Source organism: Thalassotalea sp. PLHSN55 (assembly GCF_052030545.1).
Lineage (GTDB): Bacteria > Pseudomonadota > Gammaproteobacteria > Enterobacterales > Alteromonadaceae > CANMXU01.
Genome location: NZ_JBPDIH010000011.1, coordinates 1 through 57,671, shown reverse-complemented (window position 1 = coordinate 57,671; position 57,671 = coordinate 1). Strand labels below are relative to the sequence as shown.

General features: G+C 41.0%; 41 protein-coding genes (1 of these 41 running past the window's edge). 17 read left to right on the top strand and 24 right to left on the bottom strand.

The annotated features are described in order from the left end of the window. From ACRRSQ_RS17910 to ACRRSQ_RS17875, 8 genes are all read left to right on the top strand, one after another. On the top strand, positions 1-616 hold the 3' portion of the coding sequence (locus tag ACRRSQ_RS17910; protein WP_440877152.1) for a hypothetical protein. Its footprint begins 410 nt before the window's first position; the window shows 616 of its 1,026 coding nt (coding positions 411-1,026); the start codon falls outside the window, past its left edge; it ends in the stop codon at positions 614-616. A gap of 478 nt (positions 617-1,094) precedes the next feature. Continuing rightward, a complete protein-coding gene (gene gmk / locus ACRRSQ_RS17905) occupies positions 1,095-1,733 on the top strand; it encodes a guanylate kinase (protein ID WP_440877151.1) in 639 nt (212 codons plus the stop codon). Between the two features lie 118 nt (positions 1,734-1,851). Continuing rightward, positions 1,852-2,130 carry a DNA-directed RNA polymerase subunit omega gene (rpoZ, locus tag ACRRSQ_RS17900; RefSeq protein WP_440877150.1) on the top strand — a complete coding sequence of 93 codons (279 nt, stop codon included), beginning with the start codon at positions 1,852-1,854 and terminating at the stop codon, positions 2,128-2,130. A gap of 149 nt (positions 2,131-2,279) precedes the next feature. Continuing rightward, positions 2,280-4,388: a bifunctional GTP diphosphokinase/guanosine-3',5'-bis pyrophosphate 3'-pyrophosphohydrolase gene (spoT, locus tag ACRRSQ_RS17895; RefSeq protein ID WP_440877149.1), complete on the top strand. Its 2,109-nt coding sequence runs from the start codon at positions 2,280-2,282 to the stop codon at positions 4,386-4,388. A 77-nt stretch (positions 4,389-4,465) separates the two neighbouring features. Further along, the gene (locus ACRRSQ_RS17890; protein ID WP_440877148.1) at positions 4,466-4,855 is read left to right on the top strand and encodes a RidA family protein; all 390 of its coding nucleotides are present in this window, start codon (positions 4,466-4,468) and stop codon (positions 4,853-4,855) included. Between the two features lie 47 nt (positions 4,856-4,902). Beyond that, a complete protein-coding gene (gene trmH / locus ACRRSQ_RS17885; protein WP_440877147.1) occupies positions 4,903-5,610 on the top strand; it encodes a tRNA (guanosine(18)-2'-O)-methyltransferase TrmH in 708 nt (235 codons plus the stop codon). A 51-nt stretch (positions 5,611-5,661) separates the two neighbouring features. Then, a complete protein-coding gene (recG, locus tag ACRRSQ_RS17880) occupies positions 5,662-7,740 on the top strand; it encodes an ATP-dependent DNA helicase RecG (RefSeq protein ID WP_440877234.1) in 2,079 nt (692 codons plus the stop codon). Between the two features lie 156 nt (positions 7,741-7,896). Continuing rightward, complete coding sequence (locus ACRRSQ_RS17875; protein ID WP_440877146.1) at positions 7,897-8,568, top strand: PEP-CTERM sorting domain-containing protein; 672 nt, start codon at positions 7,897-7,899, stop codon at positions 8,566-8,568. A gap of 84 nt (positions 8,569-8,652) precedes the next feature. Here ACRRSQ_RS17875 and ACRRSQ_RS17870 read toward each other — a convergent pair whose 3' ends face one another. The 7 genes from ACRRSQ_RS17870 to ACRRSQ_RS17840 are packed head-to-tail and all read right to left on the bottom strand — an operon-like array spanning position 8,653 to position 20,558. Continuing rightward, positions 8,653-10,221 carry a glycogen synthase gene (locus ACRRSQ_RS17870; RefSeq protein ID WP_440877145.1) on the bottom strand — a complete coding sequence of 523 codons (1,569 nt, stop codon included), beginning with the start codon at positions 10,219-10,221 and terminating at the stop codon, positions 8,653-8,655. A gap of 13 nt (positions 10,222-10,234) precedes the next feature. Next, on the bottom strand, positions 10,235-11,536 hold the full coding sequence (glgC, locus tag ACRRSQ_RS17865) for a glucose-1-phosphate adenylyltransferase (protein WP_440877144.1): 1,302 nt from the start codon (positions 11,534-11,536) through the stop codon (positions 10,235-10,237). 44 nt (positions 11,537-11,580) lie between these two features. Beyond that, the gene (locus ACRRSQ_RS17860; RefSeq protein WP_440877143.1) at positions 11,581-14,061 is read right to left on the bottom strand and encodes a glycogen/starch/alpha-glucan phosphorylase; all 2,481 of its coding nucleotides are present in this window, start codon (positions 14,059-14,061) and stop codon (positions 11,581-11,583) included. Beyond that, complete coding sequence (gene glgX, locus ACRRSQ_RS17855) at positions 14,054-16,111, bottom strand: glycogen debranching protein GlgX (RefSeq protein ID WP_440877142.1); 2,058 nt, start codon at positions 16,109-16,111, stop codon at positions 14,054-14,056. Before glgX ends, ACRRSQ_RS17860 begins: the two co-directional genes overlap by 8 nt. After that, positions 16,101-18,314: a 1,4-alpha-glucan branching protein GlgB gene (glgB, locus tag ACRRSQ_RS17850; RefSeq protein ID WP_440877141.1), complete on the bottom strand. Its 2,214-nt coding sequence runs from the start codon at positions 18,312-18,314 to the stop codon at positions 16,101-16,103. The genes glgX and glgB overlap by 11 nt, the downstream gene beginning before the upstream one ends. Next, positions 18,274-20,250 (bottom strand): 4-alpha-glucanotransferase, encoded by a 1,977-nt coding sequence (malQ, locus tag ACRRSQ_RS17845; RefSeq protein ID WP_440877140.1) that lies wholly within the window; start codon positions 20,248-20,250, stop codon positions 18,274-18,276. Before malQ ends, glgB begins: the two co-directional genes overlap by 41 nt. An 8-nt stretch (positions 20,251-20,258) precedes the next feature. After that, complete coding sequence (locus ACRRSQ_RS17840) at positions 20,259-20,558, bottom strand: isoamylase early set domain-containing protein (protein WP_440877139.1); 300 nt, start codon at positions 20,556-20,558, stop codon at positions 20,259-20,261. 593 nt (positions 20,559-21,151) lie between these two features. On the opposite strand from ACRRSQ_RS17840, the gene ACRRSQ_RS17835 reads away from it, so the two are divergent. Then, positions 21,152-22,228 (top strand): HD domain-containing phosphohydrolase, encoded by a 1,077-nt coding sequence (locus tag ACRRSQ_RS17835; protein WP_440877138.1) that lies wholly within the window; start codon positions 21,152-21,154, stop codon positions 22,226-22,228. A gap of 60 nt (positions 22,229-22,288) precedes the next feature. On the opposite strand, the gene ACRRSQ_RS17830 is transcribed toward ACRRSQ_RS17835, so the two are convergent. The 6 genes from ACRRSQ_RS17830 to ACRRSQ_RS17805 all read right to left on the bottom strand — a co-directional run bounded on the left by ACRRSQ_RS17830 (position 22,289) and on the right by ACRRSQ_RS17805 (position 32,694). Beyond that, positions 22,289-23,305, bottom strand: a complete 1,017-nt coding sequence (locus ACRRSQ_RS17830) for a LacI family DNA-binding transcriptional regulator (protein WP_440877137.1) — start codon at positions 23,303-23,305, stop codon at positions 22,289-22,291. Positions 23,306-23,448: 143 nt separating this feature from the next. Continuing rightward, on the bottom strand, positions 23,449-24,984 hold the full coding sequence (locus tag ACRRSQ_RS17825) for an MFS transporter (RefSeq protein WP_440877136.1): 1,536 nt from the start codon (positions 24,982-24,984) through the stop codon (positions 23,449-23,451). 22 nt (positions 24,985-25,006) lie between these two features. Next, positions 25,007-26,335, bottom strand: a complete 1,329-nt coding sequence (locus tag ACRRSQ_RS17820) for a GH1 family beta-glucosidase (protein WP_440877135.1) — start codon at positions 26,333-26,335, stop codon at positions 25,007-25,009. 162 nt (positions 26,336-26,497) lie between these two features. Next, positions 26,498-27,982, bottom strand: coding sequence for a tryptophan halogenase family protein (locus ACRRSQ_RS17815; protein WP_440877134.1), 1,485 nt, complete (start codon positions 27,980-27,982; stop codon positions 26,498-26,500). Positions 27,983-27,984: 2 nt separating this feature from the next. Then, positions 27,985-29,547, bottom strand: a complete 1,563-nt coding sequence (locus ACRRSQ_RS17810) for a tryptophan halogenase family protein (protein WP_440877133.1) — start codon at positions 29,545-29,547, stop codon at positions 27,985-27,987. 129 nt (positions 29,548-29,676) lie between these two features. Continuing rightward, positions 29,677-32,694 (bottom strand): TonB-dependent receptor, encoded by a 3,018-nt coding sequence (locus tag ACRRSQ_RS17805; RefSeq protein WP_440877132.1) that lies wholly within the window; start codon positions 32,692-32,694, stop codon positions 29,677-29,679. Positions 32,695-33,268: 574 nt separating this feature from the next. Here ACRRSQ_RS17805 and ACRRSQ_RS17800 point away from each other — a divergent pair. From ACRRSQ_RS17800 to ACRRSQ_RS17775, 6 genes are all read left to right on the top strand, one after another. Beyond that, a complete protein-coding gene (locus ACRRSQ_RS17800) occupies positions 33,269-34,615 on the top strand; it encodes an MFS transporter (protein WP_440877131.1) in 1,347 nt (448 codons plus the stop codon). A gap of 16 nt (positions 34,616-34,631) precedes the next feature. Further along, positions 34,632-37,022, top strand: a complete 2,391-nt coding sequence (locus ACRRSQ_RS17795) for a GH36-type glycosyl hydrolase domain-containing protein (RefSeq protein ID WP_440877130.1) — start codon at positions 34,632-34,634, stop codon at positions 37,020-37,022. Positions 37,023-37,024: 2 nt separating this feature from the next. Then, positions 37,025-37,540 carry a gluconokinase gene (locus ACRRSQ_RS17790; RefSeq protein ID WP_440877129.1) on the top strand — a complete coding sequence of 172 codons (516 nt, stop codon included), beginning with the start codon at positions 37,025-37,027 and terminating at the stop codon, positions 37,538-37,540. A 12-nt stretch (positions 37,541-37,552) separates the two neighbouring features. Next, positions 37,553-38,305: a sugar-binding protein gene (locus ACRRSQ_RS17785; RefSeq protein ID WP_440877128.1), complete on the top strand. Its 753-nt coding sequence runs from the start codon at positions 37,553-37,555 to the stop codon at positions 38,303-38,305. A 123-nt stretch (positions 38,306-38,428) separates the two neighbouring features. Then, positions 38,429-40,996 (top strand): glycoside hydrolase family 3 C-terminal domain-containing protein, encoded by a 2,568-nt coding sequence (locus ACRRSQ_RS17780; RefSeq protein ID WP_440877127.1) that lies wholly within the window; start codon positions 38,429-38,431, stop codon positions 40,994-40,996. A gap of 85 nt (positions 40,997-41,081) precedes the next feature. Continuing rightward, entirely contained in the window at positions 41,082-41,714 is a 633-nt protein-coding gene (locus ACRRSQ_RS17775) for a LysE family translocator (RefSeq protein WP_440877126.1), read from the top strand. A 2-nt stretch (positions 41,715-41,716) separates the two neighbouring features. Here the strand turns inward: ACRRSQ_RS17775 and ACRRSQ_RS17770 are convergent, their stop codons facing one another. The 8 genes from ACRRSQ_RS17770 to ACRRSQ_RS17735 all read right to left on the bottom strand — a co-directional run bounded on the left by ACRRSQ_RS17770 (position 41,717) and on the right by ACRRSQ_RS17735 (position 51,650). Continuing rightward, positions 41,717-42,787, bottom strand: coding sequence for a GGDEF domain-containing protein (locus ACRRSQ_RS17770; protein ID WP_440877125.1), 1,071 nt, complete (start codon positions 42,785-42,787; stop codon positions 41,717-41,719). Between the two features lie 221 nt (positions 42,788-43,008). Next, positions 43,009-44,604 carry a bacteriohemerythrin gene (locus ACRRSQ_RS17765; protein ID WP_440877124.1) on the bottom strand — a complete coding sequence of 532 codons (1,596 nt, stop codon included), beginning with the start codon at positions 44,602-44,604 and terminating at the stop codon, positions 43,009-43,011. Between the two features lie 6 nt (positions 44,605-44,610). After that, positions 44,611-46,680, bottom strand: coding sequence for an EAL domain-containing protein (locus ACRRSQ_RS17760; protein ID WP_440877123.1), 2,070 nt, complete (start codon positions 46,678-46,680; stop codon positions 44,611-44,613). Between the two features lie 301 nt (positions 46,681-46,981). Next, positions 46,982-47,731: an SDR family oxidoreductase gene (locus tag ACRRSQ_RS17755; RefSeq protein WP_440877122.1), complete on the bottom strand. Its 750-nt coding sequence runs from the start codon at positions 47,729-47,731 to the stop codon at positions 46,982-46,984. 36 nt (positions 47,732-47,767) lie between these two features. After that, positions 47,768-48,481, bottom strand: coding sequence for a histidine phosphatase family protein (locus ACRRSQ_RS17750; protein ID WP_440877121.1), 714 nt, complete (start codon positions 48,479-48,481; stop codon positions 47,768-47,770). A gap of 13 nt (positions 48,482-48,494) precedes the next feature. Continuing rightward, positions 48,495-49,565, bottom strand: a complete 1,071-nt coding sequence (locus ACRRSQ_RS17745; protein ID WP_440877233.1) for a phosphotransferase family protein — start codon at positions 49,563-49,565, stop codon at positions 48,495-48,497. 2 nt (positions 49,566-49,567) lie between these two features. Next, positions 49,568-50,407: an SDR family oxidoreductase gene (locus ACRRSQ_RS17740; RefSeq protein ID WP_440877120.1), complete on the bottom strand. Its 840-nt coding sequence runs from the start codon at positions 50,405-50,407 to the stop codon at positions 49,568-49,570. A gap of 22 nt (positions 50,408-50,429) precedes the next feature. Next, a complete protein-coding gene (locus ACRRSQ_RS17735) occupies positions 50,430-51,650 on the bottom strand; it encodes an acyl-CoA dehydrogenase family protein (protein ID WP_440877119.1) in 1,221 nt (406 codons plus the stop codon). A 114-nt stretch (positions 51,651-51,764) separates the two neighbouring features. Here ACRRSQ_RS17735 and ACRRSQ_RS17730 point away from each other — a divergent pair, with 114 nt between their 5' ends. Beyond that, on the top strand, positions 51,765-52,667 hold the full coding sequence (locus tag ACRRSQ_RS17730; RefSeq protein ID WP_440877118.1) for a LysR family transcriptional regulator: 903 nt from the start codon (positions 51,765-51,767) through the stop codon (positions 52,665-52,667). On the opposite strand, the gene ACRRSQ_RS17725 is transcribed toward ACRRSQ_RS17730, so the two are convergent. Genes ACRRSQ_RS17725 through ACRRSQ_RS17715 form a run of 3 tightly spaced genes read right to left on the bottom strand, consistent with a single transcriptional unit; the run spans position 52,651 to position 56,450 of the window. Then, positions 52,651-53,586 carry a bile acid:sodium symporter family protein gene (locus ACRRSQ_RS17725; RefSeq protein WP_440877117.1) on the bottom strand — a complete coding sequence of 312 codons (936 nt, stop codon included), beginning with the start codon at positions 53,584-53,586 and terminating at the stop codon, positions 52,651-52,653. The genes ACRRSQ_RS17730 and ACRRSQ_RS17725 overlap by 17 nt on opposite strands. Continuing rightward, entirely contained in the window at positions 53,587-55,599 is a 2,013-nt protein-coding gene (locus ACRRSQ_RS17720; RefSeq protein WP_440877116.1) for an AMP-binding protein, read from the bottom strand. It lies immediately after the preceding gene. A 44-nt stretch (positions 55,600-55,643) separates the two neighbouring features. Then, positions 55,644-56,450 (bottom strand): class II aldolase/adducin family protein, encoded by an 807-nt coding sequence (locus ACRRSQ_RS17715; protein ID WP_440877115.1) that lies wholly within the window; start codon positions 56,448-56,450, stop codon positions 55,644-55,646. A gap of 85 nt (positions 56,451-56,535) precedes the next feature. Between ACRRSQ_RS17715 and ACRRSQ_RS17710 the strand changes: the two genes are divergently transcribed. After that, entirely contained in the window at positions 56,536-57,444 is a 909-nt protein-coding gene (locus tag ACRRSQ_RS17710) for a LysR family transcriptional regulator (RefSeq protein WP_440877114.1), read from the top strand. The last annotated feature ends 227 nt before the right edge of the window (positions 57,445-57,671 follow it).

The window sequence follows — 57,671 nt, the reverse complement described above, 5'->3', positions numbered from 1 at the left end:
TCGGCAGCACTTTTTTGCACAGCAAGGGCTTGAAATGGTTAGCGATTTATCTGGCTTAACACGGCAAAAGGGCATGCCTGAAAATGTGCGTTGGCAAATTGATAACCTTGTTTTTACTACCTTGCATGTTGCAGGCACTAGCAATGGCCGAAAAAAAATAGAAAAAAGCAACGTTGAACAAGCACTAAACGCGGCCGATAAACGCGATTTGGCTAACGAGCAGTGGTTAGCAAAAGCCTTTGCTCAAGCAAACAACGCACAAGGGCTAGTGATTGCTTTTCAAGCAGATATTTATAAAAACCAACCTAGTTCATTGCTTCCAGCATGTAGCGCCAGGAAACGGAAAAATTGCGATCCTTACAAAAGTATTCGCAGCCAAATTGCTCGTTTAGCAAAAACATATGATAAACCTGTGCTTGTTGCGCATGGCGATACCCATGAAATTTGTTTTGGCCTATTAGAAAAGGATGTGCGTAATTTATGGCGCTTAAATGCACTTGGCGATAAAAGTACACCAGATGCGGCAAACATAAGATTCGATGCTTCAAATAAAGACATGCCGTTTCAGGTAACCACACTACTTACAAATAAAACACTGCCTAAAACGTGTTATTAGAGCGTGTTGATCTTTGTGGTATGAATTTAGTCCAATTTAAACGCTTTCTGATCGCGGCACTAACTTGAAGGCATAGTGGTTCTACGTCTAAAGTTAGTAATAAAGAGCAGGAAGCGTTTAAATGGATCCTTCGGACAGCGTTTGTTTGCCATTTCTACTGCGTTGCCCCACATGGATGTGGGGTAAGGTGACTTTGCAGGAGCATAAAGTCTTTATCACTCATTTATGTAGAATAACTACACGACAATCGCTCTGTCTTGTATAAATGGCAAACAATTCGCTGCAAAAACAAACACCAAAGGTCAACACGCTCTAGTTTTTGGCAAGTAGTAGATTTTAAAATTACATAGATTGGCAATATTGTGGCGCAATCATACAAAATTTGTCATAACTTGATACGACTTTTATTGGGAAAAACGGTGAATTTTCTGTATAGTGCGCCGCTAAAATAAATCCAATCATATTAAAGGGCACATTTATGTCGGTTACAGGTAACTTATTTATTCTTTCTGCGCCAAGTGGTGCTGGTAAGTCGAGCTTAATTTCTGCCCTTTTAGAAAATGCCAAACAAGACTCTGCACGTCCAATGCAAGTGTCGGTTTCTCATACAACTCGTGCGCCGCGTCCAGGTGAAGTTAACGGACAAGCCTACCATTTTGTTTCGGTTGATGAGTTTAAACAAAGCATCGACAATAAAGAGTTTTATGAATATGCCGAAGTTTTTGGTAATTATTACGGCACCTCTGAAGCTGCAATCGACGCTCAGTTAGAGCAAGGTATTGACGTATTTTTAGATATTGATTGGCAAGGCGCACAACAAGTACGACTTAAAAAGCCGCAAGTTACCACCATTTTCATTAGCCCACCGTCAAAAGCTGAATTAGAAAAACGTTTGCGCGGCCGTGGTCAAGACAGTGAAGAAGTGATTGCCGATCGCATGCAACAAGCTAAGTCTGAATGTTCACACTATCAAGAGTTTGACTACATTATTGTTAACGATGATTTTGAACAAGCGTTAAATGACTTAACCATCATCGTTAAGAACCAACGTTTAAAATGTAGCCAACAAGCGAAATTGCATAACGCTATGTTTGAGCAATTATTACAAGAAGATTAACCAAAGGCCCATTATTTCAAGCCTTTGTTATTATTAATCGGTCCACGTGCTTGCTTATTAACCTAGGTATAAGTAAAATGCTGGGCTATTTTATGAATTTTGATGTTGGAGTGACCAAATGGCTCGCGTAACTGTTGAAGATGCCGTTGATAAAATCGGTAATCGTTTTGACTTGGTGTTAGTAGCATCTCGTCGTGCTCGTCAAATTGCAACGGGCGGTAAAGATCCTTTGGTTGAGTTAGAAAATGACAAGCCAACTGTATTAGCCTTACGAGAAATCGAAGAAGGTTTAATTACTACTGAAGTAATGAATGACACAGATCGTCATGAACAAGTTCAGCAAGAGTCAGCAGAACTTGCTGCTGTAGCTGCTATTGTTGGCGGTCAATCTGAATAAGACCTTCTTATTTAGAAGCCTAATTAACGCGTAATTTCACTAATTAGTGATTACGCGTTTTTTTATCGTTACAAAAACCAAAAATAAACGTATTCTAACTGTTAAAGCAGTGACGTTTTCTTAGCATTAAACCTGTTTGGGGAGTTTAGGTGTACCTTTTTGAACCGCTTAAGGCCTTTGTATCTACTTACTTGTCAAAAGTACAAGTAGATTTATTAAAACAAGCGTATATCGTTGCACGTGATGCCCACGAAGGCCAAATGCGCTCGAGTGGCGACCCATACATTACTCACCCTGTTGCTGTTGCCTTAAATTTGGCAAAAATGCACTTAGACCATGAAACCTTAATGGCAGCGTTGCTACACGATGTTATTGAAGATACCGAAGTCACTAAAGATGAGCTGGCGGAATTATTTGGTCATACTGTTGCTGAACTTGTTGAAGGGGTCAGTAAACTCGATAAATTAAAGTTTGATAACAAAGAAGAAATGCAAGCGGAAAACTTCCGTAAAATGGTGCTTGCCATGGTGCAAGACATTCGCGTTATCTTAATTAAACTTGCTGATCGTACCCACAACATGCGTACCTTAGAGTCGCTACGTCCGGAAAAGCGCCGACGCATCGCGCGTGAAACACTTGACATTTATGCACCTATTGCTAACCGTTTAGGTATTCACAATATTAAAAATGAATTGGAAGTGCTTGGCTTTGAAGCTATGCATCCAATGCGTTCGCGTGCATTAAAGTCGGCAGTTAAACAGGCGCGTGGCAATCGCAAAGAAATCATTGTTAATATTCAAGAAGAGATTGCAGCACGTCTGAGTGAAAGTGGTATTTCTGCACAAGTAGTGGGGCGTGAAAAACACCTCTATTCCATTTATCGCAAAATGCTTAATAAAGAAAAAATGTTCAACGAAGTGATGGACATTTATGCCTTTAGGGTAATCGTGGATAATGATTTTGGCGATTGTTATCGTGCATTAGGCGCTGTTCATAACTTATTTAAGCCAATTGAAGGGCGATTTAAAGATTATATCGCCATTCCTAAAACCAATGGTTATCAGTCTCTTCATACGTCGTTAATTGGTCCGCATGGTATTCCGGTTGAAATTCAAATTCGCACCAAAGATATGGATCAAATGGCCGACAAAGGCGTTGCGGCACATTGGCTTTATAAACAAGATGGCGACGAAAGCGGCACAACTGCGCAAATGAAAGCGCGTCGCTGGATGCAAAGTTTACTCGAGTTGCAGCAAAGTGCCGGTAGTTCGTTTGAATTTATTGAAAACGTGAAGTCTGATTTATTCCCTGAAGAAATCTATGTCTTTACCCCAGACGGTCGAATTATTGAATTACCGATGGGGGCAACTGCCGTCGATTTTGCCTATGCTGTGCACACTGACGTTGGTAATTCTTGTGTTGGCGTGAAAGTTGACCGTAAACCTTACCCGCTCAGCCAGCCGATTGATTCAGGGCAAACTATCGAAGTTATCACTTCATCTGCGGCAAGACCAAATGCCACTTGGCTTAATTTTGTGGTAACGGCAAAAGCTCGTTTGCAAATTCGCACCTATTTACGTAGCCAAGAGCAAACCGAATCAAAAGCGTTAGGTTTACGCTTATTAAGCCATGCGTTAGGTAAAACCAAGCTAGATGATATTACCCCTGAAAAAGTTGAGCAAGTTGTCAAAGAAAGCGGAAACGAAAACCTTGACGAGTTGTTAGTAAACATCGGCTTAGGTAATGCATTAAGTATTGGTATTGCGCGCCGACTTACCGATGAATTTACTGAAGACAGTGAAATACCGAGTTCACCGAATAAAGCTAAAATGCCAATAAAAGGCACCGAAGGCATGATGGTAAGTTATGGTAAATGTTGTCGTCCTATTCCTGGTGATAGCATTCTTGCTTATTTAAGCCCAGGTAAAGGGTTAATGGTGCATCAATCTGGCTGTCGAAATATTAAAGGTCACGAACAAGGTAGCCTGTTCCCCGTTAAGTGGGACAGCGATATTACTCGTGATTTTGTGGCTAAGTTACGCATTGAAATTATGAATCATCAAGGCGCATTAGCGAGCTTAACCAATGTTATTGCTAAGTGCGGCTCAAATGTGCATTCATTAAACTCAGGCGAAAAAGACTCAGGTGTTTACGCTATCGATATGGAAATAACCTGTCGAGACCGAATCCACTTAGCTGATATTATTAGAAAAATTAAAGTGATGGTTGATGTGCAACGCGTCATTCGTAATAAATAAGTTGCCGATTAAATCATTAAAGAATATTTGGAATTATCACAGTTTTAATTTCAATAATTAATTAAGAGAGTGAATCAATGAAATCAATTATTAGTACAGAAAATGCGCCAAGCGCAATTGGTACCTACAGCCAAGCGGTTAAAGTTAAAAATACCGTTTACCTTTCAGGCCAAATCCCACTAGTGCCTGCAACCATGGAAGTGGTTGAAGGTGGTTTTGCCGAGCAAGCAAATCAAGTATTTAAAAACTTATCTGCGGTATGTGAAGCAGCCGGTGGCGACATTAATGACATGGTTAAAGTGAACATCTTCTTAACGGATTTATCAAACTTTGCCACTGTAAATGACGTTATGAGCCAGTATTTCAGCGAACCGTACCCAGCACGTGCAGCGATCGAAATTTCAAAGTTGCCAAAAGATGTTGCCATTGAAATTGATGGCGTAATGGAATTACCAAACGTAAATTAAACACCTGTTACATGCTTGCCAGTAGTAGTAAATAGTCGAGTAAAAATATGACCCCAGAAAGACACCAGCGCATTATGCAAATGCTTGATCAGCGTCAGCCTGATTTAACTGTTTGCATGGAAGGCGTACATAAAACCCACAACTTGGCCGCTGTAGTGCGTACCTGTGACGCCATTGGCGTAAGCGATGTGCATGCGGTATGGAAAAATGAACAGATGCGCGTTTCTGGTGGTAGTGCGGCAGGTAGTCAAAATTGGATCGACGTTCACAATTATAGCAAAACCGAAGATGCCATTGCCGAGCTAAAAAAGCAAAACATGCAAGTACTGGTAACTAACCTGTCAGATACCGCAGTAGATTTTCGTGAAATTGATTACACTAAACCAACCGCGATTATTTTGGGCCAAGAAAAGTTTGGCGCTTCTGAACAAGCGTTAGCATTGGCGGATCAAGACATTGTTATTCCTATGGTTGGCATGGTGCAATCGCTAAATGTGTCAGTGGCATGTTCTGTTGTGCTTTATGAAGCGCAGCGTCAGCGTCAAGCGGCTGGCATGTATAACAAACCACGTTTGCCACAAGAGCGTCGTCAACGGGTATTATTTGAAGGCGGTCACCCTATTTTTGCAGAAGCATGTCAGCGTAAAGGACTGCCTTATCCACATATTGACGATGACGGGCAAATTGTTGCGGATGAAAAATGGTGGCAACAAATGCAGATGACGCCAGAAGCGTGGCAAAACATCGACGACTAACCCATAGGTTACAGTGATTTGACCTTATCAAAGCAGAGCCAAAATCAGGGTATAAATAAACTCGCTTACACTGCTATTTCAGTACTTAAAGGTGTTGGCCCATCCATGGTGACTAAACTTGAGAAATTGGGTTTAGTTTCATTGCAAGATCTGCTTTTTCATCTGCCACTTCGCTACGAAGACCGCACTCGCGTTACTGCAATTCGCGATTTAATGCCGGGCATTTATACCAATATCATCGGCGAAATTACCAATAATCAAATCGTGCAAGGCAAACGTCGTATGATGGTGGTAACGCTAGACGATGGCAGCGGTACCATAAGTTTGCGTTTTTTTCACTTTTCAGCCGCTCAGAAAAATAACCTCAGTATTGGTAAAAGCATTCGCTGCTATGGCGAGGTAAATCGTGGCCCAGGCGGTTATCAAATTGTTCATCCCGAATATAAAGCGCTCGACCAAGACCAGCCACTCACGCCTGTAGAAGAAAACCTAACGCCGGTTTATCCAACCACTGACGGTTTACGCCAAATAACGCTGCGCAATTTAACCGAGCAAGCGTTAGAGCGTTTAGCGCGGGGTCAGGTTGAAGAATTATTGCCAGAAGAATTTATCCTTGAAGGTTATTCACTCGAGCAAGCGTTGGCGTTAATTCATCGCCCACCACCAGATAGCTCAACGACGCAAATAGAAAACGGTAAACACCCAGCGCAGCTACGCCTAATTCGTGAAGAATTGCTAGCGCACAATTTGAGCATGTTAAAGCTGCGTGAATCAAGCGATGTTCATCCAGCGCTGGCACTTACTATAGATAAAAATCTAGAAGAGAAATTTCTTGCGTCCTTACCTTTTTCGCCAACCAATGCCCAAAGCCGAGTGGTTGGCGAAATTCGCGCCGATTTAAGTAAACAGCTACCAATGATGCGTTTAGTGCAAGGTGATGTTGGCTCTGGTAAAACCTTAGTGGCTGCCCTTGCAGCATTAACAGCTATTGGACAAGGATTTCAAGTTGCCTTGATGGCGCCAACAGAAATTTTGGCCGAACAACATGCCATTAATTTCGCCAATTGGTTTGAACCTTTAGGTATTAATGTTGGCTGGCTTGCGGGTAAAACAAAAGCCAAGGCGAGGCGTGAAGCATTGGCAAAAATAGCCAGTGGTGAAATGCAACTAGCCGTTGGCACCCATGCGCTGTTCCAAGAGCAAGTGATTTTTCAAAAACTCACTTTAGTGATAATTGATGAGCAGCACAGATTTGGTGTGCATCAACGACTATCGTTACGTGAAAAAGGTATCTTTGAGGGCAATTATCCGCATCAGCTTATTATGACGGCGACACCAATTCCGCGTACGTTAGCGATGACCGCGTATGCCGATTTAGATACCTCGGTTATTGACGAGTTGCCACCTGGGCGAACACCCATTCAAACTATCGCTTTACCGGATACACGTCGTGATGATGTGATAGAGCGTATTCGCCAAGGTTGCATAAACGATAACCGACAAGCGTATTGGGTATGTACCTTAATTGAAGAATCTGAAGTATTGCAATGCCAAGCCGCAGAAGATACCGCGAGCTATTTACAAGCACAATTAAGCGAACTCAAAATTGGCTTAGTGCATGGCCGGATGAAGGCGGCTGAAAAACAAGCGGTGATGGAGCAATTTAAACATGCCGAGCTTGATTTGTTAGTGGCAACCACCGTAATTGAAGTGGGGGTTGATGTACCCAATTCTAGTTTAATGGTGATTGAAAACCCAGAGCGCTTAGGCTTGGCACAATTGCACCAGCTTCGTGGGCGGGTAGGGCGAGGCTCTGTCGCCTCTCATTGTGTTTTGATGTATAAAAGCCCACTGTCAAAAACGGCAACCAAACGCTTAGCTGTGCTCAGAGATAGCAATGATGGCTTTGTTATCGCTCAAAAAGATTTAGAAATTAGAGGCCCTGGCGAATTGCTGGGTACTCGCCAAACCGGACTCGCTGAATTAAAAATCGCTGATTTACTGCGTGATGCCGACCTTATTCCAGAAATTCAACAACAAGCCTATGTGTTGTGGAAAAAATACCCTGATAAAGCCAATGCGTTAATTAATCGCTGGTTAGCCAATAAAGAAAAATATTCTGCGGTTTAACCGAGACCTAGTTGTTACGTTAGTTTCACTGTCAATATTCTTTACATTAGTATTTTCACTCTATTTTTATCCCAATTAAAACAACTGTTTAATTTTTGGTATACATCATGCAGAGGTATGACCAGTTGAGTATTTTAAATTGAACAGGATATACAGATGAAAAACGGATTAATTAAGGTTTTAGCACTGTCTACTTTATTGTGTGCGTCAATTAATGCGCAAGCGGGTTTATTGGTTGAGCAATACAATGGCTATTGGAGCAATAACGTTGATCTTTTAAAGGATTATGCAGATAACAATGCTGCCAGTGCGTCAGGCGTATTTGATGTTATTGATTTTACTGATGACCCAGCAGGTTTTGCTGGCGATATTGCAGGTAGTAACCGCTGGCCTTCAGCAGAAGCTGCGGATGCAAATGGTACTAGTCATTCTTTAAATAACCAATTTTTTGCAAAAATAACCGGTGATTTCACTACGTCAGTTGCACAAGATTATTTCTTCCAAACATGGAATGATGATGGTGTCTTTTTGTATATTGATGGTTTGTTAACGATTAATGATCCAAATTTACATGCTGAGCGCCGTTTTGAAGGCAGCCAGTTCCTAGATGTTGGTACGCATTCAATTGAATTATACTTTTTTGAAAATGGCGGCGAAGCGTCTTTAGAATTTACTGTTGCTGATTCAAGCAAAAACTTTATGCATATTGGTGATGCTCAAAGTCCAATTAGCTTGGTTTCTGCCGCTGCGTCAGTGCCAGAGCCTTCAACGTTAGCCATTTTTGCCTTAGGTGTAGTCGGTTTTGCGGCGCGTCGTGTTAACAAATAATTGACATGATGTAGACAAAAAAAGCACCAAGTCTTGGTGCTTTTTTTTATGGCGGTAATTTTGTCCAGAATTTATTGGTACAGCTTATTGATAGAGCTTAGTGAGGTATTGGCTAATACTGGCCTGCCAATCAAATCGACAGTGTTTCGCTTGTTGAGCAATCTGCTGAAAGTGCTTAGGCTCATCATTGAATAACGTTAAGGCTTGCGAAAAGCATTGCAGTAACGCGTCTTTTTGCTGCTCAATATTCTCACCAGAGAAGCTAAACCCTGTCTCTAAATGCTGCACGGTATCTTTTAAGCCGCCAACTTGGTTAACGATACAAGGTTGACCAACACGCATTGCTAACATTTGGCTAATGCCGCATGGTTCAAATGAGCTTGGCATTAAAAATAGGTCCCCTAACGGGTAAAGTGCTAAAGAAAGCTCAGAATCAAAACCGTTGAGAAACAGAAAGTTATTATGCTTGGCCATTGCTATGGTGAGTTGCTCTTCAAAATACGTATCACCACTACCAATTAAAATACAACGCCCTTGATGCTTGGCTAATGTATCAAGCAAGCTATTAATGACTTGTTGATGATTATCAGCCTCAGTCAATAATCTTACTTTTTGCTCGGTTAAACGACCAACACTAGTGACTACTGGCGCAGTGACCGTTTGGCTTGTCTGTGCATCTTGGCTTTGCCACTGGCGAATGCGCTCGCTAGCAATAAAATGTGTTGAGCGTAATTGCGCTGACTGTGCTGCCCACACTAATAAGCATTGACTTGCTTGCGCTAAAAATTGTGACATTGATATAGGGGCTGTAGTACTTTCTGGGTATTCACAGCCGTTTAAAATACCGACCAGTTTATCCGCTTGTTGCGCCTGCTTTAAGTCGTTTTCTAAGCCTTCCCCGCCATAAAAGCCGCAAGCATTATTACTGGGTAATTGCACTTCTTGGCTATAAGTTGGTGAAACAACATGCACTTTATCAGACAAGGTAATGCCGGCACGCATTGGGTTAAAGCAATGCAAATGTATTGGGTCGCAAATAAGTTGTCCTTGATAGGCTAAATGCGGGAACCAAGCTTCTAAGCTTGAGTCGTCTTGGTTAAGCGGCCTAACCCCTTGCAGGGCAATATTGTGCACGGTATAAACGCGTTTAATATTGCTAAGGTTTTGATAGTTAGGATCAAAGGCAAGTAAAACAGCGACAATAGCTGCGTGCCAATCATGCAAATGAATAACATCAGGGCGGCTAATAAAATCATGCTTTAAAAATTCACATAAGGCGGCAGAGAATAAGGCAAATTTATTCGCGTCAAAAGCAAACGGGCGTCCGTCTTGGTCGTGGTGGTAAACCTTACCATCGTTATCAAAACTAGGATGCCAAATGACATATTGATTAATGCCTGCTTGCTCGCCATGATGAACTTTGTATAGTGATGCTGAGGTTAATTGTCCTCGAAAAGGCACATCGATAGTCGCTACTAGGCTAGCATCTAAACCTTGATGATAGTGATTATGATCAGGAATGACGACGTCAACATTGATACTGTTTTTGGCTAATGCCTGTGGTGCATCACGCACCACATCGGCTACACCACCTACTTTAGCGCCGGGAATAACATCATTTTCCGCGGCAACCATTAACACCTGTTTTAACATCTTGTTCCTTTTTCTACGCTAACGCTTTACTATTATTTTGCTCGGCAGCACTTAATTTTTCTAGGGCGACAAGCATATCACGAGTCACTAAAACAATACCGTTTTTCGATACTCTAAAGCCATTAGCAACATCTTGTTTATGATCAACGCCAATTGATAAGCCTTCAGGAATAACACAACCACGGTCTAAAATAGCGCGTTTGACGATACAATTTCGCTCGATAATAACGTTAGGTAAAATAACTGACTCTTCAATTGAGCTGTATGAGTGCGCATGTACATTGGAAAATAATAAAGAACGGTTAATGGTTGCGCCTGAAATAATACAGCCTGCTGATACCGTTGAATCGGTGGCACTACCGCGACGGTCTTCGTCGTTAAAGACAAACTTAGCGGGTGCAAGTTGTTCTTGATAGGTCCAAATCGGCCACTCTTTGTCATATAAATCTAACAGTGGAGAAGGTGATACTAAATCCATATTGGCTTCCCAAAATGAATCTAAAGTACCGACATCGCGCCAATAAGGTTGAGATTCGGCATTCGGATCGCTAAATGGAAAAGCAAAGACATTATGATTTTCGATTATTGATGGAATTATGTCATGGCCAAAGTCGCGGCCCGAACGTTCATTTTTAGCGTCTCGTTCAAGCTGTTCAAACAAAAATTCCGTATTAAAAACATAGTTACCCATTGAAGCTAAACAGATGTCGGGTTTGTTAATTAGCGAATTCGGAATAGCGGGTTTTTCGTCAAAGCGACGCACGCGATTATCTTCATCAACCGTCATTACACCAAAGGTACCCGCTGCTTCTTTTACCGGAGTTTCAATGCAACATACTGTCATATCGGCGCCAGTTTCAACGTGTTTGGCAATTAATGCACCATAGTCCATACGGTAAACATGGTCGCCAGATAGGATCATCACATACTTAGGTAACTCGTGTCGGATAATGTCGATATTTTGAAATACCGCATCTGCTGTACCGCAATACCACTCGTCGCCACAGCGCTGAGATGCCGGTAGAATTTCAACTGACTCACCCAATTCTTTTTTAAAGTGACCCCAACCGCGATTCACGTGACGGATCAATGAGTGCGATTTGTACTGTGTCGCAATACCAACACGACGGATGCCAGAATTAACACAATTTGATAGTGGAAAGTCGATTAAACGAAACTTGCCACCAAAATACATCGCTGGTTTGGCACGCCAGTCGGTTAATTCATGTAAACGTGAGCCTTTGCCACCGGCTAGTATTAAAGCATAAGTTTCTTTTGTTAAGTTACTAATGTAACGGTCTTGATAATTGGGCATGTGAACTTCTCCGTAAGTATGACAATATTTTTAAATGTAATGCGTTAACCTTTGCTAAGCTTCCAGATGTCTTGATTGTACTGACTGATGGTTCGGTCACTGGAAAATTGGCCGCTGGCAGCGGTATTTAAAATGCTTAACTGTTGCCAGTAGTGTTGATCTTGATAAGCGATGTTGGCTTTTTCTTGAGCTTCTACATAGCTATCAAAATCATAAGCAGTAAGCCATTGATCATTCGGGTCTTTAATTGAATCAATCAGCGGTTGAAACTTGTTTGGTTCAAATAAATTAAAATGACCACTGGCAAGTAACTGCAAAACACGTTGCAAATTGGGCGAATTATCAATCGTGGTTTGTGGTTGGTAGTGTGCGTGAATATCGGCGACTTGCTCGCTACGTGCGCCAAATAAGAAAAAGTTCTCTAAACCAACCGCTTCACTAATTTCTATATTAGCGCCATCTAAGGTGCCTATGGTTAAGGCACCATTCATCATAAATTTCATATTGCCAGTGCCTGAAGCTTCTTTGCCCACTGTTGAGATTTGTTCTGACAAATCAGTTGCAGGGCTGATAACCTCCATGGCACTTACGTTGTAGTTGGGTAAAAATGCGACCCGTAAATAGGGTTTGCATGCAGGATCTTCATTGACAACTTTGGCGACATTGCAAATAAGGTTAATGATAAGCTTAGCCATGAAGTAGCCAGGCGCCGCTTTGCCACCAAATAAAATGCAGCGTGGAGTAAAGTCTTCTAGCTCGTTGTTACGTACCCGCTCATATAAATGGATAACATGCAAAATATTGAGCAATTGTCTTTTGTATTCATGAATGCGTTTTACTTGCACGTCAAACATCATGCTAGGGTCAAATTCAACGTTACATTCTTTTTGAATTAATGCCGCTAATTGCTTTTTGTTATCCGTTTTAACTTGCTGCCATTGAGCAATAAATTTTTTGTCATCAAAGTAATGGCGTAATTGCTTTATTTGTGAAAAGTCAGCAACCCAGCCATCAGAGATTTTCTCGGTAATCAAGGCTGCAAGCTTTGGGTTGCAATGACTTAACCAACGTCTTGGTGTTACGCCATTGGTTTTATTGTTAAACCGTTCAGGCCAAAGTTGGTAAAAATCAGCAAATAAACCACTGGTTAATAATTGCGTATGCAGTGCGGCAACGCCATTGACTGAATAACTGCCGACAATGGCTAAATAAGCCATGCGAATTTGTGGTGATGGCCCTTCTTCAATAATTGACATTGCGCGTTGCTTTTCAACATCGCCCGGCCATTGATATGTTACTTGCGTTAAAAATCGCGCGTTGATTTCGTAAATAATTTCTAAAATGCGTGGCAATAAGTATTCAAATAAGGCAGTTGACCATTTCTCTAGGGCTTCCGGTAACAAGGTATGATTGGTATACGCCATAGAGCGACTGGTTACTTGCCATGCGTCGTCCCAAGACAGTTCATAGTCATCCATTAACAAACGCATTAACTCAGGCACAGCAATGCTTGGGTGAGTATCGTTTAATTGGAAAACCTGAAATTCATGGAATTTGTCGAAGTTGTTGCCATGTTTTTGTACCCACTGCGACAGAATATGTTGTAGCGTTGCAGAACAAAGGAAATACTGCTGACGCAAGCGTAATTCTTTACCATTTTCACTGGCATCGTTAGGGTAGAGCACCATAGTAATTTGTTCGGCAAGGTTTTTCTTCGCTACCGCTTCGGTGTAACTGCCGGCGTTAAACTCTTCAAGATCAAACTCGTCAGTGGCTTCCGACTTCCATAATCTAAGTGTATTCACGACATCATTTTGATATCCGGGAACAGGCACATCATAAGGTACAGCAAGTACGTCTTGGCTATTTACCCATACGCGATGCACACGACCATTTTTATCTTTATGGGTTTCTACGTGACCAAAAAACTTCACTCGCTGGCTTTGCTCAGGTGCAGATATTTCCCACGGATGGCCTTCGCGTAACCAATTGTCGGGTTGCTCAATTTGTTGGCAATTATTAATGCTTTGATTAAACATGCCGTATTCATAGCGAATACCGTAACCGGTAACGGGCAATGCTAAGCTGGCACAGCTATCTAAAAAACAAGCAGCTAAACGACCAAGACCACCATTACCTAGACCGGCATCGTGTTCAGCTTCGCTAAGCGATTCTAAGTCGCAGCCATATTGTTGCAATGCTTGGCTAACATCATCCTCGAGGTCTAGATTTAAAATAGCATTACTTAATGCGCGGCCCATCAAAAATTCTAATGATAAATAAGCGACTTGTTTACTTGGCTCAGCGGCACGAGCATGTAGCGTTTTTCTACACTTTGCTACCAAGCGGTCGCGCACGGTATAAGCTAGCGCCTGAAATAAATAATGATGAGACTCAGTGAGTTGATCTCTGCCTAAGGTGTAATAAAAGTGATGACCTAAATCATCAGCGAGAGATTTTTCACTAAAACTTTTTGCTTTAGGTAAGTTGCTCACTTTAGCCTTTTTCTTTACATCATTACTCATAGTCGATCTCCTGTTCAGTGCTAGATAACACACAACTAGAATGTGCTTTAACGGTAATACCGCAAGCACTTGGGAATATAATTTCTGTTTGTTCGACGCTACTGGTGTCGATGCGTAGCTGCCATAATTTTTGATTACTCGGTAGTGAAAATAACAAGTCACTAGCACTGGCATTAAAGAGCACTAACATCGACTGTTTTTCAACTTTATCGGTGATCAAGTAACCAAGGTGGTGATTGTCGCCTTGTTGCCAGTCACCGTCGCTCATCGCATTCGCTTGGCTATTGAGCCATTGCAGATCAAAGCGTTCATCATCATCATGAATAAAGTGCTCTTGTTGAAAAAAGCTCATTTCTTTACGCAATGAAAATACTGTTTGAATAAACTGGTAAAGGGGGTGCTGCTCTGGCGCTTGCCCGTCTTTTTGCCAATCAATCCAGCCTATTTTGTTGTCTTGGCAATAGGCATTGTTGTTTCCCGATTGTGAATGTGCTACTTCACTGCCGGCGCAGATCATCGGCACACCTTGTGACAAGGCTAAACTGAGCAGTAGATTTTTTTGCATGGTGAGACGCAAAGCATTTATAGCGTTATCGTCAGTTTCACCTTCAACTCCCCAATTGTGAGATAAGTTGTCACTGTGGCCGTCGCGGTTATTTTCGCCGTTAGCATAGTTATGCTTGTCTTGATATGAAACTAAGTCATTGAGGGTAAAACCATCGTGAGCGGTAATAAAATTAATACCTGAACTGACCGGGCGGTTATTGCCTTCAAATAAATAACCCGAACCATGAAAATGTTTAGCAAATACTGGTAATTGGAAGTTGTCACCACGCCAAAATTGACGCACAGCGTCGCGGTATTGGTCGTTCCATTCACGCCATGGGGCGGCGAACGCACCGAGTTGGTAGCCGCCAGGACCTATATCCCAAGGTTCTGCGATCATTTTTGCGCGGCTTAAAACGGGATCTTGGTTGATAGTTTGAAAGAACGCTAAGTTGGTTCGGTAGCCAGCGTATTTTCGCCCTAATATAGTGGCTAAATCAAAGCGAAAACCATCAACGCCCATGTATTCAACCCAATAGCGCAAACTGTCCATCACCAAACGTAATGTCGCTGGCGTGGTAATATCGACCGTATTGCCACAGCCAGTATCATTGATGTATTCGCTTGGTTTTTCTTTGTGTACGCGGTAATAACTATTGTCGATACCCCGAAACGATAGGGTTGGCCCTAAATTGTTGCCTTCTGCGGTATGGTTATAAACCACATCTAAAATAACTTCGATACCCGCTTGATGAAACGCAGCGACCATTTGCTGAAACTCGCGTACATCATCGGCAACTAAATAGTCAGGGTGTGGGGCAAAAAAGTTTAATGTGTTGTAGCCCCAATAATTCGATAAGCCTTTGTTAACGATAAACTCTTCACTAATAAAATACTGGCTAGGCAATAATTCGATTGCGGTTATGCCAAGATTTTTTAGATGCTTAATAAAACTAGGGTCCGCTAAGCCGAGAAATTTACCCCGCACGCTATTTTTGATATCGGGGAATAATTGCGTCGTGCCTTTAACATGACATTCGTAAATAAACATCTTGTGCCAAGGAATGTTCGGACGAACCCCTTGGTACTTATCAATATGGCTAACTTCTGCCTTTGGTGGTGTCGGTTTTAACCAGTATTTTTCTTCATCTTCTTCTAAAATGCCGCGCGACCAACAGAACTGACCGTGTATTTTTCTTGCGTAAGGGTCTAATAGTGGTTGGGTTGGATCGTGCCAAACACCTTGTTCGGGCAGGTAATCGCCATAAACATAATAACTGTAAATTTGATGATCACCTATGCCGCTTAGCTCAATATGCCAAATGGCTTGTTCGCCTTGATGCATAGCAAAACGCGCAATTTCATTGTCGCCGTTTTGGTCGTACAAACAGAGTTCTATCTTTTTAGCGGTAGAAGAATAAATAGCAAAGTTGGTATTTTCCCCCTCGCGACTTGCGCCTAAGGTAAAACCATGACCTTGTGATGCGCTGATGTTAGTGTTCATCAGCAATACTCAACAAGTAATAACTGGCCAGTGGCGCAATAGTAAGAGAAATACTATGACTAAAACCATGATTGTCTTTAGGAAAGACCTTAATTATATTTTCTGGCGCAATATCACTGCCGCCATATTTGGCGCTATCGGTATTTAAAATAACCTGATAAGCACCGGCCTCTGGTACGCCCAATTCAAAATGATGATGAACGTTTGGTGTCATGTTGCTAATGCAGATAACTTTGGTTTTATGTTCGCGGTCGTATCGAACAAAACTGAAAATACTTTGTTGATGATTATTTTGATCGACCCAAGAAAAACCGCGCTCGTTATTGTCGCACTGGTGCAATGCTGGGTAGTTTTTATAAAGGCCATTTAAGTCAGTGATTAACTTTTTAACACCTTGGTGCTTTGGCGTATCAAGCAAATGCCAGTCGAGAGAATGATCATGATCCCACTCGTGGTATTGCGCAAACTCTGAGCCCATAAATAGGAGTTTTTTGCCCGGATGCGCCCACATAAACCCATAATAAGCACGTAAATTGGCAAATTTTTGCCAATCGTCGCCCGGCATTTTATTAATTAGTGAACCTTTGCCGTGCACAACCTCATCGTGACTTAGCGGCAAAATATAGTTTTCGCTATAGGCATAAATCATCGAAAAGGTCATTTCATGATGATGATGTTGTCGATATATGGGATCTTTGCTCATATAAGATAAGCTGTCATTCATCCAACCCATATTCCATTTATAGCCAAAACCTAAACCGCCATTGGTGGTTAATTGCGTGACACCTGGCCACGAGGTTGACTCTTCCGCAACCATCATAATGTCGGGATTATTTTGATATAAAGATTGGTTAATTTGTTGTAGTAAACTAATTGCGGCTAAATTTTCACGGCCGCCATATTTGTTCGGCAACCATTGACCTTCTTCACGGCTGTAATCTAAATAAAGCATCGAGGCGACAGCATCGACTCTAAGCCCGTCTAATTGGAAATTTTCTATCCAAAAAGTTGCGTTAGATAATAAATAACTACGAACTTCTGCGCGATCGTAGTTGTAAATATGAGTTTGCCAATCAGGGTGGTAACCTTGTCGGCTGTCGGCATGTTCAAATAAATGGCTGCCGTCAAACGTTGCTAAGCCATGAGGATCAGAAGGAAAATGTGCAGGTACCCAGTCAGCCAATAAACCTAAGCCAGCAGCTTTTACTGCTTGAACAAAAAAGCTGAAGTCGTCAATTGAACCAAATCTATGAGTAGGCGAAAACATACCAATCGGCTGGTAACCCCAAGAGCCATCAAACGGGTATTCAGTAATTGGCATTAGCTGAATATGGGTGAAACCTAGCTCAACCACATAAGGAATAAGTTGTTCAGCTAATTCGCGATAATTTAAGTAGCGATTACCTTGCTCTGGAATACGGCGCCATGAACCTAAATGTACCTCGTAAATACTAATGGCTTGGTCAACTTGGTTGATCACCGCGCTCTCTGTTTGAGTTGGCCGTGCTTTAGCTAATTCACTGGTAACCGATGCTGTATGAGGCGGTAGCTGCATTTGAAAAGCAAACGGATCGGCTTTTTCTAAGCGTTGATGGGTATGGGTTAAAATGCTGTATTTGTAGTTTTCACCTAAGTCTACATCGGCAATAAATAATTCCCAAACACCAGAGCCCGGGTGTTTGCGCATCACATGACATCTTGCATCCCAATGGTTAAGATCATTGACGACTGATACCGACTTTGCATTTGGTGCCCAAACCGCAAAACGAACACCCGTTACACCATTAACCACTAATTTTTGCGCGCCTAAGTGATGATGTGCATGCGCGAGCGTACCTTCATTAAATAAATACATCGCATCTAAATCTAAAGTCGAGTCAAAGGCATAACAATCGTATTGAGTAACGGTGACTTTGGCGTATTGCACTTTAAGTTGGTAATCGCGATAGTGCTCGGTTTTTGGTAGTTCAAGATAAAATAAGTGGGTTAACTGGTAACGAGAAAATAAAAATTCTTGGTTGTTAATTAGCAAGGTGACTTGCTCTGCTTCTGGAAAGAAAACGCGATAACACACGGTACCATCATCGTTCAGATGGGCACCAAGAAAACTAAAAATATCTTCGAAGCAGGCATTTTCTAATGCCTCAGCAAAATGAAAATAATCAGGTAGCGAGGTTGTGGTTACTTGATTGTTCTTTGGCATGTAATCTTCCTAAATTAATTGAGTCAAACAACTTAGTTTGTGCAAAGGTCTTGCTTAACGGCTGATTCAAACGTCGACTCCAGTTTGGGTATTCTTTGTCGGTTCCGGGAATATTAACTGGCGTGGTATTGCCTTCAAGATCTTCGATTTGCAGACAAAATAAGGTGCTTGCAGCCGTTGCAAGTTTTATCGCAACAGCTTGATATATGCTTTGGCTAGTGTCGGTTATATCACCATTACCTAACCATTGAATAAGGTGTTGTTTGTCTTGCTCTCGCTGCGCTAACGCTTCACTGTACTGTTGTGGCTGGCTAAACAATTGATAGTTGTTTTTTATTTGTAAATCGTCAGTCTGCCACCAAGCAAAAAATGGTGGAACGTCGTGGTTTGCAATCATTAACAGCGCATTTTGTCGATACTCTTGCGGCTGCTTAAATTTACCATCAGTGTTTTTTTCAAAGTAAAAAATGTCATTACCAAAAATGTGATTTTTAGCCATGCTAGTTATCACTTCTGGTGGCACAATGCCCAAGTCTTCGCCGACAATTAAGCAGGAATTTAGCTGGCTTTCTAACACTAAAATAGCAACTAAGTCTTCAAAGGGATAATAGACGTAACAACCATGTTGCTGCTCTTGGTATTGAATACACCACCATAAACGCAATAAGCCCATGACATGGTCGATACGTAATGCGCCGCAATGTTTCATATTTGCTCTAAGCAAAGAAATAAAGGGTTTGTATTGATGTAACTTTAATTGTGTTGGGTTCGGCGCAGGTAATCCCCAATTTTGTCCATCGAGAGCAATTGGATCAGGTGGTGCGCCAATACTCACTTTATTAGCAAATAAAGCTTGGTTGCGATCATACTCTTCACCATCGGGTGAGCAACCGACCGCTAAATCGAGCATTAAGCCAATTTTCATCTTTAATTGCAGGCAAAATTGCTGACAATATTCCAATTGCTGATGCGCTTGCCATTGTAAATAGTAATTAAAGTTTGTTAATTGCCATGCATGGTGCTTAGCTTTGAAGCTGCTAAATTGCTGTGCACGAGCGGTATTGTGTTCTAAGTGATGTGTGCAAAAAGATTTATACATTTGAATGTATATGGCGTGCTTCTCGGTACTGACTGCTTGATAGTCAATAAAGGGTTCATCAGTATTAATACTAACGTCGACTTCTTCAAAGTCTTCACTTAATCTTGGGCTAATATAAAGCGGGTTTAGTTGAGTTCTATCGCTTGGACTATATGGGCTGGCGCGCTCAGGTGAGTGCTGAAAAAGCTTATGTAGCGGGTTTAGTAAAATATAATCAGCCCCTGCTTTTGCGCTCATACTGATCAGCATTTTGAGATCGTTAAAATCGCCGATACCAAAATTATCTGTGCTTTTTACGCTATAAAGTTGTACCGATACACCCCAAACTTTGTCATCTTTTATCGGGTTGTAACACTGGGCTGGGCGACATATCAGCTCACCTGTATATGTACTATTTAAAAGCTCAACCTCTAATTGATAATAGTTGGCTGGTAAATGCTCAAGTTTAAGTAGGCGTTCACTAAAGCGTTGCTGCTGATAAAAGTAATGACCACTTTCATCTAGTGTATTGGCGAGCGCTTGGCCTTGGTCAATAACTTGCTGTGCTTGGTTGAGAATTTTCCAGGTAAAGCTCTGCTTAATAAGGTGCGGTGCAAAGCGCAATTTTATACTGCAACTGTCTTCATTAACGGCTTGAATATTTGGCAATACGTCTAGCCAAGGTAAAGCGTCAAGATCTTCAATTGCTTGATTAACAGAGTTAGTTTCTAATTGATGTCCGCAAGCAATTAATAATTGATCTCTAATTTCTTGAGCAATTATTTGCTGTTTCCCTTGATAATCGACGTACTCTAAGCCTATACCTTGCAAGTAGCAAAGTTTGCTTTTTTCATCCATAACTACGTCTAAGCTTGCGACGTAGAAACAACAGAGTTATCAGTGCCAAAGCTATTTAATAAATAGCGATCAGCTTGGTGGTCGTTTTGCCAAATTTCATTATTAACTAGGTAGCGAAATTGAAAGTCAGTATCTTTGGGTAAGCGTACTTTGGCACGAAATGCTTTGTGTTTTTTACTGTAGGTCATTGCCAGTGGTTGCCAATCATTAAATTCGGCGATCAGCTCCACTTGATTATCGATTTCACCTGGGTGCTCAAAGGTAATTTCAGTTTCATTTTTGGTCTTAAAAAAGCGCTTAGTTAACATGACTTCTTTTCCTTAAGTTTCTTGCTACAAAGAGTATTTGATAAATAATATTCAGCTTTACAGATGTAAGCTAAATTTTAAAGTGTGTCTAAATTAGCTAAATTATTTGAATAAAATATTATCAATGTATGAATTTTTTATGACGCGATTATTAGAGTTTTTTTTGCCAGTGATTAAAGTATAAACAGAAATTGTGACTTATCAACGCTCTATAGATGAAATTTATTCATTATTTATAAAAGTCAATATATAAAAGCACGTATGTACAATATTTATTTATAAGTTACTGTTCTTTATTGTATTGTTTTTTGCTTGTGACTATTGTTACAGCTCGCTTTTGTGAACTTAGCCTACGATAATCAAAAATTATTCATCTGGATTTTTGTTGTTGTTTGGAAAATAAATAAATTTAAAAGTTTTTTTCCACAGTAAAAATTGCTGTCTATAATTAAATGGTGATATCCATCTTAAAGTGAATGTTTAAGGTCGATACATAAATAATCATTCAAAAAATGATGCTGCATTTTTTAAACAAGGTAGTAATGAAATAATCGTATACATGCAATTATTTCTGGGATGAGTTTAACTATATTATGGATAATTTTAAAAACTTACACGTTCTAATATGTGATGATTCAATCACTAATTCATTAATATTGACTAAATTAGTTTCTGAGCAAGTAACGACAAACATTACCACTGTTACTGATCCAAGAAAAATTGAGCATACACTTCAAAATAATACTGTTGATTTAATTCTGCTTGACCTTGAAATGCCACACCTTAGCGGCTTTGAAGTGATGAAAGCTGTACGACGTCAATTTAATGCGGATCAGCTACCGATATTGATTATTACTGGAGTGCAAGGCGTAACCACGCGTAATAAAGCATTAACACAAGGTGCGAATGATTTTTTAAATAAGCCCTTTGATCAAGTTGAAGTTATTTTGCGGGTGAAAAACTTACTTAAAATCAGACAAAGTTATTTGATTCATCAGCAAAGTACAGATGAACTAGAGCGCGCCGTTAAAAAACGTACTGAAGAGCTTGATCACTCTATTGAGTGTTTACTATATAGCTTAGCGCTAGCTGGTGAATTAAAAGATGATGATACTGGTCGGCATGTATTAAGAGTGGGTAAATACGCGCGCGTATTAGCAGAAGGTTACGGTTTGCCCAATGAGCTTGTCACCATGATTGAACAAGCAGCGCCATTGCATGATATTGGCAAGATAGGTATTCCGGATAAAATTTTATTAAAACCAGCTCGCCTTGACCAGTTAGAACGCAGCATAATGAATCAACACACCAACTTTGGTCATGAACTTATTGGCGGCAACAGCTCTGTGCTAATTCAAATGGCGCAAAGCATTGCTTATAGCCATCATGAACGTTGGGATGGGACAGGTTATCCAAATAAATTGCAAGGAGAGTCTATTCCGATTGAAGGGCGCATTACCGCGATTGCCGATGTATTTGATGCCCTTACGACCCAAAGACCTTATAAAAAAGCGTGGGAAATACCTCAGGCGATTGATTATATTGAGAATGAATCGGGTAGAGCATTTGATCCTGCGCTAATCTCGGTATTTCACAATAATGTGTCATCGTTTACTGATATTTGTCGAAGCTTAGCGGATGAACCCGATAAAAGCTTCGATCCTGCATAGTAAGTATTAAATGATATATTTTGGGCAATAACTTGCCTGTTTGACTATGCGTTAATGGGCTTATGAGCGAAGAGTTGTTATCGAATCACGTATGATCACCGTCGGCTCAAATGCATGAGTGATGACTTGGTTTTTTTGCTGATAAATATCTTTTAATACTAATTTTGCCGCCATATGCCCCATTTCATTTACGGGGTTGTCTATGGTGGTTAATTTAGGATAAATGTAGCGGGCGAAAATAATGTTATCAAAACCGATTATCGATAAATCTTTTGGTAATGAATAACCGTGTTCGCGAGCGTAAGTCATTGCACCAGAGGCCATTTCATCATTCGCGCATACTAATGCCGTAAATGACTGTTTGTTATTGATGAAATATTTAACGCCATCTTTACCGCCGGTTTCTTTAAAGTCTCCGATATAAAACAGGCTCTCATTGAAGGAAATATCATTTTCTTCCAAAGCGCGTTTATGCCCTAAAAATCGACATTGAGCATCAGATTTAAACTGAGGTCCTGCAATATAAGCAATCTCTTTATGCCCTCGTTCAATTAACGATTTTGTCGCTAAATAGCCACCTAATTCATTATTTAAACTGATGCAGTTTTGCTCCATACCTTTGACTAGGCGGCTCATTAAATAAACTGGGGTTTTGCCTTTAGATAGTTCCAATAAGTAATTATCATCGATGGCTTCAACGTGCAAAATTATTGCATCGCAATTACGACTTAGCAGAAATTCAATACCGTCTTTTTCTTTCTCTTCTTCGTCACCGGTTTCACTATGACCTGTGGTAATCACAACATGTTTACCTGCGGCTCTAAGTTCTGATTCGATGCCTGCCATCATTTGCCCAAAGAAAGGACCGCATAATTCAGAGACTAATATACCGACACAGTTGGTGCGATTTGAAGCAAGTGATTGAGCAATAGAGTTGGGGCGATAGCCTAATTCATCCATTGCACAGAGCACTTTCTTTTTGGTTTTTTCACTAACGCGCGCATTATTATTCATGACTCGAGAGACAGTAGCTAGTGAAACACCTGCAAGTTTTGAAACTTCGTATATGGTCGCCATGGCCTTCCTAAATATGCGCAATCATTCGTTAAGAGTGAAAAAAGAGCAAATTCTAACATGATTGCAATATTTGTTAAAACTCGGCGCGGTTGATATTTCGTGTCTACTGTAAACCAGATGTAAGACCGAAAGACCACTCGCCGCTAAGCTAATGCAATATCATTTCTGCGCGAAACTAGCTCTGTTGTGATCTTTAAATTTTGTTCACTGGTTAATGGATAAAATACCATTAGTGCAGCACCTGCAAAAGAAAACGCTGCTGGGATCCAGCTCATCAATAATTGCATACCTGGTAATGCATTAGTTATTGTGTCTTTGTCCATTCCGTTGTAGCCGTAATTGGCCAAAACAACTAATACCAAAGCGCCGGCGAATCCGCCCCCAGTTTTCTGAACAAATGTTCCCGCAGAATAAATAAGCCCGGTTGCGCGACGACCATTTTTCCATTCTGAATAGTCAGCGGCGTCGCCTAGCATGGTAAAAAATAAGGTTGGCATCATGGCGGCAAAAAATTCAGCGGCACAGCCCAATACAAAAATACTGGTAACATCGCCTGCGGGTATCCAGTAAAAACCCGCGGTAAAAAAGCCACTTAGCAATAGTGCCCAGATAAATAATGCGCGTTTACCAATTTTATCGGCGAGATAACTGGTAGCGAGTGCACCAAGTATCGACACAACTAATAAGGCAATAAAATACTTACCTGTTAATAATTCGTCACCGACATGGTACTTAAAGTAATAAGCGATAACACCATATTTAATGCCATTGAACATCATGGTTAAAAAGCCCATGCCTAATAAAATGAGCCAAGGCTTATTGGTAAGTAAGTCAACCATATCAAGCTGCGAGTGACTGAGGTTTTCTTTCGGTTTGTGAATAAGTTTTTTGATCACTACCCACATCGCAAACATTACGCTGAAAAAGAAAATGCCGCTGTAGATCTCACGGTAGTAAAAAAATAAGGTAGCAGAAAGTAGTGGCAAGATAATAAAGGGCAGGTTTTTGGTTAAATCTGCCAACTCTGTTTTTAAATTACTACTATTATCAACCACAGGCACAATACGCTCGTTGGTACTTGCAAAGGTTAGCCATAATAAAATCATCAACAGAACCGCAAACAAATACATAGTGTATTGATAGCCGGTTGCATCGTCGCCTTGACCAAAATAAGCGACTAAGTCAGGTAAAAATCCCATCACCAATAAACCACCAGCAAACGCACCAGCAAATCGAAAACCCGATAAATTTGTGCGCTCGCTGTCGCTTTCGGTCATTACGCCCATTAAGGCAGAATAGGGCACATTATTGATGGTATAGACTAAGGTTAAGCCAATATAGGTGACATAGGCATAAATGAGTTTGCCGGTATATGAAATATCTGGTGTGGTAAAACACAGCACCATAAATAAGGCTAAAAATGGTGCTGACCATAAGATCCAAGGGCGAAAGCTGCCCCAGCGGGTTGAGGTACGATCGGCGATCATGCCCATGATGATGTCGGTAACACCATCAGATAAACGTACCACCAAAAACAGCATAGCCGCTGCTGCGGCCGTTAAACCAAAAGTGTCGGTATAAAATACGGCAAGGTAAGCAAGTGCTCCGCGCCATACTAAATTGGCGGCTGCATCGCCCATGGCATAGCCAACTTTTTCTTTAAACGGGAGTGTATTCATTACATTACCTATGTGTACGTCATTAACGTTGGCTGATTAAATTTCGATACGCTAAACCACTGGCTTTAATGGTGCGTTGTTGACTTTGATAATCAACATGAACAATGCCAAAGCGTTTTAAATAACCTTCTGCCCATTCAAAATTATCCATCAAGCTCCAAGCAAAATAGCCTTTAACATTAACACCTTGGCTTATGGCATTGTCTACGGCATTTAAGTGTCCTTGATAGTAATCAATACGGTCTTGATCATCAACTTCACCATCGACGAATTTATCAGCCATTGCTGCACCATTTTCAGTGATAAAAATAGGGGGCAGGGTATAGGTGTTGTTTAAACTGACTAAAACATCAGTAAAGGCTTGTGGATAAATTTCCCAGCCAATATCTGTGCGTGGTTCAGGTACCGGCATTTCTGCGTAATGCTCATTTTCATCGGCTTGATAAATCATTCGGGTATAATAATTTATCCCTAAAAAGTCGAGTGGCTGTTGAATGATTTCCATATCACCGGGCAGAATATCTGGCTGATGAGCTTTAGGTAATTGATCGATAATGTCAGGGTAAGCACCATCGATTAACGGTTTGATGTACCACTGATTAATATAGTCGTCGGCAAATTTGGTTGCCTTAATATCGGCTTCACTGTCGCTATTGCTATAACAAGGAGTGAAGTTGAGTACGATGCCGTTTTGCGCATTTGGGCAGTTTTTTTGCAATATTTTCATTGCAAGACCATGGCCTAGCAATAAATGATGCGCTGCTTTTCGTCCAAACTCTTTACCGACAATGCCGGGGGCATGAACGCCAACTTCATAACCTAAAAATGCACTGCAAAACGGTTCATTTAACGTGGCGTAACTATGCACTAAATCGCCAAACGCTTGGCTGATTTTGTCGGCATATTCGGCAAAGCTAAAAGCCGTTTGGCGATTTAACCAACCGCCATTGTCTTCCAAATACTGTGGTAAATCCCAGTGGTATAAAGTAACGTATGCTTTGATATTTTTGCTTTTTAAGCGCTTTAAAATATCCAAGTAAAACTCAATACCTGCTGGGTTTAGTTCGCCTTGTTCAGTCATTACGCGCGGCCAAGAAACAGAAAGTCGATAAGCATCTACGCCTAAGCTTTCGATAAGATCTATATCTTCTTGCCATTTGTTAAAGTGATCACAGGCAATGGCACCGTCTGAGGCATCTGCAATTTTGCCGGGCGTTGCGCAAAAAGTATCCCAAATGCAAGGTAGTCGGTGCTCTATGCCACCTTCTATTTGAAAAGAAGCAGTAGCAACCCCGTAAAGGAAATCTTTTGCCAGCATTGGAGAGTTTAGGGGTAATGATAATTTTGCCATGTTAACTTGAATACCTGTTGTTAAGTGTTATAAGCGCATGCATTTACTGCTAAAAGTTAGTTTCTTATATTTCAAAGAGTTGTAAGCGCTTACATTAAAGTTTGCTAATTTAAACGTTAATCGTTATTAAGGTAAGTCAATGTCTTAACTTACCTCAAACGTTTAACTATTTGATTTACAGTATTTATCTAAAAATTCGCTGTGTTCTGGTAATCGTTCAACAGCGGTTGAAATTGCATTTTTTAACCCCGATAAGAAATTATTTAGTTCTTTATCGTTCATGATATTGGCGATTTGGTGGTACTGCTTAGGATGCAACCCTTGACCAAACATCACCTGCGTCCATGAGTCGACTCTAAAGACATCGCCGTCGTCTAAAAATACTCGCCCAGTTTCTTTAAATAACTGAATTTTGTGTTGCAGCGACTCAGGAATTTCTGCGCTTGCACAGTGCTGCCAGAATTTACTGTCGTCTCTGTTGGTCACTTTGTAATGCAATATAATAAAGTCGCGTACAGCATTTAATTCTGAATCAAGCTTACTGTTGTATTCATCAATTAATGATTGTTCAAGCCCATTAAAAGGAAACAGACGCAATAAGCGTATAATTCCAGACATAATTAAATGGATACTGGTTGACTCTAAAGGTTCAATAAAACCACTTGATAAACCTAGTGCCACACAGTTTTTGTTCCAACCTTTGCGGCGGCGACCGGTTTTAAATTTAATGACGCGCGGCTCGGTAATGGTTTCACCACTGATATTGGTTAATAGCGTATCAAGTGCTTCATCGTCGCTCATGTATTTACTGCAATACACTAAACCATTGCCAACACGGTTTTGTAATGGAATTTGCCACTGCCAACCACTTGGGTGTGCAATAGAGCGCGTATAAGGTACTGCAGGCGCGATTGATTTGGTTTGCACTGCAATGGCGCTGTCGCATGGTAACCAATGTGACCAATCGTCATAACCTGTGTGCAGTGCTTGTTCGATTAATAGCCCAGCAAATCCGGTGCAGTCGATAAATAAGTCGCCAGAAACTTGTTCTCCAGAAGCTAACGTTAACGACGCTATATTGCCAGTCTCACTGTCTTTGGTAACTTCGCTAATTTTGCCTTCAATGCGCTTAACACCTAATTTTTGGCTGAAGCCTTTTAGGTATTCTGCGTACAAAGTTGCATCAAGATGGTAAGCAAAATTAAGCGGTGCTTGCTGATCTAAGGCAAACTTACCCGCTTTTGCCGCTTGTAGCTCAAAACAGTAATCACCAAATTTTGAATCTATGCCTCGGTTTAGACTGTCGAGCCAAAAGTGATGAAATTCACCCGCCCAACACTCTTTACCTGTTACGCCAAAAGAGTGAATATAATCGCTGTTAACTTGCTTCCAGTCTTCAAACTTTATGCCGAGTTTAAAGGTCGCGTGTGTTGCGCGCATCACTTCTTGTTCGTTAATACCAAGCAATTTATGAAAGGTTTTAATCGGCGGAATTGTCGCTTCGCCAACACCAACTGTGCCGATGGCATCAGATTCAACTAAGGTTACATTAATTGATTTGCCAATCAGTTTTGCAAGAGCTGCGGCTGCCATCCAACCTGCTGTGCCACCGCCAGCGATGACGACATTTTGAATTTTTCCTGACATGATTACTTCCTCACTCTTGATGAAAGCTGCTTGAGCAACTCTCTATTACTAGGTAAACCGGCGATGCATTGGTCTTTTTTCTGTTGCACTTTGGTAAATAACTGCTGGGCAATATGATGGTTTTCAATGCGTCTTTTATTTGGTCTTTGTTGGGTATTAAACCTCATGCCGTATAATACATATTGATAACTTGCCGATGGAAAGACTTCTTCATTTTGAATGAAATCATAACGACTTGGTGGCTGATGCTGCCAAAGCTCAAGTAGCTGAGTCAGTCGTTTGGGAATACTTTGCGCAGCTTTGTTGTCGCGCCAATAGGCACTGTCTTCTCGGTCGCTGATCACGTAATGTAATTTTAAAAACTCGATAATGCGCTGCCAGCGATATTCAAAGCGATCATTAAAACGCTCTCCAATAATATCCATATGCGAACGAGTTACTGGCAATTCTTCGCAAATCATGGTGGTTGATAATTCAATTAATGCTAGCGCTGAGGCTTCTAATGGTTCGAGAAATCCTGCTGCCATGCCAACGGCGACACAGTTTTTATGCCAAAATTTTTCTCGATGACCTGGAGTAAAGGTGATTTTTCTGACACTTTCATCAACAAGATTTTGTGCTTTTTCTTCGCCAATACTTTGTGCTAAATAGGCGCAAAGTTCAGCTTTAGCGGCATGGTCGTCAATGTGTTTACTTGAAAAGGTGTAACCAACGCCACGTCTTGTTGGTAGGGCGATATCCCAAATCCAGCCCGCACTTTGCGCGGTAGAATTGGTGGTGGATGCAATGGCAACTTCGTCATTGTCATAAGGCACTTGCACGGCAAGGGCGCTGTCGTTAAATAAAATATCGCGCTTTTCGATGAGTGGCACTTCATAATGTTGACCAATTAGCAGTGCGGCTGAGCCGGTGCAGTCAATAAATAGGTCACCTGAAATTTTGCCGTGTTCTTTGCTGATGATGGCAGCAATATCACCATTTTGTTGTGATTCAATAGCGGTTACGTCATCAATAATGTGACGAACGTTGAGTTTGCTGGTGCAATGGCGCTGTAATAATTGTGCAAATTTTGTCGCATCTAAATGATAACCGTAATTGGTTACCGCGGCATAATCAGGCGTCGCCAGCTGTTTAGGAGCTAAGTTTTTTTCGCAAATATGGCTTTGAATATTGACCGTATCTGCAAAACCTTGTTGATGATATTGCGCTTGCCAGCTCGCATGAAGGTCAATATGTCCATAGCCTTCTGGCGTCATAAATGGGTGGTAGTAGTGGCTTTCTTGCTCGGAAGATTGCCAATTAATAAATTTAGAGCCTTGTTTAAATGAAGCGTCACATTGCAGTAGAAAGTCTATTTCTTTAATGCCAAGTTTATCCAAGGTATTACGCATGGAAGGCCAAGTGCCTTCGCCAACGCCAATAGTTGGGATATTGGCCGATTCAATTAACACAACTTCAATTGTACTGCCGGCGGCGCTACAATGTTCGGCTGCGATAGTGCCAGCAGTTAACCAACCCGCTGAACCGCCACCAACAACAACAATTTTTTTTATTGGGTTATCCATAAGACTTTACACTTCATTTAAAGTTAGGAATAGGCTGCTATCGAAAGCCATTTGCTTTCTAATATAATGCTATGTGATTAATGATGAAATAAAAAGCCGCGTTTAGGCGGCTTTTTATTTTAGGCTAGCTTAAAAAGCGTAACGTGCGCCAATTGCGTAACGTGCGCCTAATTGGTCAAGATTCCAAAGCTGTCTGTCACTTCGGCCATGACGACGTTGATTTTCTTCGGTGATATTTATACCTTCAAAGAATATCGATAAGTCTTCATTGACGTCGTAAGAGACATTGAAATCAATTTGCGATACTGCTTCAGTGAAACCTGGCTCATTGTTGTATTGAGTTGTGGTATCAAGGAAGTCATCACGCCAGTTATAAGCAATACGTGCTTGCAAGCCGTCTTTTTCATAAAGAGCAACTAAGTTAGCGGTATCACTTAAACCAACAAGGGCAAATTGCGTGACTGTTGGATCTGCTGATAAATCAAATTCAACATCACCATTTACTAAGGTGTAGTTCGCTTGGAAACCAAAGCCACTGTCACCAAAGAAGTGTTGAAGTGCAAATTCGAAGCCGTCAATATTTGCTTTACGGCTGTTATCAGGTTTAGCGTTAGTAAATTGTGTTAATGGATCATCTGCATTGGCATGAATGTCATATTGTTGCTCAAATTCTTCATCAGTTAATGAATCAAAATCAATGTTATTTTCCATTGCTGCAACCATGTTAAATAAGTTGGTATCACTTACTGGAATACCTAATCTATTTAACTCAGCTAAGGCTGCTTCGGCACGTGGGCCGGCAGTAGCATCTCGAATACCTAACACATTTTCAACAACTTGCTTGTTACCTATAAAGTTTTTAACGCTTTTATCGAAGTAACCAATAGAGACATAACTTGCGTCGTCAAAATAGTATTCAACTGACAAGTCAATGTTGCTTGATTCAAGTGGTTTTAACGCAGGGTTACCTGACGTTGCTCGTGCTGACGCACTCAGTAGTGTTGGCGATGATTGACCAGAGACCGAAGAAGATGATGCCAAGTTGTTGTAATTAGCACGAGCAATGGTTTGGCTGTAAGAAAAACGTGCAATGACGTTTTCAACCACTTCAATGTCAAAATCAAAGTTTGGTAAGAAGTGACTGTAGCTCTCTTCAAAAGAAACAATTTCTGATTGTGCACCAGCTGGTACTGATACGTTAAAATCGTTGTTACCTTCCCAAATAATTTCAGGCACTTTAACTGCAGAGCTCGATTTTACTGTCGTATCTTCATATCTTGCACCAATTAAAACGTTGTAGGTGCGATCGCCAATTTCACCTGTGTGGCTATATTGAGCATAAGCTGCGACAACTTCTTCTTCAATAGTTCTATCAGTTGAAAGTGGGTCATTAGCAAGAAAATCAAAATCATAAATATCTGCTGCAATAGGACCAATTTGACCTACGCTCGCGGTAATGCCTTGATTAAAGATGCCTGAAGTATCGTAATCGTCGAATAAACCTTTAAAGTCAACTGGCGTTAAGTATTCTGCCGGTAATTCACCTGGGTTTTCCACACCCCAGTTACCCATAGTTTTACGTGTTAAGGCTTGTTGAGATGTATTTTCCATGGCGCGAGATTCTATGCCAAAATCAATGCTGCCATCTTCAAGTTCATAAGTACCGTTTAGGCGAATTTGTGTAATATCCGTTTGTTGACGAGCATAGTTCATGTCTAAGATCGACGTACCAATATCACCCGCATCTAAAACACCATTTGGGTTTAAGTTGCCGCGTGATTCATCATCAAAGTCAACTAACATTACAGGGAAGTCACCAGAGAAATCTACACCTTGACCTCTGTTTACGTTGGCACCTAAACCAAGGTTAGTCCAAACACCGTAAGGTGCGTCAGGGCGACCTTCAGCGGTAGAGTCATGTACATCTAATTCAAGTGATAAACTATCGTTAACTTCATAAGCCAAGTTTAAGCCAATCGACTTATTCTCGTTAACTTGGTTTTGCTCTTGAATGGCTAAGCCTAAATCACGAGGTAACAAATCGCGTCGCTCTTGCGATACTAAAATCGGGCTTCTTACGTTTGGGTTATCAGTATCGAAGGTGATATCAGAGAAGTATCTGTCATCCATCCAAATTGACTGCTCTGCACGTGCTTGAAAAATATCTTGCTTAGCATAGGTATAATCTAACGTGGCGATTAAACTGTCGGTTGGTGCATATTGAAAGGTTAACTGAGCATTAGTACGTTCACGCTCGTGATCTGAAACGGCATAACGTAAATCTGACGGTATTGCGAATAACTCACCTGCTGCTGGAGCATTCGTTACGTTTAGTGCTGGACCATTATAGTCAGGCAAATTTGGATCTAATTGATTTGGTGATTGTGGATAATCACCTTCAAAAGGGTTAACACGCCATTGGTTAACATAAGCACGCGTTGAAGAACTGTGACGTTCTTGTAAACTTGCAGATAACGTAACACCAAAGGTTTCATCTTCATTAATAAAGTTAAAGAAACCAGAGAGTTCAGGTGTAATATCGTCTCCAACACGTACGGTCGTATCGTGCAAGGCTTTAACACCAACTGAACTTACAAAGCCACTGCCGCTAGCGTCAAATGGTTTTGCTGTTTTAATGTCTACGGTTGCGCCAATACCACCAGAGGCAACATCAGCTCGACCTGTTTTGTATACTTCTACCGAACGAACGCTTTCTGACGCTAAATCAGCAAAATCAAAAGCACGTGAATTAGGCACGCCACCACCAGCTGGTAATGATGCAGCAGGCATTGCGCGTCCGTTTAACGTTACCATGTTAAAATCTGGACCAAAACCACGTACGGTGATCTTAGAACCTTCACCGTTTGAGCGGTCAATTGAAACACCGGTAATACGTTGTAAAGATTCCGCTAAGTTTGAATCTGGGAATTTACCAATATCTTCAGCAGAAATGGCATCAACCACACCGCTTGCATCACGTTTAAGGCGCGTTGATTCTTTAATTGTTGAACGCATGCCTGTTACTTGAATGACTTCTACTTCATCAACGGCTGCTGTTTCTGCTGCCATTGTAGGTAGTGCCGTAGCCGTTAGTACTATTGATAAGCTTGTTGCTATTTTAGACTTCTTAAAAGTTCTCTTAATCATTTATTTGTCCCCCGAGCTTAAGAAAACGCTATTTATAATTATTTCATCGTGTAAGCGCTTACAGTAAAGTTACAAAAAAAAACACTTAATGTAAAGCTTCATGTAAGCGCTTACATTTTAAGGTAGGCTATGGTTGTTTTTTCGTCAACCTTTTTTTTAAATTTTTTTATTTTTCAAAATTCTGTTGTGACAAATGTCATTTTTACTTCGGCAGGACATGAAAAAATTTATCATCCAAAACAGTCTGTTGTGATCAATATCTGTTTTTTTTCTAAACTTTAATTGAAAAACACTTGATTGAAGTGTAATTTGTAAGCGCTTACATTTATGGTGGTTGACGACTTTAAATATGATTTTTATTGGTCCAATTAAGCGAATATTCTAGCTTATCCTAGTTTATAGCGTTTACTGGTGAGATGAGAATATTTGTAATTGTTTTGTAGGCTAGCTCGCGGTTACGTTTTTGGGGAAAGCCTTAAGCGAAGAGTGTAAATAACATCAATAATTAAAAGCGTTAATTCTGGTTGCCTCTTTATAAGAATTAACTAAAACGTTAAAAAAGATGGAGAGCCAATTGAGAAACTCACTGAAATTATCAGAAAAAATTGCCTACGCCTGTGGCGATGTAGCATCGAATTTTTATTGGCGGGTGTTCGACGTTTTCCTTTTTATTTTTTATACCGATGTGTTTGGTTTGTCGCCTGCTGCTGTTGGTACCATGATGTTAGTGACTAGGCTTATAGACGCTTTTTCTGATCCTATGATGGGCGCGCTTGCCGATAGAACCAAAACTAAGTTTGGTAAATTTCGACCTTATTTACTTTGGGGCATATTACCTATTGCTGCTGCTGGCGTATTAACCTTTACTGTGCCTGATTTGGGCGAAGACGGAAAGTTGGTTTGGGCGTATGCAACCTACATTTTCATGATGCTAGCCTATACCTTTATCAATGTGCCTTATGGCGCATTACTTGGCGTGATCACACCCAACAGCCAAGACCGAACTAGCTTAACCAGCTTTCGTTTTATCGGCGCATTTTCTGGCGGGAGTTTAGTCGCTTATTTAACGCCAGAGTTGGTTGCTTACCTGGGCAATGGTAATGAAACTCAAGGCTGGCAATATACCATGATGATCTATGGCGCAGTTGCTGCATTATTATTTACCATTACTTTTTTAGGCACAAAAGAGCGTATTGCACCGCCGCAAAATCAACAAAGCTCTATCATGCAAGACCTTAAAGATTTAAGTCAAAACAAGCCTTGGTTAATTTTATTTTCATTAGCCTTGATTGTAATGATGACCATCTCAATTCGCGGTAGTGTCGGCACCTTTTATTTTAAATATTTTGCCAACCGTGAAGATTTAATCGGTCAGTTCTCGTTAGTGTATATGCTGTCACTTGCCTGCGGCGCAGCCATTACACCTTTGCTAACCCGCTTTATTGATAAGCGTCGCTTGTTAATGTTGTTAATGTCGGCAGTAACCTTACTTTCTATCGCCTTCTATTTTGTACCGCGCGACAACATTACCTTAATGTTTCTTTTACAAGGTTTAATTGGTCTGGCTTTAGGCCCTAAATCGCCATTGGTTTTTTCAATGTATGCTGATACCGCTGACTTTTCTCAATGGCGAACGGGTAGACGGGCAACGGCAATGATATTTTCTGCCGCCGCATTTTCACAAAAACTGGGCGGCGCGTTAGCTGGCGCTATGATTGGTTGGCTACTGGCCTCGTTAGGATATGTCGCCAATCAAGTACAGTCGGGCGCATCAGAAAACGGCATTGTTTTATTGATGACATTAATCCCAGCGGTATTTGCGGCACTCGCCGTGCCAGTGCTGTATTTTTACCCGCTCAGTGAGCGCAAGGTCGAAGATATTCAGCGTGAACTTTTTGAACAACAAACTCAAACGTCTTAGTTTAGGAAAGAATAAAATGTCAATGACTGATCGTCAGCTAGTGACCTTAGCGCCCCAGAATAATCGTGCGACGGTAAATTTACATAGCCCAACAAAGCTGCCGCAAGCAGCGAGCTTTTTGTGGAACAAAAAGATGCTGATGCAAGTCAATTGCCGTGGTTATGTCAATAGTCAATTTATGCAACCTGAGCCAAGTAAGTACGCTTATGGTCCTAATATTGAAGCAAAAACGTTTATTCAGCCTGAACATGCTTATTTTAGCCATCACCCAGGACGCTTTTTCTACATTAAAGATGAAGCAACACAAGCCTGTTTTTCTGCGCCTTATGAACCAATGCGCATCCCGCTAGACAGCTTTACCTTTAGTGCGCAAGACGATGTGATCAGTTGGCAAATAGTTCATCTTGATTTAGCGATTACCATTAAAGTCAGTTTGGCTGAAAATGATGTCGTTGAACGTTGGCAGTTTACGGTGAGAAATTTATCGGCGCATCAGCGCACCATAAGCATTTATCCGTATTTTTCGATTGGGTATATGTCGTGGATGAATCAATCCGCCAGTTTTGATCCTAAGCTTAATGCCATAGTGGCAGATTCTGTAACGCCTTATCAGAAAGTGGAAGATTACTTTAAAAATCAATCACTAAAAGATAAAACGTTTTTTGTTGCCAGTCATAAACCTGTTGCTTGGCATGCTAATCAAAAACACTTTGAAGGGGAAGGTGGCTTACATCAACCTGATGCATTAAAAGAAGCGCAGCTAGCTAATTGTTCAGCCCGTTATGAGACGCCGGTGGCAGTCATGCAATTTACCGAAACTTTAGCGGTAAATGCACAGCAAAGTTATCAGTTCCTGTTTGGGCCTGCTAAAGATGAACAAGAAATTGCTACCTTACGTCAGCGATATTTGGGCGAGCAACAGCAAAGCGACACAGATAAAGCTTACCAGCAATATTTAAATAAAGGGCAGGGCTGTTTGCAGCTTGGCACAGGTAAAGATGATTTTGATAGCTTTATTAATCATTGGTTACCGCGTCAAATGTATTATCACGGCGATGTCAATCGCTTAAGTACCGACCCGCAAACCCGAAATTACCTGCAAGATAATATGGGCATGTGTTATATCAACCCAAAAACAACACGTGACGCATTCTTATTATCGGCCAGTCAGCAAACGCAAGACGGTGCTATGCCCGACGGTATACTGTTAACACCCGAAGCCGAGCTAAAATACATTAACCAAATTCCGCATGCGGATCACTGTGTGTGGTTACCGATTTGTTTGGCAACGTATTTAGCTGAAACCAATGACACTTCTCTTTTAAGTGAACAAATTGACTTTGCTGATTCCGCCAAAACCGCAAGCTTTGCACACCATATTGAGTTGGCATTGAACTGGCTGTTAAACGCCACCGATGAGCGTGGTTTAAGTTTAATTGAGCAGGGCGATTGGTGCGATCCAATGAATATGGTCGGCTATAAAGGCAAAGGCGTGTCGACTTGGTTATCGCTTGCTACGGCCTATGCGCTAAATACTTGGTGTGATTTGTGTGAGCAATATCAAATCGACGCTGATAGCGCATTATTGGCTGAATACCGTTTTGCCGCCAATGCTATTAACGAAAGTGTTAATAAACACTTATGGCAAGGCAATTGGTTTGCCCGTGGTATTACCGATGATGGACGCGTATTTGGCACCGAAAAAGATGAGCAAGGTAAAATCTTCCTCAATGCACAAAGTTGGGCGATGTTAAGCGGCGCTGCATCAGCACAGCAGAGTCAGCAAATGAATCAAGCAATAAGCGAGCAGCTTATTACCCCATATGGCGCGATGATGTTAGCGCCCAGTTATACTCACATGGTCGAAGACGTTGGCCGTATTACCCAAAAACACCCTGGCGTTTCTGAAAACGGCTCCATTTATAATCATGCCGCGGTTTTTTACATCTATAGCTTGTATCAAAATCAACAGGCAGACTTGGCGTTTTCGTTACTTGAAAAAATGTTGCCTGATCTCGACTCGTGTTTAAAAACCGGACAACTGCCGGTGTTTGTGCCTAATTATTATCGTGGTGCTTATTATCAATTCCCTGAACATGCTGGCCGTTCAAGCCATTTATTTAATACCGGTACCATTGCGTGGATTTATCGCTGTTTGGTTGAAGAGTTATGCGGCCTAAAAGGTTGTGCAAACGGCTTACTTGTTGAGCCTAAACTGCCTGAAAAATTGAACAAACTCACCGGTGTTCGCCAATTCCGTGGTGCATCAATTAACTTTGTTATTGAAAAAGTAGCAGGGTTAAACGAAATGGAAATCACATTGAATCAGCAACGCGTTCACGGCAATTGTTTATCTGATTTAAGCGCCGGTGAACATTATCAACTGAGTGTTAAGCTGCAAGGATAGGAATGATGGCTAACTTATTTATCATTATGGGCATAAGCGGTTCAGGGAAGTCTTCGGTTGCGTCACTATTGGCAAAACATCTAAATTATCATTTTGTTGAAGCGGATGATTTTCATAGCGAAATTGCCAAAGCACATATGGCAGACAACAAACCATTAACTGATGAAATGCGTGCGCCTTGGATCGCCGATATTATTAGTTATCTTAATAAGCTTTACTTGCAAGGAACCAATGTAGTGTTGGCCTATTCAGGGTTAAAGCGAGAGCATCGTCAACAGTTTCGTTATCTTGACTACAATTGTCATTATTTTTATTTGTCAGGTAGTCGGGAAAAAATTGCCACTCAGATGGAAAGTCGCAACAACCACTTTTTTGGCGTTGATTTAATTGATAGTCAATTTCAAGCGATGGAAACTATTTTGCCTGAAGAGACAGATGTGCATGTGATTGAACTCGACGGAGACTTGCAGCAAGTGTGTAGTAAGGTCGTTCGACTTACTGATGAACTGGTTAATTAATTAGGGGATTTCATGCAACAATTAGTATTCGTTATTAGCTTAGTATTGAGCATCATTACGCATCAGGCAATCGCGCTAGAAGCTAAAAAAACAACCGAGCCGATGGTGATTGATGGCAAGGTTAGCGAGTCGAGTTGGCAACAAGCACCTTGGTATCCGCTTGACCAACTTATTCTTGGCGACCAACCAACAAGTGAAGACTTTTCAGGGCGTTTTAAAATGCTTTGGGATGAACAGCAATTGTATTTGTTGGCTGAAATTAGTGATGATATTTTGTTTGACCAACATGCCAATCCGCTACACTTTTATTGGGATGATGACTGTTTAGAAATTTTTATTGATGAAGATGCCTCTGGTGGTAATCATCAATTTAATTTTAATGCCTTTGCTTATCATATTGCGCTTGATAACCAAGTTGTAGATATTGGCGAGCCTACGCCAACACAAAAAGATAATTTTATTTTATTAAACGATCATATCGACAGTGTCTGGCAGCGCAGCGAGCAAAGCCCGCATAAAGTTTATTGGGAAGTCGCCATTCGTGTTTATGACGACAGTTATCAACATAACAGCGCAACCAAAGCCTTGCCCGTTAAGCTACATCTTGGTAAAAAGCTAGGCTTTATGCTGGCCTATTGTGATAACGATGGCAGCAAAGAGCGCGAAAATTTTATCGGTTCGACCTTTATTAAAGCCGTAAATGGCAATAAAAATTTAGGCTTTATTACCGCCGATGTGTTCGACAGCTTAGTGTTAACTCAATAACCCTTAGTGAATTAGCAATAGTTGCGTTTATGCTCCCTCTATTTGTGTAATCGCGTACTTATTATTGACCCGTTTAGCAATTGATTATCTGCTGGCTAAGTACTAGCAAGTGAGTAGCAAAGAATGAAAAAGAGTTATGGCAAAATATTAGTCACATTATTGTCTGTTTTAGTGGTTAATGCCTGTGTGCAAAAGAGTGACACCACTAGCGAAAAAATGGTATCGAGCGATTATGTGCAAACAAAAGCGCAACGTTTAGCCAGTGTTGAACAAAAAGTTGAGTCATTATTAGCGAAGCTGACGCTGAAAGAAAAAGTGTCATTAGTGCATGCCAGTGGTAAGTTTCATGTCAATGCCATTGAGCGACTAGGCATACCTGAGCTATGGCTTTCTGACGGACCTCATGGCGTTCGTCATCAAATACAACGCCACAGCTGGGACTCGGCAGGTTGGACGGATGACGACTCGACCTATTTACCTCATTTAACCACAGTTGCTGCTAGTTGGGATAAAAACATTGCCACCTTACATGGTACTGTACTTGGCCGAGAAGCACGTGATCGCAAAAAAGATATTATTTTAGGGCCGGGTGTTAATTTAGCGCGTTTGCCTTTATACGGTCGAAATTTTGAGTACATGGGAGAAGATCCTTTTCTCGCTGCGCAATTGGTCGTGCCAGAAGTTATCGCCATTCAAAATCAAGATGTTGCTGCTAACGTTAAACACTTTGCCTTAAATACCCAAGAATTAAACCGCATTGGCGTTAATGCTAAGCCAGATGAGCGTACCTTGCGTGAAGTGTATCTACCTGCTTTTGAAGCGGCAGTAAAACAAGCCAATGTTTATAGTGTGATGGGCGCTTATAACCAGTATTACGGCACTAATGCTAATCAAAGCAAACATTTAGTAAAAGATATTTTAAAAGGCGAGTGGGGGTTTGATGGTGTTCTGCTAACCGATTGGAATGTTGATATCAATACGTTTGATGCCGCAATGCATGGTTTAGATTTAGAAATGGGCACCAAAGTAGATGATTACAACGACTACTTTTTAGCGCAGCCATTTTTAGCACAAATAGAGCAAGGCAAAATTCCAGAGGCGGTACTTGATGATAAAGTGCGTCGAATTTTAAGGCTGCAATTACGTGTTGGTTTAATGGATGAGAACCGCCTCGCAGGTGCGCGTAATACCGATGAGCATCGCCAAATCGCACGTGATATTGCCAGCGCTGGTGTCGTGCTACTTAAAAATACTGACCAAGTGCTACCACTTGATATCAAGCAAGTGAAAAACGTATTGGTTATTGGTCCTAATGCGGATAAAAAACACGGCCAAGGTGGTGGTTCATCAGAAGTAAAATCTGCCTATGAAATTACGCCATTGCAAGGCTTAAAAAACAAGCTTGCCGGTAAGGCAAATATTACCGTAATGCGCGCTCGTTCAAATAATCTTGTGCCAATTGCTGCTGACTATATCGCAAGCCGTCATTGGACAGGAACACCCGCGTGGCAGTTTGCGATGTTTGCTGATGCGAATCGCACCCAACAGCTTAATGAAGATTGGCAAGTTAATGCGCACTACCAAGCAACGCAAACTCAACACGATGAATTTGTTACTATGTCGGCAGACATTAAGCCATTAAAGTCGGGAATTCATCAGCTAAAATTAGCCCTTGATGGTGAAATTACATTGACTGTTGATGGCAAAAAGATAGCGCATTTTAGTGGTGAAAATGGTGAGCTAAAAACCTTTGATCTTGAGTTAAATGCAGAGCAAATCTATCAGTTTACCCTCGACTACAATGGTCAGGGCAACTTCACATTAGGTTGGGACGCACCGGGCGATTTATTTACCAGCGAAGCTGAATATTTAGCGGCGGCAAAAACCGCCGATGCGGTGATCTACATTGGTGGCTTAAGCCATGGTGATGATCGCGAAGCCATTGACCGAAAAGATATGAGGTTGCCTGGTTCGCAAGATGAAATTATCAGTAAATTATTAGCGGTAAATAATAACACCGTGGTTTTAATGGTGGCAGGTTCGGCAGTTGAAATGCCATGGGCAGAGCAGGTTAAAGCGCTTGTTTGGGGCTGGTATGGCGGTATGGAAGCGGGCAATGCCTTTGCTGATATCTTATTTGGTGATGTTAACCCAAGTGGAAAAATGCCGATCACTTTACCCAAAAAATTGGCAGATACAGCGCCAATTGCATTAAATGATTATAACGCAGTCGAGTCTTTGTATTCTGAAGGAGTCTTTATTGGCTACCGCTGGTTTGAACAACAACAAATTGCGCCAAACTTTGTCTTTGGGCATGGTCTCTCTTATAGCGAGTTTATTTATTCAGATATTGAATTTTCAGCAGATAAGCTAGCGGCAGGTGAAACCTTAACGGTGAGCGCAACCATCACCAATACCAGTAATGTCGCAGGCGCAGAAGTTGTACAGCTCTATTTGCATGACATCGTAGCCAGTGTCGAACGCCCGGTTAAAGAGCTAAAAGGATTTGAGAAAGTATTTTTGCAAGCTAAAGAAAGCAAAAAAATATCCATCACCTTAAGCCAACGCGATTTATCTTTTTGGCATACGCAGAACAATAATTGGCATGCAGAAAAAGGCGTGTTTGAAGTACAACTTGGTTCTTCACTCAGTGATATTCGCCTGACTAAATGTTTCAATTATCAAGGGTAATACAACAATGATACTGACTAACTGTTAACACTTTTAAACTTGAGCGCTGCGGTAAATACCTTATTATCGGCGCTCTTTTTTTATCTTGTTTAAGTCAGTCATGGATCTTGCCAGTTATTTAATTTATTTAAGTATTTCTATTTTTGCCTCGGCCAGCATTGGTCCTTCAGTAGTGCTAGCTGCAACTAACGGTATGCATTTTGGTCGGCGCAAAGCCTTGTTAGGCGTGCTAGGCCATGTCAGCGCTATTTTTATATTGGCGCTAGTGTCAGCTTCAGGGGTCGGCGCGCTAATACTAGCGTCTGAAAATCTGTTTTTATTGGTTAAGTATTTAGGCGTCGTTTATTTAGCGTATATTGGCTGGGCGATATGGAAAAGCAAAGGTTCGTGGTCGTTTACGGTGAAAGACGGTAAGTTACCGTCTGGCTTTAGTTTATATCGTAAAAGCCTATTGCTAGGTTTGAGTAATCCTAAAGCGTTAGTGTTTTTCACCTCACTTTTTCCGCAATTTCTTAACCCAGAAGCGCCATTAGCACCGCAATTTTTGATGCTAGCAAGCACCAGTTTAGTTAATGCCTTTGCTTTTACCTTCGGTTATGCCTTGTTGGCACACCACTTAAAAAATCGCGCTTTACCACTCATTAATAATGGCTGGCTTGGTAAAATTACGGGGGCGATTTTTGTTAGTTTTGCTGGCGTGTTAGCGGTTGCTAGGTAGCACTATATCGCTTTTAATTGCTCAATATTGTCAGGGCAAGGGTAGATTTGATTTCGCCCCAGTTCTTTTGCTTGATATAAATGTTTATCGGCATTATTGATCACCTCATCGATGCTTTGGCTTGCTTCAAATTGTGCTATGCCTAAACTTACGGTGATGTCGATGCTAATATTTTGAAAAGTAATACTGCTTTTCTCTACCGCGAGCCTTATTTTTTCAGCAATAATGCAAGCATTATTGGCTGATGTTTGCGGTAAAATGAAAAGAAACTCTTCACCGCCCCACCGAGCAATATGATCTTGAGCTCTAATATTATCGGTAAATAATTTACTGAGCGCTTTTAAGACAATATCACCCGCGTTATGACCATATTTATCGTTCACTATTTTGAAAAAGTCGACATCGCAAATGATAACCGATAAAGGCTCTTGGTTACGCGCTACTCGCGCTTGCTCTTGTTCTAATACAAGTAAAGCGTTGCGACGGTTAGATAAATTAGTGAGTGAGTCAAAATGCGCTAAATGTTGATATTTTTCACTCAGCTCCTGTGTTTTTTGGTACGACAAGTTACGAGAGTGTTCATAAAGGGCAGATAAAAAAGTGATGGTTAAAAATGAATACAGCAAGCGTAATTTAAACTCAGTGGCATAAACTGCATGGGCGATAAAATCTTGCGGTATAAAAGTTAGCGCAATGCATATTACGATAAACGCGGCTAAGTCACATAAACCGCGTTTTAATCCGTGAATAAATACCGTGACAGGTGCGACGATATATACCCACAGAGGGCCAGTATTTTCAACGCCACCTGAAAACACTAAATAAAACATCAACAGGTAAAGTGAATATAAGATAGTGGCGGCACTTAGCGTAATGTTGTTATGTTTTTTGTGAACATAATATCCAAAAAAATAAACCGCACTGGCTAAAAATAAGGTGCCCGCTAATATAAAATTACTATTATACAGGCTAATCAAGCCCATAATGGCGGTAATAGAAAGGCCAACCAATGCAAAAAGTGCAACGACTTGTGGTTGATGAAAGTTATCTGATTTTTTGTTGTCTTTCTTCAAAAAAACGTTCCTGTTAATAAAATCCATTTATTAATTAAGTCTATAAGCCTTGTCTACTGCAAACGGAATTTACACAATTTAGCTTATTTTATAATTGAACATCTCAACCAGTATAACTCCTAATTCTAACTTGCATACTATTTGACCAAAATAAAAGCTGTTGTTTGCTTATATTTGTCAATTTTTATAAACAAAATTCATACCGCAAAGTTTAACCAACACTAATTCTTTTGCTTAATTGCGTAGCTTTTATAGTCCATATCTTCTTGCAAAATATGCTTAGCGAGCCAGTTATATAAAAATAAACCGAGTTTGTGATGCTCCTCACTATCGTTGCTTGCCAAACTTGCTTTTATGTCGTCAAACTTAGCAACGAGTGCTTCATGTTTGCGCATATGCTGAGATATTTTAGGGTACCCTACCTCGGCCATCATCACTTCTTCAGAGTCAAAATGCAGTTGAATATAATCGGTTAGCTTGTCGAACAGTATTTTGATTGAGGTTGGGTCACTGTCGTTAAAAAAGTCGTTGATCAGTGAAAACAGTATTTTGTGTTGTTCATCTATTCGTTCATTGCCAATGGTGTATTCTGGCCGCCATTCAATTTTGTTGTTTTGATTGGTGGCTAATATTTGTATAGGGTTTTTAACGGCTTTTGTCACCGTATTGATCACCGTTGCAGTAGTTGAAGGTTTTAGAATATAGCCGCTTAATCCTAGTGGCACCCAACGGCGAATTAAGCTTTTTTCATGGTGATGACTATAAGCGACAATGGCAACCTTGCTGCCTGTTTCTCGAATACGTTTAGTGATTTCAATGCCATCAATTTTTGCTAAATTGTAGGAAAGCAAAATAACATCGGGATTAAATTCTTTAAACTGCACAAGTGTATCTATGCCATTTTTGGCAATTTGGTAGTCATATTCGCTGTTATCAAACATTTCTGCTAATAATTGGCTGTACAAGTCTGAATGTTCAGCGATCAGTAATTTATATTTGGGTTGTGTTTGCTTTTGTTGGGTTGATGCTAAGTCGGCATAATTAATACTTTCTGCCAGCTCTTTATTTTTAGTCGGGCTGACATTGGCTAAATGGTGCTCTACCCGACCTTTAATTTTTGCTTGGATCGCTTTTGCGTCGATCATTTGCGTTAACATCGATTGCAGCTGAATCGACATATCATTTTGTAGTTCTTGAAATGTTAGCTCGACAACGCGTTGAATAATGGCTTGGTTTTCTGGATTATCAATATTGTTAAGTGCGGCATCGGCTAATGAATTTTTACAGCTTGTGAGTTGCTGTTGTAGCGAATTTTTTAATAAAACCCCATGGGAAATACAGGCGGCTAGTTCTTCTTCGCCGGCATCAGTAAGTTCAGTTAGGTTATTTTCACTATTTATCTCTGTTAATTTTAATGCTTGAATCAATACCAGCTTGAGCCGTTGTGGTTCATTTAGTGGGTTAATTACCACGTAGTTATCAAACAAACCATTTTCACAAGCAAGATAGGCGCATTCCAATTCTTTGTTATTAATTAATACAATGGCAGCGTGCTGAGCTAAGCTTTTGTCGTGGCTTTCTAGCAATTGAATATAAAATTTTATTGTATTTAAAATATTGTTTGACGATAGCAAGATAATTTTGGGCGCCATGGCAATAATATCGTTGATATGGTCAACACCAAATTTTAAGGTGTGTAGTTTTAAGCCTAAGCTTTGCGCTTGTTCGATGGTATATTTAACCATGTCTCTGTCTTGGTAAATGACTAAGACATCAACGGTTTTCTGTTTACTTTTGCTTTTATTTTTTTTAGCCATAATTTTTTATATGTTAAACGACGCATCGTCTTGGTGTTGTTGGTATTCAAGTAGCCAGCGTTCAAATTGCTCTGCCGGCAGCGGTTTACTGTATAAATAACCTTGGTGATTAGCGCAGCCTAAGCTAGCAAGTACCTCAGCTTGTTCAATTGTTTCTACGCCTTCGGCAATCGTGTCTAAGCCAAATGAGTTTGCCATTAGCAAAATAGCCTTCACTATTTCTACGTCTTCTGCAGAGGTGGTAATGTGGTCAACAAATGATTTGTCGATTTTTAGATTGTTGACCGGTAATTGCTTTAAACGGCTTAGCGATGAATAGCCGGTGCCAAAATCATCAATCGCGATTTTAATGTCAAGTGTTCTTAGCTGATGCAATATTTCTGTGGTGGCATTGTCTCCGTTCGAAAAAAGTGACTCGGTCACTTCAATTTCGAGTGAACTGCCGGCAACCATTTCGCGAGTGAGTACTTCTCTCACTTGTTCAAATAAGTTGTTGTTTTCAAACTGTCTTAACGAAACATTCACAGCCATTACGCCATTAAAATAATTATTGATTTGCCATTTGCGTAATTGTTTACAGGCCGACTTTAAAACAAATAAACCAATTTGTTTAATTAAGCCGGTATCTTCTGCGATGGGAATAAAAAGATTTGGTGCGATTAAGCCATGTTCAGGGTGCTGCCAACGTAATAAACATTCAATGCCGTAAACTTCTCGTGTTTGGCAATTTATTTGCGGCTGATACCACACTTCAAAGTGCTGTTCTTGTATCGCGGTATGAATACTGTTTTCTAACTCTATTTTGTGGCGAACGGCATCTTTTTGTTTTTTATCAAAGGTGCAAAAGTTATTGCCGCCAGCCATTTTTACTTTATACATAGCAAGGTCGGCAAATGATATTAACTCTCGCACATCGGTTGAGTCTTCGGGGTATTGGCTAATACCTAAACTGCAGGTTAGATGAAAGTCACCATGCTTGGTAGTAAAAGGCGTTTCAAATAATGATAAAATTTGTGCAGCAATGCGCTCTATATTATTAACGTCTTTTGCCCCTTCAATAACGATAATAAATTCATCACCGCCACTTCGAGCTATGGTGTCAGAGCCGCGAAGTGCCTGCTGAATACGAGTGGCAACAGCTTTTAATACCTCGTCACCAACATTATGACCAAGTGAGTCATTGACCGATTTAAAGCGGTCAATATCACAAAATATCAGTGCAAAGTCGCTGACATAATTTGCATTGAGTTTGCATAAATTCTCAAGCCGTTCAAACAACAAACGACGGTTGGGTAGTAAGGTTAATGGGTCATGGTATATCTGAAATAATTGTTTGCTTTGCGACTTTTTCAGCTCTGAAATGTCAATGAACTGGGAAATATAATGCGATATTTCCCCGTGTGAATTAGTGACACTAATAATATTTAGCCATTCGGGATAAATTTCGCCATTTTTGCGTTTATTCCAAATTTCACCCGACCAAGTGCCAGTTGTTTGTAAGGCATGCCAAAATGCTTGATAAAATGCTTTGTCTTGTCGGCCTGAATTTAGTATCGCAGGCGTTTTACCTATCGCTTCTTTGGCGCTGTAACCAGAGATATCGGTAAAGGCTTTATTGACAAGCTTTATTATGCCCTTGGGATCTGTTACTACAATCGCTTCGGTGGAGTTGTTAAATATTTTTTCAACGATTGTTATCCTGCTTTGAGCGCGCTTATAAAGGGAAATGTCACGAATAAAGACTAAAATATATGGGCAAATATCGGGTGCATAAGAGGCCTTTATTTCTACTGATATTTTTTTGCCGTCAGCGCACCTGTGTCGGGTTTCATAGCTGCATTCAAAATGGCCGGTGTTTATTTTACTGAGCAGTAATTTAGCATTGTTGCCGTATTTGTCTGTGCCTACTTCAATGTCAGTAATTGTTAACTGCGCTAATGACTTTTTAGTGTAACCAGTCATATTGAGGTAATTACTATTTGTCTGCACCAAAGAGCCGTCGGCTTTAAGCATAAAAAAACCGGCCGGTAGGGTTTCAATAATTTTATGGTAATTTGGCACGTCTATTAAGTTCATCTATTTGATTACTTTACAGTTGATTGAATGTTGGTCGAAAAAATATTGGAAAGGATTTATGTTTAAATGCCTTGTTAAAAGCCCACTAATAGATTCTTGCTCTTTGTTTTAAAACTATAGTTATAAGTTTAGTAAGAGCTTGGCATAACACAAATTTTTACGGAAATTTTCTGCCAAAGGCTACGTATTATTGAATAAGCTAGCCCTCCAAAGGGTAAGGAGGGCTAGCGTTTGAAGAGGGGAGTTTTTAGCTTTATTGTCGAAAAATTTGCTGCAAGTTTTGTAAAAAATTACCCCTAGGCTAACTCATCTTTTTCAACATACTTAGTGGCGCAATGCGTAAAAATAGCTGCACTATCGCCCATGGCCAACTGGGCACAAACGAGTTGGCTTTTTCTTTATTAATGGCTTTTACTAACGCTTTGCAGCCTGTTTCGGTATCAACTATAAAAGGTACCGTTTTTACCGTTTCATTGATTTCGCTGCGAATAAATCCCGGATGAATACAGCTAACCTTGATCGGCGTATTCATTACATCGATTCGAATGCCTTCACTGAGGGAAGTAATGGCGGCTTTGGTTGCCGCATATACTGTCATTGCACGTCTAAAACCACGTACTGCGCTAATCGACGATATGGTAACCAGATGACCAAAATTTTGCGCACGAAATATTTCCATTGCAGCTTCAGCTTGGGCAATGGCAGCAACAAAGTTGGTTTGCGCAGTTTGTTTGTTGGCATGAAAATACCCGGTACCAATTGAAGCGCCTTTGCCCATACCCGCATTGATAATAACTCGATCGAGTTGTCCCATTTCTTCGCGAAATTGTTGAAAAACAATAAAAACATTATCGTGATCGTTCACATCTAGGCTTTTAATGACAACATTAATGTTTGGGTTTAACGCTAATAATTCGTCTTTGAGTTGGGTTAAATTTTCTAGCCTTCTTGCACATAAGGCGAGGTTACGCCCTTGTTTGGCAAACTCGATAGCCATGCCTTTTCCTAGGCCTGAGCTTGCGCCTGTGATCAGAATATTTTGTCGTATCATCTGCTTTCCCCGAATTTGTTAGCCTGTTATTAGTTATTATGTGTAGGTGATTAAGCGTTTATCATTTTGCTGATCAAAGATATGGTGTTCATTGATACTCGCAAGGGTCATGTTTTTTTGTTTACCGCGGCTGATAATTTTTGTCACGCCAGCGTTGACTAACGACCAGTTTACGCGAATAAATTCTTCTAAAGGCAAGCCTAACAAGTGGCTGATAATTAAACTAATTGGTCCGCCTGAAGAATAAATAATAATAGTTTTACCTTGCTGCTGTTGGCACAATTCGGTAAAAGCGCTAATGACGCGCTGGCAAAATTGTTGCCAAGACTCGTTATACGGCTCGCCACTTTTGGCGTTTATCCATTGCTCGATCGCAGCTACAAAGTGTTGTTCAAATGCCGTATGCGGATCTGGCTGCTGGCTAAGAAATTGTCGCATCCCTTGTGCGTTAGCAAATTCTTTTTTATATACGGCTAAAATATTTTGGTGATCGTATTCATTCCATTGACTGTTGTTAGTGGATATTTTTGTGAAGTCTCGACCTGCCAGCAGTTCACCATTGAGTGAATATTGTGCGGTTTGCTGATGGCGCAACATGGTGCCGCAAACAATATGATCAGGCTGACAGTTTTTTTGTCGTAAATAATCACCAACCAGTGTTGATTGTTCAATACCCAACGCGGATAACTTATCGTAGTTATCGGCAGCAAAGCTTGCCTGCCCATGCCTGATGAAATACATCGTCGTCATGCTATTTACCTTGCTATTTACCTTGCTGTTTAATGGCTTTTTTACAGCGCCATAAAAGATAGTGCACAAATAGCCAAAAGTTTTTAAAGGCTGGGTTGTTAGTTTGTCCGTGATGGTATCGATAGTAAATTTGCTGCACGATGCCGGCGAGCCTGAACAAGCCGTAGACTTCATAAAAAGTAAAATCGTCGTTGTCGATAGCCATTTTTTGACAATAATAATCAATCACTTGTTTGCGGGTAAACATGCCGTCAAGGTGTGTCGGTTGACGTCGTGTCGCTTGGGCAAGAAAGTCGTCGCCTTTTTCTACCCAATAGGCCAAGGTATTGCCTAAGTCCATTAAGGGGTCGCCTAAGGTGGCAAGTTCCCAGTCAAGCACACCTAACACTTGGGTATAATCGTTAACATCAAGCACAACATTGTCGAAACGAAAGTCATTATGGGTAATGCAAATACGTTCTTCACATGGCATATTTTGGGTAAGCCATTGCATGACAAATTTTCCAGAAGGCACATTCCATGTTTTTGCTTGGCTAAAACGTTCGCTCCAACCTGAAATTTGCCGTTCAGTATAACCGCTGCCTTTGCCTAAATGATCAAGCCCTGCTTGTTGATAATCAACTTGATGAAGTTCAATTAAACAGTCTAAAACGTTTTTGCATAAGCGGGTGGTTTGCGCAGCGGTTGTGGTTAAATTTTTAGGCAAGTTTTTGCGGGGAATAATGCCAGTGAGTTTTTCCATCACATAAAAATCACTGCCAACAAGGTTTTGGTCTTGGCAAAACGCGAGCATATTAGGCACATAGTTATAGACAGGTTTGAGTGCTTGTTGCAGTTTAAACTCTCGCCCCATATCGTGAGCGCCTTTTGCTTTAGTACCTTTTGGAGCGCGGCGTAATATTAAAGACTTTTCAGGGTAGTCTAAACAATAGGTCCAATTCGATGCGCCACCTGAATATTGGGTAACTTTCGGCTGTTGGCTAATGCCTGATAATTGCTGTTTAAGCCAAGCATCAACGGCACTAATGTCTAGTTCTTCACCTTGTCGTACTTGTTTTGCTTGGTCTAATAAGGTTTGATTCATCATTATTTTTCCACGGCTTTTGATGGGGTTACCAAACGTTTAGTGCCTTTGGTACGTTTTAGCATGCTGTTAATATACATTTTTGACGGTAACAGCTTTTTCATTAGATAGGCTTTTTTCCCCAACTTGTGGGTCAAAATAAGAAAAGTGCGCTGCTGAGCTTGTTGGTAAATACGCTCTGCCACTTGTTCGGCGCTAATATCGGCTTTGTCGAAAGCGCGATTCATCATTTTTTCCATCGCCGGTTCACTGGTGCGCATTGACTCGTCTAAGTGTGTTTTGAAAAAACTCGGGCAGACCACGCTCACATCAATATTGTCGTGCACCAATTCGAGCTTCATGGTTTCAGATAATGCGATTACCGCGGCTTTTACTGCATTGTAACTATTCATAAACGGGATGGGGGTTAATCCTGCTTGTGAGGCAATATTGATGAAATAGCCATGTTGTTGTTGTTTAAATATCGGTAATACCGCTTGCGATACTCTAACCATGCCGAGTAAATTAATATCTAAAACCCATTGCCATTGGCTAATGCTTTCACCAAGTAACGAGCCACCTGTTGCAACTCCGGCATTGTTAATCACCACATCTAAACCTTGCCATTGCTGTTTTATTAACGAGACAGTAGCGTCAATTTGTTCGTTATTGGTGATATCACATAAACTAAAAAACGCATCAACGCCTAGTGCGGTTAGTTGTGTAACCGTTTCTTCACCGCGGGTTTGATGAATATCGGCAATGCAAATTTTAACCTGTCGGGCATTATGTTTTGCCCACGTCATTGCCAGTGCTTTTCCTAAACCTGTAGCGCCGCCAGTAATTAATAGTCTTGTTGTCATAATAGCTACCAAAGGTGGTTGGTTAACGATATTTTTTCAATTCTAAACGCGAAACCATGCCCATATGTACTTCGTCAGGACCATCGGCCAAGCGCAGAATACGACCCATGGCATTAAATGCTGCCACCGGAAAATCTGAACAAACTCCGGCGCCACCAAACATTTGCATGGCCATATCTGATACTTGTTGCAGCATATTAGGGACTACGACTTTGATACTGGAAATTTCGGTCATGGCATTTTTTACGCCTTCGGTGTCTATTTTCCATGCGGCATGTAATGTGAGTAATCGCGCCTGATCGATTGCCATGCGGGCTTTGGCGACCCGTTCTAAGTTGCCACCAAGTTTAATTAATGGTTTACCAAATGCAGTACGTGACATTCCGCGTTTGATCATAAGTTCTAATGAACGCTCCGCTGCACCTATTGCGCGCATACAGTGATGAATTCTGCCGGGACCGAGTCGTCCTTGAGCAATGGCAAAACCTTTACCTAGCCCCATAATTAAATTGTCTTTTGGTACACGTACTTGTTCAAACGCCATTTCACCATGACCATAAGGCGCATCGTAATCTCCACAGGCAGTTAGCATACGTTTGATGGTAACACCAGGGGTATCAAGTGGAACGATCACCATAGAATGCTGATTATGTTTGTCATTTTCAGGATTTGATAAACCCATAAAAATAGCGACTTTAGCATTTGGATGACCTAAACCTGTGGTCCACCATTTTGTGCCATTTAAAATGAGTTCATTGCCATCTTCGACTATGGTTGCTTCCATATTGGTCGCATCAGAAGAGGCAACATCAGGTTCGGTCATCGCAAAAACGGAGCGAATTTCTCCCCGTAGCAGCGGCATTAACCATTGCTGTTTTTGTTGTTCATTGCCAAAGTGATATAGCACTTCCATATTGCCGGTATCAGGTGCGTTGCAATTAAAAATTTCAGGAGAAAATAAACAGCGACCTGTTTGCTCGGCAAGCGGCGCATATTCTAAACAGCTCAGCCCTTGGGCAAGTTCGGCATCGGGTAAAAATAAATTCCATAAACCGGCAGCACGTGCTTTTTCTTTTAAAGGCTCGATGGCTGATGGGATCTGCCAGTTACGCCAGTTTGATGATTCGTTTAATGTTCGGTTTTGGGCTAATACCGCCTCTTCAATCGGATAAATATGTTCTTCCATAAACGCGGTTAAGCGAGTTAGGTATTCTTGGCTTTTGGCGCTAGGTTGAAAATTCATAACGGATTCCTTTAATGAATAAATTAGCTCAATTAAGCATAGGGTATTTTTAGTGATGAATTAAGTGAAATATATTGATAACCTATTGTGAATTATATTCATGGTTGAGCTGTTATGATCACCGCTAAAAATATTCAACAACTAGACTTTAATTTATTAAAAGTATTTGAATGCTTATACTTAGAACGCAATATGAGCTTAGCAGCAAAAGTGTTGTTTATTAGCCCGTCGGCGGTTAGTCATGCGATAAAACGATTGCGTTTAGTGCTTGGTGATGAATTGTTTGTTCGTCAAGGTCAGCTAATGCAGCCAACGCCAGCTTGCCAACGTATGGCGCCACAGTTGCTTGATACCCTCGAAAAATTGCGACAAATATTACAAACCTGCGGCGATTTTAATTTAGCTGAAACCACACAAACCTTTAAGTTTGCCATTCATGATGCGCTTGAACCTATTGTAATACCCAAAATTCACAAGTTGTTGGCGGCGCAGGCTCCATATGCCAAAGCGGTAAGTGGTAAAATAGTGCGTGAAGATATGAGCAGGCAATTAGCAACCAATGTGATTGATGTGGCAATTGATGTCGCTTTACCGTTAAAAAAACCGATTAATCATTTCAAACTATCGAGTGATCACTTTTGCATTTTAATGAGTAGCCAAAATGCCTTAGCTGACCACCTAGATAAAACGTCGTATTTGCGCGCGCAACACATAGCGGTATCAAATCGCACCACAGGTATTGTGGTGGAAGATTTGGCGTTATTGCAGCAAGGCATAAACCGAGAGGTCAGTATTCGTTGCCAAGGTTATCAAGCGGCAAAAGAAGTGGTAAAAAATTCCGATCTATTACTGACTCTGCCATCTTTAATTGCAGAGCAGCTTAGAGATGATGGTTTAGTGGTCGTGCCATTACCTTTTAATTTGCCTAAAATTGCCACGCATTTGTATTGGCACCAAAATACAGAGCAGGATGATGCGCTTATTTGGTTTCGAGAAGCACTTAAGCAGATGTTTTAATCTGGCGTTTTTGCGCCTTAGCTTTCCTTGATTTTTGTTTGTTAGCTTGCACATTGCCTTGTGAAGGGCGGTATTTTTTTGCCCAAAGCACTAAAATTAATGGCCCGATGTACATGGCAACACCATAAACACCGGCTGATACTGCATATTCGGGTGACTTTAAAAAACTCACGGCAATAAGAATGGCTAAGGTCGCGTTTTGAATGCCAACTTCAATTGCCAGTGTGATTGCTTCGCGAAAGGCGAGGGAGCCTAATTTAGCTAGCGCTAAGCCCATGAGTAGTGAGACAACATTTAGTGCGAGGCTGGCAAAAAATACTTGCTCGAATGAACTCAGCAGCAGTTCTCGTTCTTGAACCATCAACAATACAATCATCGCGATCATAAATACGAGTGAAAATCGGCGAAAATAAACTTCAATATTCATCGCCCAGTTTGGACAATAATGTTTGACCAAAATTCCCAATTGCACTGGCACTAAGGTAATAACAAAAAGACCAATGGCGGTTTCAGTAAGTGAAAAACTAGGGGCTTGGGCCCCGGCAAAGTGAGTTACCGCATATTGTATGATCATGGGCGTGGTAACTACACACACTAAGGTGGAAATGGCGGTTAAACTTACCGATAAAGCTAAATTTGCTTTCGCTAGCTGGCTGATCACATTCGACATTGTGCCGCCAGGGCAAGCGGCTAATATCAGCAAACCAATAGCAAGTGGGGCCGATAAATTGAATAACAAGGCAATGCTGACGGCGAGTAACGGCAACAAAATAATCTGCCCAATTAAACCAATAATGATGGGTTTAGGCGTTTGCCACAAGCGCGTAAAATCTTGTTTGCTTAAGCTTAACCCCATACCAAACATGATAAGGGCGAGCGCTAATGGCAATAATATTTCGGTGAAAATATTAGCCGACATTTACAGCGCTCCTTGATGCGTACTTGTTTGGCACTGCACCACATAATTAATGGCATAGGCGCTTAATTGTTGCTTAATTTTTTCTTGAATTGTCGCTAATTCTGACTCTGCGCTGGCGATTGAAATCGTCGCTACTATACCGAGTTTTTTATCGGGAATAGCACTAACATTAATTAACGTTTGTTGAAAAACAGGCGCTAGTTCAGTTTGCAATACCTGAACAATTTCACGGCACACCAATTCAGGTTTAAACAGTTTGCCAACGGCGGTTAACGGCATTTCATCAATTAAGTACACTTCTTTTGGAATTGCTGCACGCTCTGGCACATTCGTTTTCATAAAGTCCATTAAGGCGTCTTTGGTTAGCTTGCCGTTATGTTTACAGGTTACATATAACACCGGAAGTTCACCGGCATAACTATCTGGGCGAGGCACTGCGGCAGCAAGAAATACTTCAGGATGGGCGGTGGCAACATCTTCAATCATTTTAGGGTCGATGTTGTGACCACCGCGAATAATTAACTCTTTTTGACGACCGCATAACGACAAATAGCCATGTTGGTCTAGTTTACCCAAATCACCGGTACGCAGTAGTGTTTGTCCTTGCGATGTGGTTACCCAAAGGTTGTTATTGTGACTCTTATCAACATAGCCAGGAAAGACATTATTTCCGGCAATTAATATCTCGCCCGCTTCGTCTATTTCGCATTGTTTGACCAAATCGCCAGCGGCGTTAATTTCGCCAATGCGTAAGGTCATACCTGGGATCGTTAAGCCCACTGAGGTTTGTTGGGCAATGGCGTTGACCGGCATGATGGTGCTTACTGAAGAGCCTTCAGTAGAGCCATAACCTTCCACCAATTCGATGCCCGTTTGCTCGATAAATTTGCTTTGCAAATCGGGTGACAATGGCGCAGCGCCAACAAGTGCCAGTTTCATATTCCGAGGCTTAATGGCGTTAATTTTTTCATTGGCGAGCACTTCAAGCAAGCCAGCATATACAGTAGGTACTGCGGTCATAAAGGCAATATTGAAGTTATCTAAAATAGTCAGTAAATTTTTAACGATATTTTTACCGCGAAAACCTGACGGACTGGCCATTAAGATAGTCGACCCCATCATCACCGACGATAAACCGGTCGCTATGGCCGCGTTTACATGAAATATCGGCAAGCCAATGAGCATAGTATCTTGCTCGGTAACCGGTGAAATTAAATTGACTTGCGCGGCATTGGTTAGTTCGTTGAGGTGCAAATGTTTAGCAAGTTTTGGTAATCCTGTGGTGCCGCCCGTATGAAAATAGGCGCAGATATCGTTTTGTGTCGGTGCTGTGTTTACTAGCTGCTGCTTTGAGTGTTTCGCTAATAATTTTGCAAAACTATAGACAGGTACTTTGTTGCTACTTGAACTGGGTATGTCTTCGCCAAATAGACTGATCACCGCTTTTAACGAGGGAATGTCATCTTTAATTTCGAGCGTTTTTTGCCAAATATCGCTGCCGGGCACAGGTCCAAGTGCAATTAATACTTTGCTGTCAGCCGTTTGAATAATTTCTTTAATAATTTTGCTATCGAGCAAAGGGTTTATTGGATTAGCGATGCCAGCGGCACCTGCGCCCCAAAGTGAAAAATACATTTCTGGAAAATTAGGTAAAATAATTGAGGTTACATCACTGCGGGTTATACCTAAACTTGCTAATGCATTGGCCATTTGAGTAACCGACTGCGCCAGTTCTCGGTAGCTAATTTCACGGTACGGTTTGGCAAAGGTTTTGCCTTTGGTTATTTTAACTAACTGATGAATGGCTTTTTTTGCAAAGGGAATTTGCTTTGGTCCTAAACAATCACCGTCTAAAATATATTTAATCGCAGTTTTATCAGAAAAACGTTCAGCTGAAGTGATAATTGCATCATAAATAGATTGCGGCAGCATTTCTGGGGAGAGTTTGCTTGTGTCGACTTTGTCCATATCCAATTGCGTTTGAATCGACGTAATATCTATTTTATCTGCCATTTTTCACCTCAGCTGTTCGTTTAATCGGTTTACTTTCTAATGTTTTAATCTAAAAAGCTATTATCTTGTGCCGCGACAATTTGATAAAGCGGCTGAAAATTACCCCAAGTGACTAAATCAGAACCATTAGCTTGGCGGGTTTTAATGGCAATATCATGATCGATTAACCTCATTTCACCAGCAGCTTGTGCCAGTAATTGGCTTTGGCAACAACTGTCCATCAAGGCAAAATTTGCTACTGCGGCGTCAAGAGATTTACCAACGGTTAATAAACCGTGGTTTTGTAAAATAACGGCAATTTTGTCACCTAACGATTCAGCAATCATGTCTCCTTCACTTAGCTCTGCGACAACGCCAGTAAAAACATCAAACACAGTATGATTTTGGTAAAAAACACATGCATCTTGTGAAATAGGGGCGAGCTCTTTACCTAATGCTGAAAAAGCACGTCCGTATTTAGTATGTGCATGTGCTACGGCATTAACATCCGGACGCGCTTGATGAATGCGAGAATGAATAGCAAATGCAGCAGTGTTGATGGGAGAATTCCCGTCGATAATATTGCCTTTGTGATCTACGCGTACTAAATCAGACGCTTTAATATGTGCGAAGTGAATACCGACAGGGTTTACCCAAAAAGTTTCTGGGTCAATGCAATCTCGCTGGGTAATATGGCCTGCTAAGCCTTCGTCAAAACCATGTAAAGCGAATACGCGAAAACCTGCGGCTAAGCGTTGTTTATCATATTCGCGTTGCTTTAATGGATCGTCAAATGTTTGTGGCATAGGCACATTGAATTTTTCACTGCCGATGGTCATGCGTTTTGCTTGTTCAGTAAAACTTGTGTTCATTGCTAACTCCTGTGGACTATTTGACTTCAGTCTAATTACTTATAGAATAAATTGAAGTGATACAAATTTATGGAAATGTATAAATATGCTGCATGGTAAAATTGATTTAAATTTATTTTTAGTACTAAAAACGGTTTATCAAGAGGGCACGATCACCGCCGCCGCAGCAAAATTGCATTTAACGCAGCCCGCGGTAAGTCACGCACTAGCACGACTTAGAGAAAAGTTTGATGATCCGTTATTTATTCGTCATGGCCGTAAAATGGTGCCATCGGCTTTTTGTCAAAAAATAATGCCGCAAGTCATTGATGCGGTTGCGATATTAGAGTCAACCTTGTCAGACAATAAAGCCTTTGATATTAGCCAACATCAGCGGGAAATTAAGTTTGGTTTTCGTGATATTTTAGAGTCGATTTTCTTTCCATCTTTAGTGACCGACTTGATCACTAATACCCCTAATATCACCATTAATAGCCGACAAGTGACTAAAGTCGAAATGGAAAAGGCGCTGACACAACAAGAGCTTGATATTGTGATTGATGTATTAATGCCGACCAATGACGACATTAACCATACCCTAATTTGTAATGAGCGATTTTCATTAATTTGTCGTGAAAATCATCCGATTTTGGAGGATTTAACGTTAGAAAATTATGCCAAAGCCTCTCATGCCTTAGTGGCGCTAAAAGACTCCAAAATAGACTTAGTGGATATGGCACTTGCCAAGCATGGGGTTAGTCGAAACTATGCACTGCAATGTGAACATTACTTTGCAGCCACAAGCGTGATCAGCCGTTGCGATATGCTACTTACCATGCCAAATGCTTATGCAAATCTACTTAAAGATAAAATGCCGGTATGTGTTGCTGAACTGCCTTTTGAAGTGCCTCATTTGCCGGTACATATGTATTGGCACAAACAAGCTGAACATGATCCGTTAAATGGCTGGATGCGTGAAAAATTACTTAAAATAGCGGATGAGTTATTGAATTAGGAAACAGCGAGAAGCTACAAGCGATAAGTTACAAGTAAGAAGCGGCTAGAAAAAAGACAAGCTACAAGTGGCAAGTTAAAAGCGGTAAGTGAAAAGTCATGCTAAAAGCAGCAAGTTAGACCTTGTAAATTCAAACGAATCACTTAATCTTTACCGCTTACCGCTTACCGCTTACCGCTTACCGCTTACCGCTTACCGCTTACCGCTTACCGCTTACCGCTTACCGC

What these genes read in the sequence shown, in the direction of transcription:
- ACRRSQ_RS17790 (WP_440877129.1), top strand. Translation starts at nt 37,025, where the DNA reads ATGATGGCTAACTTATTTATCATTATGGGCATAAGCGGTTCAGGGAAG.
- ACRRSQ_RS17745 (WP_440877233.1), bottom strand. Translation starts at nt 49,565, where the DNA reads ATGAATCAAACCTTATTAGACCAAGCAAAACAAGTACGACAAGGTGAA.
- glgX (WP_440877142.1), bottom strand. Translation starts at nt 16,111, where the DNA reads ATGAACACTAACATCAGCGCATCACAAGGTCATGGTTTTACCTTAGGC.
- ACRRSQ_RS17795 (WP_440877130.1), top strand. Translation starts at nt 34,632, where the DNA reads ATGTCAATGACTGATCGTCAGCTAGTGACCTTAGCGCCCCAGAATAAT.
- ACRRSQ_RS17780 (WP_440877127.1), top strand. Translation starts at nt 38,429, where the DNA reads ATGAAAAAGAGTTATGGCAAAATATTAGTCACATTATTGTCTGTTTTA.
- ACRRSQ_RS17755 (WP_440877122.1), bottom strand. Translation starts at nt 47,731, where the DNA reads ATGATACGACAAAATATTCTGATCACAGGCGCAAGCTCAGGCCTAGGA.
- ACRRSQ_RS17715 (WP_440877115.1), bottom strand. Translation starts at nt 56,450, where the DNA reads ATGAACACAAGTTTTACTGAACAAGCAAAACGCATGACCATCGGCAGT.
- ACRRSQ_RS17725 (WP_440877117.1), bottom strand. Translation starts at nt 53,586, where the DNA reads ATGTCGGCTAATATTTTCACCGAAATATTATTGCCATTAGCGCTCGCC.
- ACRRSQ_RS17815 (WP_440877134.1), bottom strand. Translation starts at nt 27,982, where the DNA reads ATGTCAGGAAAAATTCAAAATGTCGTCATCGCTGGCGGTGGCACAGCA.
- ACRRSQ_RS17835 (WP_440877138.1), top strand. Translation starts at nt 21,152, where the DNA reads ATGGATAATTTTAAAAACTTACACGTTCTAATATGTGATGATTCAATC.
- ACRRSQ_RS17805 (WP_440877132.1), bottom strand. Translation starts at nt 32,694, where the DNA reads ATGATTAAGAGAACTTTTAAGAAGTCTAAAATAGCAACAAGCTTATCA.
- ACRRSQ_RS17875 (WP_440877146.1), top strand. Translation starts at nt 7,897, where the DNA reads ATGAAAAACGGATTAATTAAGGTTTTAGCACTGTCTACTTTATTGTGT.
- ACRRSQ_RS17840 (WP_440877139.1), bottom strand. Translation starts at nt 20,558, where the DNA reads ATGTTAACTAAGCGCTTTTTTAAGACCAAAAATGAAACTGAAATTACC.
- ACRRSQ_RS17890 (WP_440877148.1), top strand. Translation starts at nt 4,466, where the DNA reads ATGAAATCAATTATTAGTACAGAAAATGCGCCAAGCGCAATTGGTACC.
- malQ (WP_440877140.1), bottom strand. Translation starts at nt 20,250, where the DNA reads ATGGATGAAAAAAGCAAACTTTGCTACTTGCAAGGTATAGGCTTAGAG.
- ACRRSQ_RS17870 (WP_440877145.1), bottom strand. Translation starts at nt 10,221, where the DNA reads ATGTTAAAACAGGTGTTAATGGTTGCCGCGGAAAATGATGTTATTCCC.
- ACRRSQ_RS17830 (WP_440877137.1), bottom strand. Translation starts at nt 23,305, where the DNA reads ATGGCGACCATATACGAAGTTTCAAAACTTGCAGGTGTTTCACTAGCT.
- gmk (WP_440877151.1), top strand. Translation starts at nt 1,095, where the DNA reads ATGTCGGTTACAGGTAACTTATTTATTCTTTCTGCGCCAAGTGGTGCT.
- ACRRSQ_RS17785 (WP_440877128.1), top strand. Translation starts at nt 37,553, where the DNA reads ATGCAACAATTAGTATTCGTTATTAGCTTAGTATTGAGCATCATTACG.
- ACRRSQ_RS17760 (WP_440877123.1), bottom strand. Translation starts at nt 46,680, where the DNA reads ATGAACTTAATAGACGTGCCAAATTACCATAAAATTATTGAAACCCTA.
- rpoZ (WP_440877150.1), top strand. Translation starts at nt 1,852, where the DNA reads ATGGCTCGCGTAACTGTTGAAGATGCCGTTGATAAAATCGGTAATCGT.
- ACRRSQ_RS17735 (WP_440877119.1), bottom strand. Translation starts at nt 51,650, where the DNA reads ATGAATTTTCAACCTAGCGCCAAAAGCCAAGAATACCTAACTCGCTTA.
- glgB (WP_440877141.1), bottom strand. Translation starts at nt 18,314, where the DNA reads ATGCCAAAGAACAATCAAGTAACCACAACCTCGCTACCTGATTATTTT.
- trmH (WP_440877147.1), top strand. Translation starts at nt 4,903, where the DNA reads ATGACCCCAGAAAGACACCAGCGCATTATGCAAATGCTTGATCAGCGT.
- glgC (WP_440877144.1), bottom strand. Translation starts at nt 11,536, where the DNA reads ATGCCCAATTATCAAGACCGTTACATTAGTAACTTAACAAAAGAAACT.
- ACRRSQ_RS17810 (WP_440877133.1), bottom strand. Translation starts at nt 29,547, where the DNA reads ATGGATAACCCAATAAAAAAAATTGTTGTTGTTGGTGGCGGTTCAGCG.
- ACRRSQ_RS17750 (WP_440877121.1), bottom strand. Translation starts at nt 48,481, where the DNA reads ATGACGACGATGTATTTCATCAGGCATGGGCAGGCAAGCTTTGCTGCC.
- ACRRSQ_RS17765 (WP_440877124.1), bottom strand. Translation starts at nt 44,604, where the DNA reads ATGGCTAAAAAAAATAAAAGCAAAAGTAAACAGAAAACCGTTGATGTC.
- ACRRSQ_RS17825 (WP_440877136.1), bottom strand. Translation starts at nt 24,984, where the DNA reads ATGAATACACTCCCGTTTAAAGAAAAAGTTGGCTATGCCATGGGCGAT.
- ACRRSQ_RS17860 (WP_440877143.1), bottom strand. Translation starts at nt 14,061, where the DNA reads ATGAGTAATGATGTAAAGAAAAAGGCTAAAGTGAGCAACTTACCTAAA.
- ACRRSQ_RS17730 (WP_440877118.1), top strand. Translation starts at nt 51,765, where the DNA reads ATGATCACCGCTAAAAATATTCAACAACTAGACTTTAATTTATTAAAA.
- ACRRSQ_RS17820 (WP_440877135.1), bottom strand. Translation starts at nt 26,335, where the DNA reads ATGGCAAAATTATCATTACCCCTAAACTCTCCAATGCTGGCAAAAGAT.
- ACRRSQ_RS17720 (WP_440877116.1), bottom strand. Translation starts at nt 55,599, where the DNA reads ATGGCAGATAAAATAGATATTACGTCGATTCAAACGCAATTGGATATG.
- ACRRSQ_RS17710 (WP_440877114.1), top strand. Translation starts at nt 56,536, where the DNA reads ATGCTGCATGGTAAAATTGATTTAAATTTATTTTTAGTACTAAAAACG.
- ACRRSQ_RS17740 (WP_440877120.1), bottom strand. Translation starts at nt 50,407, where the DNA reads ATGACAACAAGACTATTAATTACTGGCGGCGCTACAGGTTTAGGAAAA.